Consider the following 57,313-nt stretch of genomic DNA (forward strand, 5'->3'; position numbering starts at 1 on the left):
GATACCGCGTGGCTTGCCTGCCAAAGGCGCCGTGCACCAGCTCATTGTGGGGATACATGCAGACACTGAAGGTCGACCTGGGCGAGCGCAGCTACCCGATCTACATTGGCGAAGGCCTGCTGGACCAGCCTGAGTGGCTGACGCCGCATATCGCTGGCCGTCAGGTTGCCATCGTTTCCAACGAGACCGTGGCGCCGCTCTATCTGGAGCGCCTGAGCAAGACTCTGGGGGCTTACAGCGTACTGCCGGTGGTCCTGCCCGACGGTGAGGCCCACAAGAACTGGGAAACGTTGCAGCTGATCTTCGATGGCCTGCTGACGGCCCGCCACGATCGGCGCACCACCGTTGTAGCGCTCGGTGGTGGCGTGATCGGCGACATGGCCGGTTTTGCTGCGGCGTGCTATCAGCGCGGTGTGGATTTCATCCAGGTACCCACCACCCTGCTGTCGCAGGTGGATTCGTCGGTCGGCGGCAAGACCGGCATCAATCACCCACTGGGCAAGAACATGGTCGGGGCGTTCTACCAGCCCAACGCCGTGGTGATCGACACCACGACCCTCGGGACCCTGCCAGCGCGTGAGCTGTCTGCCGGGTTGGCCGAAGTCATCAAGTACGGTTTGATCTGTGACAAGCCTTTCATGGCCTGGCTCGAAGAAAATATGCCGGCGCTGCGCAGCCTCGACGCCGTCGCGTTGACCGAAGCCATCCGCCGCTCGTGCGCGGCGAAGGCAGCCGTCGTAGGGGCTGACGAGCGCGAGTCGGGTGTTCGCGCCACGCTCAACCTTGGCCATACCTTCGGCCATGCCATCGAAACCCATATGGGCTATGGCGTCTGGCTACATGGCGAAGCCGTGGCAGCAGGTACGGCCATGGCGCTGGAAATGTCCATGCGTCTGGGCTGGATCACGCAGGCCGAACGCGACCGCGGCATTGGCTTGCTGCTGGAGGCAGGCTTGCCGGTGGTGCCCCCGCAGGAAATGACCCCAGCGCATTTCATGGAACACATGGCGGTCGACAAGAAGGTGCTGGACGGCCGTCTGCGCCTGGTGCTGTTGCGCCAGCTAGGCGAGGCCGTGGTCACCGACGACTATCCCTATGAGATTCTCCAGGCCACGCTGTCGGCGGATTACCGCGCGATCGTGGCCCAGCTTTGAGGTTGTGACAGCGCAATGACCAGTTTGCACGCCGATGAGGCCTTTCTCGACCATTACCAACTGAGCCATGACCCGTTCGCACCGCGCGTACCGGGCTTCAAGTTCTTTCCCGCCCAGCGCAAGCCGGTTCTGGCGCAGCTGCACCACCTGGCTCGCTACAGCCACCTGATGCTGGTGGTCACCGGGCCTCTGGGCAGCGGCAAGACCTTGCTGCGCCAGGCGCTGGCGGCCAGCACCAACAAGCAGTCGGTGCAGAGCGTCGTGGTTTCGGCCCGCAGTGCCGGCGATGCTGCCAGTATCCTCGGCCAGATTGCGCAGTACCTGGATGTGGCCGAGCCGCAGGTCCAGAGCATCCTGTCCAAGATGGTGCAACTGGCCCTGACTGGCCAGGAAGTGTATCTGCTGGTGGACGATGCGGAACAACTGGACGAGTCGGCACTCCAAGCGTTGCTGGAATTGGCGGCAGGCGTTCCCGAAGGGCGTCCGCATGTATTCCTGTTCGGTGAGCCATCGCTGATCGCAGGGCTCGATGAGTTGAATATCGAGGAAGAACGCTTCCACATCATCGAACTTGCGCCGTACAGCGAGGAGGAAACCCGCGAGTATCTCGAACAGCGCCTGGTGGGTGCCGGCCGGGGTATCGAGGTGTTCAGCCGGGAGCAGATCGCCGATATCCATGAAAATGCCGATGGGTGGCCTGGCACTATCAACCAGGTTGCCCGTGACACTCTGATCGAAGCCATGATCGCCAGCCGCTCGACGGCAAAGCGACCAGCCATGGGGTTCAAGATGCCTAAAAAACACGTACTCGCGCTATCCGCCGTGGTCGTCGTCGCCGTGGCCGCGGCGGTGTTGATGCCCCGCAAGGGCGACAAGGCCCCTGAAGATGCACCCGCAGCCCAGGCCCAGTTGCCCCTTGGCGACGGCAATTCCAGCGCGGCAATCGAGTTCTCCGGCTCGTCCCAGCCCAAGCCCCTGCCGCTGGGCGGGCAGTCGCAACCGGTCATGCGTGAACCGTTGGCCCAGGCAGCAGGCATGGGCGAGGGCGAAGAAGGCAGCCCGGCGGGTGATACCGCGTTGCAACCGGGCAACCCGCCACCCACGGTAACCACCATCGCACCGCCACAGGGCGTGTCTGCTGGCCCAGCGCCGGCGCCTGCCCAGCCGGTGACCTCCACGCCCAAGCCGGTCACGCAACAGCCCAAGCAAACCACGCCGGCCAAGCCTGAGCCTGCACCTACCCAGGTGGCGGTGGCCAAGCCCGCGCCCAAGGTCGCCGAGAAAGCTGCTGAAAAACCAGCGTCAGGTGGCAGCGGCAACAGCAGCTGGTACACCGGTCAGAAGCCGGGCAACTACGTGGTGCAGATTCTGGGGACCAGCTCCGAAGCATCCGCCCAGGCCTTCGTGAAAGCCCAAGGTGGCGACTATCGCTACTTCCGCAAGTCCCTGCAGGGCAAACCGCTTTACGTGGTCACTTACGGTAACTTCGCCAACCGCGATGCAGCTGTGGCTGCCATCAAGAACTTGCCAGCGAAGGTCCAGGCTGGTAAACCTTGGCCACGTACCGTCGCCAGCGTCCAACAAGAGCTGGCTTCGGCCCGCTGATACCTTCCGGGCAGCACCACCCCGCTGCCCTGTAGCCAAGCGAATTCTGGTTTTCGTCTAGCCTGCTGCGCCTGAGCGCGGCAGGCTTTTCTGTCCCGGGCTGCCGGCCACAAGCCGCCCATGCAGTCCTGGCTGAATCGCTTCAGAGTCCAGCGAAGTTGCCACATGGTTGGCGGCATCAATAAATTCAAAAATGCGACATAAATTTTCAATGGTGAGACATGAAAATTTGTGAGTGTCGCTGTCGCTGTGCAACAATGGTTTTCCATGGCCACCGCAAAAAAGCTGGCGTTTGATCGGCGTGGATGGTAAGTGGTTGTTAAAAAAAGAGATTTGCCTCCGTTGAGGGGTGAACCTGGTGAGAATGTGTCTATGAAAACAGGTCTGTACCATCCCGAAGAATTCAAGGACAACTGTGGTTTCGGCCTGATCGCCCATATGACGGGCGAGCCCAGCCACCACCTTCTGCAAACCGCCATGCAGGCATTGACCTGCATGACGCACCGCGGCGGTATCAACGCCGACGGCAAGACCGGCGACGGTTGCGGGCTGTTGATGCAGAAGCCCGATCAGTTCCTGCGTGCCATGGCCCAGGAACATTTTGCCGTCGAACTGCCCAGGCAGTACGCCGTCGGCATGGTGTTCTTCAACCAGGATCCGATAAAGGCAGAAGCGGCCCGCGCCAACATGGACCGTGAAATCCGCGCGGCCGGCCTGCAACTGGTGGGCTGGCGCAAGGTGCCGATCGACACCAGCGTGCTGGGTCGCCTGGCCCTGGAACGCTTGCCGCAAATCGAGCAGGTGTTCATCGGCGGCGACGGCCTGAGCGACCAGGAATTGGCCATCAAGCTGTTCAGCGCCCGCCGCCGTTCGTCGGTAGCCAATGCCCATGACGCCGACCACTACATTTGCAGCTTCTCGCACAAGACCATCATCTACAAAGGCTTGATGATGCCGCGGGACCTGGCTGCGTTTTACCCGGACCTGAGCGACGAGCGCCTGCAAACCGCGATTTGCGTGTTCCACCAGCGCTTCTCCACCAACACCCTGCCGAAGTGGCCGCTGGCGCAGCCCTTCCGCTTCCTTGCCCATAACGGCGAAATCAATACCATCACAGGTAACCGCAACTGGGCCATGGCCCGGCGTACCAAGTTCGCCAATGACCAGATCCCCGATCTCGAGGAGCTAGGCCCGCTGGTCAACCGCGTCGGCTCAGACTCGTCGAGCATGGACAACATGCTCGAACTGATGGTGACCGGCGGTATCGATCTGTTCCGTGGCGTGCGCATGCTGGTGCCGCCAGCCTGGCAGAACGTCGAGACCATGGATGCCGACCTGCGCGCCTTCTATGAATACAACTCCATGCACATGGAACCCTGGGACGGCCCGGCCGGCATCGTGATGACCGAAGGTCGCCACGCAGTGTGCCTGCTCGATCGCAATGGGCTGCGTCCGGCGCGTTGGGTCACCACCACCAACGGCTACATCACCATTGCCTCGGAAATCGGGGTGTGGGGCTATCAGCCCGATGAAGTACTGGCCAAAGGCCGCGTCGGACCCGGGCAGATCCTGGCGGTGGACACCGAAACCGGACAGATCCTCGACACCGATGCCATCGATGACCGTCTCAAGTCCCGCCACCCGTACAAGCGCTGGCTGCGTCAGCACGCCACGCGGATTCAGGCGACCCTGACCGACGACCAGGGTGTGGCCAGCTACGACGCTGACCAGCTCAAGCAGTACATGAAGATGTTCCAGGTCACTTTCGAGGAGCGTGACCAAGTGCTGCGCCCCTTGGGTGAGCAGGGCCAGGAAGCGGTCGGTTCGATGGGGGACGACACGCCGATGGCCGTGCTGTCGCAGCGCGTGCGCTCGCCATACGATTTCTTCCGCCAGCAGTTCGCCCAGGTCACCAACCCGCCGATCGACCCGCTGCGCGAAGCGATCGTGATGTCGCTTGAGATCTGCCTGGGCGCCGAGCGCAACATTTTCCAGGAGTCGCCGGAGCATGCCTCGCGCGTCATCCTGAGCTCGCCCGTCATCTCGCCGGCCAAGTGGCGCTCGCTGATGAACCTGGAGCGTGACGGCTTCGAGCGCCAGCTGATCGACCTGAACTACGAAGAGGCCGTTGGGCTGGAAGCGGCTATCCGCAACATCGCCGACCAGGCAGAAGAAGCCGTGCGCGCGGGCAAGACGCAACTGGTACTCAGCGACCGCCACATCGCCCCTGGCAAGCTGCCGGTACATGCTTCGCTGGCCGTAGGTGCAGTGCATCACCGCTTGACCGAGCAAGGCCTGCGTTGCGACAGCAACATCCTGGTGGAAACCGCCACCGCCCGTGACCCGCACCACTTCGCCGTGCTGCTGGGCTTCGGGGCTTCGGCGGTGTACCCGTACCTGGCCTATGAAGTGCTGGCCGACCTGATCCGCACTGGCGAAGTGCTGGGCGATCTGGACGAGGTGTTCAAGTACTACCGCAAGGGCATCTCCAAAGGCCTGCTCAAGATCCTGTCGAAGATGGGCATCTCCACGGTCGCCTCCTACCGGGGCGCACAGTTGTTCGAAGCCATCGGCCTTGCCGAGGAAGTGGTCGGGCTGAGCTTCAAGGGTGTGTCGAGCCGTATCAAGGGTGCGCGCTTCGTCGATCTGGAAAGTGACCAGAAGCTGTTGGCTGCCGAGGCCTGGAGCGTACGCAAGCCGATTCAGCAAGGTGGCTTGCTGAAGTTCGTCCATGGTGGCGAATACCACGCCTACAACCCCGACGTGGTCAACACCCTGCAGGCCGCCGTGCAGCAGGGCGACTTCGCCAAGTTCAAGGAGTACACCACGCTGGTCGATCAGCGCCCGGTGTCGATGATCCGCGACCTGTTGAAGGTCAAAGTGGCTGACCAGCCGTTGCCGCTGGAGCAGATCGAACCGCTCGACGCCATCCTCAAGCGCTTCGACTCTGCCGGTATCTCGCTGGGTGCGCTGTCTCCAGAAGCTCACGAAGCCTTGGCCGAGGCGATGAACCGCCTGGGCGCGCGCTCCAACTCCGGCGAAGGCGGAGAAGACCCGGCGCGCTATGGCACCCTCAAGAGTTCCAAGATCAAGCAGGTGGCAACCGGCCGCTTTGGCGTGACCCCTGAATACCTGGTCAATGCCGAAGTCTTGCAGATCAAGGTGGCCCAGGGCGCCAAGCCCGGCGAGGGCGGCCAACTGCCCGGCGGCAAGGTCAACGGCCTGATCGCCAAGCTGCGCTACGCCGTACCGGGCGTGACGCTGATCTCGCCTCCACCGCACCACGACATCTACTCGATCGAAGACTTGGCGCAGCTGATCTATGACCTCAAGCAGGTCAATCCGCAGGCGCTGGTTTCGGTCAAGCTGGTGGCCGAGGCGGGTGTCGGCACCATCGCCGCTGGCGTGGCCAAGGCCTATGCCGACCTCATCACCATCTCGGGCTACGACGGCGGCACGGGTGCGTCGCCACTGACCTCGATCAAGTATGCGGGCGCGCCATGGGAACTGGGCCTGGCCGAGACTCATCAGACCCTGCGTGGCAACGATTTACGCGGCAAGGTGCGGGTGCAGACCGACGGCGGCCTGAAAACCGGCCTGGACGTCATCAAGGCGGCCATCCTGGGGGCCGAGAGCTTCGGCTTCGGCACTGCGCCAATGATCGCGCTGGGTTGCAAGTACCTGCGTATCTGTCACCTGAACAACTGCGCAACCGGCGTGGCTACCCAGAACGACAAGCTGCGCAAGGATCACTACATCGGCACGGTCGACATGGTCGTCAACTTCTTTACCTTCGTTGCCGAGGAAACCCGTGAGTGGCTGGCAAGGCTAGGCGTACGCAGCCTTGGGGAGCTGATCGGGCGCACCGACCTGCTCGAAGTGCTGCCGGGCGACACCGAGCGTCAGCACCACCTGGACCTGACCCCGCTGTTGGGCAGCTCGCACATTGCGGCCGACAAGCCGCAGTTCTGTGAGGTGGACAGGAACCCGCCTTTCGACAAGGGCGAGCTTGCCGAGAAGATGGTCGAAATGGCCATGCCGGCGGTGCGTGACCAGGCCGGTGGCGAGTTCGCGCTCGACATCTGCAACTGCGACCGTTCCATCGGTGCGCGTGTGTCCGGTGAGATCGCGCGGTTGTACGGCAACCAGGGCATGGCCGGTACGCCGATCACGTTCCGTTTCAAAGGCACCGCAGGCCAGAGCTTCGGCGTCTGGAACGCCGGTGGCCTGAACCTGTACCTCGAGGGTGATGCCAACGACTACGTCGGCAAAGGCATGACCGGTGGCAAGGTCACCATAGTGCCGCCGGCCGGCAGCCCGTTCGAAACCCAGCACAGCGCAATCGTCGGCAACACCTGCCTGTACGGCGCCACCGGTGGCAGGCTGTTCGCTGCCGGTACGGCGGGCGAGCGCTTCGCTGTTCGCAACTCTGGTGCCCACGCCGTGGTAGAGGGCACTGGTGATCACTGCTGTGAGTACATGACCGGCGGCTTCGTCTGCGTCCTGGGCAAGACCGGCTACAACTTCGGCTCTGGCATGACGGGCGGCTTCGCCTACGTGCTCGACATGGACAACAGCTTCGTCGACAAGCTCAACCACGAACTGGTGGAAATCCAGCGCATCAGTGGTGAAGCGATGGAGGCTTACCGCAGCCACCTGGCGCGGGTTCTTGCCGAGTATGTGGATGAAACCGGCAGCGAGTGGGGGCGCGAACTCTCCGAAAACCTGGACGACTACGTACGACGTTTCTGGTTGGTCAAGCCCAAGGCCGCCAACCTCAAGCAACTGCTGTCCAGCACCCGCGCCAACCCGCAGTAAACAGCTGCACGTGACCAACCCTGGGCGCTCGACCGGAGCAGCCCAGGGTTTGCCCGGCTCAAGTGATCGTCTTGCGGCTTGCAGCGTGTAGCGTGCGGCTGCTGTTAAGAGGTTTTGAAAAATGGCTGAACGTCTGAACAACGACTTCCAGTTCATCGAAGTGGGCCGCAAGGACCCGAAGAAAAAATTGCTGCGCCAGCGCAAGAAAGAGTTCGTGGAAATCTACGAACCCTTCAAGCCGCAGCAGTCCGTTGAACAGGCGCACCGTTGCCTGGGCTGCGGTAACCCGTATTGCGAGTGGAAGTGCCCTGTGCACAACTTCATCCCCAACTGGTTGAAGCTGGTGTCCGAGGGCAACATCCTGGCGGCCGCCGAGCTGTCGCACCAGACCAACACCTTGCCCGAAGTCTGTGGGCGCGTATGCCCACAGGACCGTCTGTGTGAAGGCGCCTGCACCCTGAACGACGGTTTCGGCGCCGTGACCATCGGCTCGGTGGAGAAGTACATCACCGACACGGCCTTCGCCATGGGCTGGCGCCCGGACATGTCCAAGGTCAAGCCTACCGGCAAGCGCGTGGCCATCATCGGTGCCGGCCCGGCTGGTCTGGGCTGCGCAGACGTGCTGGTGCGCGCTGGCGTGACGCCCGTGGTGTTCGACAAGAATCCTGAAATCGGCGGCTTGCTGACCTTCGGTATCCCTGAGTTCAAGCTCGAAAAGAGCGTGCTCAGCAATCGCCGCGAAGTCTTCACCGGCATGGGTATCGAGTTCCGCCTCAACACTGACGTGGGCACGGACGTGACCATGGAACAGTTGCTGGCCGAGTACGACGCGGTCTTCATGGGTATGGGTACCTATACCTACATGAAAGGCGGCTTCCCTGGCGAAGACCTGCCAGGGGTGCACGATGCCCTCGATTTCCTGATCGCCAACGTCAACCGCAACCTGGGCTTCGAGAAGTCGCCTGAAGATTTCATCGACATGAAGGGCAAGAAAGTCGTGGTCCTGGGCGGTGGCGACACGGCCATGGACTGCAACCGTACCTCGATTCGCCAGGGTGCCCAGACGGTGACCTGTGCCTACCGCCGCGACGAAGCCAACATGCCGGGTTCGCGCAAGGAAGTGAAGAACGCCAAGGAAGAAGGGGTGAAGTTCCTCTACAACCGCCAGCCCATCGCCATCGTTGGCGAGGACAAGGTGGAGGGCGTGAAGGTGGTCGAGACCCGTCTGGGCGAGCCTGATGCGCGCGGGCGCCGCAGCCCGGAGCCAATCCCGGGTTCTGAAGAGATCCTGCCGGCCGATGCGGTGGTGATCGCGTTCGGCTTCCGCCCCAGCCCTGCCTCCTGGTTCGAGCAGCACGATATCCAGCTCGACAGCCAGGGCCGTGTCGTGGCGCCGGAGAAGAGCAGGTTCAAGCATCAGACCAGCAACCCGAAAGTGTTCGCCGGTGGCGACATGGTGCGCGGGTCGGACCTGGTCGTGACCGCGATTTTCGAAGGGCGTACCGCTGCAGAAGGCATTCTGGACTACCTGGAAGTCTAAGCGCCCTGGCAGGTAAGGTGGGGTCGCTGGGCGGCCTCATTTGCCTGGGGCAGACGCCCGGGCTTGCCCGGGAATGCTTGACCTGAAGCACGCAAAAAACAAAACGCATGGCCCCGACCGTGCCTTTTGTGTCGGTGTCTGAGAAAATGCCCCCACTATTTTTCCGGATGCCGACATGACTGCCCTGAAGAACGACCGTTTCCTGCGTGCTCTGCTCAAGCAACCCGTTGACGTCACCCCGGTATGGATGATGCGCCAGGCCGGCCGCTATCTTCCGGAGTACCGCGCCAGCCGCGCCAAGGCCGGCGACTTCATGAGCCTGTGCAAGAACCCGCAGTTCGCCTGCGAAGTGACCCTGCAGCCGCTGGACCGTTACCCGCTGGATGCGGCGATCCTGTTCTCGGACATCCTCACCATCCCGGACGCCATGGGCCTGGGCCTGTATTTCGAAACCGGTGAAGGTCCGCGTTTCCGGAAGGTGGTCAGCACCCCGGCCGACATCGAGGCGCTGCCTGTTCCCGACGCGCAGAAAGACCTGGGCTATGTGATGGACGCGGTCAGTACCATCCGCCGCGAACTCAATGGCCGCGTGCCGCTGATCGGCTTCTCCGGCAGCCCCTGGACCCTGGCCACCTACATGGTCGAAGGCGGCTCCTCCAAGGATTTCCGCAAGACCAAGGCCATGGCCTACGACAACCCACAGGCACTGCACCTGTTGCTGGACAAACTGGCGCAGTCGGTAACCACGTACCTCAATGGGCAGATCCTGGCCGGAGCCCAGGCCGTGCAGATCTTCGATACCTGGGGCGGCAACCTGTCGTCGGCGGCCTATCAGGAATTCTCCCTGGCCTATATGCGCAAAATCGTCAGCGGCCTGATTCGCGAACATGACGGGCGCAAAGTCCCCGTCATCCTGTTCACCAAGAACGGTGGCCTGTGGCTGGAAAGCATTGCCGATGCCGGGGCCGATGCCCTGGGGCTGGACTGGACCTGCGACATCGGCGATGCCCGTCGCCGGGTAGGTGACAAGGTCGCCTTGCAGGGCAATATGGACCCGACCGTCCTGTATGCCCGGCCGCAGGCCATTCGTGCGGAAGTGGCGCGCATCCTGGCCAGCTACGGCCATGGCAGCGGCCATGTGTTCAACCTGGGCCACGGCATCACGCCGGAGGTCGACCCTGAAAACGCGGGCGCCTTCATCAATGCCGTGCACGAGCTGTCGGCGCAGTATCACCAGTGAACCGGTTGTGACAGCGCATTACGCTGCATGGCCCGACTGGGGCTGAATGCAGCGAGGCTGTCGCATTAAGTTTCAATTCAGCGGTGCTCGCTAGGCTGGTCCTACTCCAACACAGATAGGACCCGCCCCCATGAAAGCACGCTATCTTGCCCTGATCCTTGCCCCCCTGTTCAGCACCGCTGCATTGGCTTCAGGTGGCTACACCGGCCCTGGCGCGCAGTCGATTTCCACCGTGGCCGCTGCCAGCGAGGCCGCAGACGATACCCCGGTGGTCTTGCAGGGCTACGTAACCCGCAAGCTCGACAACGATGACAAATACGAATTCAAGGACAGCACCGGCACCATCACGGTCGAGATCGATGACGAGGATCTGCCAGCCACGCCATTCAATGACAAGACCAAGGTCAAGCTCACTGGTGAAGTCGAGAAACACTTGATGAGCCGCGAGGTGGACGTGGACCGTGTCGAGATCATCAACTGATCCAGCACTCCTGTCGCAGGCAGGCCGGTTCTTGGCGAGTCCACCGCGCCGTGAACCGGCCTGCCCCCAGCCTTCAGGCGGCCTTTGGCGCCAAGGTGCTCAGGCGCAACGCCACCATCAGGGCCACCGCCAGCAAGCTCCCAATGAACAGGCCAATACCATTCCAGCCCCAATGATGCCAGAACACCCCGCCCGCCGTGCCCGCCACGCTTGAACCGGCGTAATAGCAGAACAGATACAGCGAAGAGGCCTGGCCCTTGGCTTTCAGCGCCCGGCGCCCGATCCAGCTGCTGGCCACCGAGTGAGCCCCGAAGAAGCCGAAGGTGAAGACGAGCATGCCCAGGATGATCAGTGACAGCGGCTGGGTCAGGGTCATGAGCAAGCCGCCGCCCATGACCACGATGCTGGCCCAGAACACCTTGCGCCGTCCCAGCCTGTCAGCCAGTGCGCCCACCTGGGCCGAACTGTAGATGCCGGACAGGTAGACGACCGACAGCAAACCCACCAGGGCTTGGTTCATGTGATAAGGCTCGGCCAGCAAGCGGTAGCCGATGTAGTTGAACAGGGTGACGAAGGCGCCCATGAGCAGGAAGGCTTCGAGAAACAGCCAGGGCAAGCCGGCGTCCTTGAAGTGCATGAGGAACCCGTTGACCAGCGTGCGTGGGTTCAGGGTCTGGGGCTGGAAGTTGCGCGACTCGGGCAATGCCTTCCAGAACACGATCGCCGCCAGCAGCGCCAGGCTTCCCAAGGTGAGCAGTGCCGCGTGCCAGCTGACGAAATCGATCAGCACGCCAGTGATCAGGCGTCCGCACATGCCGCCGATGGCATTGCCGCCGATGTACAGGCCCATGGCCAGGCCGATGTGCTGTGGGTGGATTTCTTCACTGAGGTAGGTCATGGCCACCGCCGCCAGCCCGCTCAACGACAACCCGACCAGTGCCCGGGTTGCCAGGACCAGCTCCCAGGTCGGCATCACCGCGCTGGCTATCGTGGACAAGGCCGCGCAGCCCAGCGCCGCCACCATCACCGGCTTACGGCCGATGCGGTCGGAAATCGGGCCTGTGACCAGCAGACCGAGCGCCAGCATGCCGGTCGAAACCGAAAGCACCAGGCTGCTCTGTGCAGCGTTGATGCCGAACTCCTTCGACAGCAAGGGCATCATCGGTTGGACGCAGTAAAGCAGGGCAAAGGTAGCGAAGCCGCCGCTGAACAGCGCCAGCACCGTTCTCATGAAGGCCGGCGTGCCTTTTTCGATCCAGGCGTCGTTCGAGGTCATGGGCTCGGGTTCGGGTTTGGTCGCTACAAGGGCTACAGCGGTTTTCACAGGCAAGTACCTCAGAGGCAGTGAAAAAATCATATAGCTGGCTAATAATTAGGTCCAATATATTGTTCGACCTAATTAAGACGTTTCACGACCTATGAGGGGTGGGTGATGGAGCTGCGCCATTTACGCTATTTCGTCGCGGTTGCCGAAGAATTGCACTTCGGCCGGGCGGCTCAGCACCTGGGCATTTCGCAGCCGCCGCTTAGCCAGCAGATTCTGGCGCTCGAGCAAGAACTCGGGGCGCGGCTGTTCGAGCGGACCAACCGCCGTGTCGAGCTCAGCGAGGCCGGGCGACTGTTTCTGGAAGAGGCTCGCCAGGTGTTGGCGCAGGTCGAAAAGGCCGCCGATGTCGCCCGGCGCGCACAGTTGGGCGAACTGGGTGAGATGAAGATCGGCTTCACCTCCTCGGCACCGTTCACATCGAAAATTCCCAAGGCGATTCATGCATTCCGGCAGCGCTTTCCTGCCGTGCACCTGAACCTCATGGAAATGAGCAGCCGCGAAGTGGCGCAGGGCGTATTCGACGAGTCCATCGAAGTGGGGCTAATGCGGCCCATGCCGCTGGCAGACGGCCTGGTGGCGACCGAGCTGTTTCGTGAGCCCTTGGTGGCAGTGATCAACGCCTCTCATGCGCTGGCCAACGGCGCCGAACAGGGTGTGCACCTGGCAGCGTTGGCCCACGAGCCCTTCGTGTTCTTTCCGCGTAGCTACGGCAGTGGTTTGTACGCGCAGTTACTGGAGCTGGCGCGCCAGGCGGGTTTCAGTCCCCACTTTGCGCAGGAGGCAGGGGAGGCCATGACCATCATCGGCCTGGTGTCGGCGGGGCTTGGGGTGTCGGTGCTGCCGGCGTCCTATCAGCGCATGCGCATTGAGGGCGTGGTGTATCGCACCTTGCTGGACGAGCAGGCCACCTCGGCGGTCTGGCTGGTACAGCGCCAGTCCCGCAGGTCAGCGATGGCTCAGGCGTTTGCCGAGCTGCTCACCGGGCAGGTTCAGGGGTGAAACCTGACCGTTGAGCAGAGCGGATCATCAGTTGACGCGGGCCAGGTCACCCTTGAGCGCAACACCGGCAATCACTGCACCGGCGTGGCATTCGTAAGTGGAAGCGTCCTTGCGTTCGTTGCGCTTGTAGTAGCTGGCGATGTTCGTCACCGCATTGGCGTTGGCCTTGCGGGCAGCGTCCTGCAAGGTCAGCAACGCGGACTGCAGGGCCCACTCGCAGGCAGCCTCGTCACTCTTGTTGAAGGCGTTGGTTTTCTTGTTGGTGACCGAGTTGGGGCTGATCACGGTGACCTTGCCGCGCGGCTTTACGCCGGCCAGGTAGAATTTGACCGAGCCATCGAGCTTCTTCTCGGCAAGCATCTGCTGCACCACCTTTTCGAACGGCAGGTACAACGCCGTGTCGCGGGCCTGGCTCAGGCCGGGCAGGGCAGCCAGCAGCAGGGCGGTAGCGGCGGTCAGGGTTTTCAAGCGCATCGGGTTCTTCCTTGGTCAGTGGTTGGATGAGGCGTTGCTGCGTTGCAGAAGCTGATCGGCGGACAGTGCGTTGAGCTGGCGCACGATGCTGCGGTCCAGGTTGTAGACCCAGCGGTTGTAGTTACGGTGGATCTTGCCGCCGTCATACCCCAGTTCGCGGCTGTCGCGATAATCGATGCGGAACTGGCTGGCGCTGTAGTGGATGTCCACGGCGGCGTAGAAGGTATTGCGCACGGTGATGTCAGCCTGAATGACCGAAGCGCCGACCGACCGGGCCGTCCAGCCACGCTCGACGATGGCCTTGAGGATCGCCTGCTGGACCTGCTGCTGGGTGTAAGGGGTGGCAGCAGCCAATTGTTCCGAGGGGTTGAGCACCGGTTTGGAGGTACAGCCGGCAATGCCGGCCAGTACCAGCCCTAGTGCAGCGGCGCGTAGCAGTGAGGACATTCCTTGCGCTCCTATCGAGGGTCAGGGCCAGCGGCGGAAGATCAGCGATGTGTTGACCCCGCCAAAGGCAAAATTGTTGTTCATCACAAACCCATGGTTCATATGGCGAAACTCATCCCGCAGGTAATCCAGTTCGCCGCAGCGAGGGTCTACCGCGTCCAGGTTCAGCGTGTGCACATAGCGGTCGCTGTTCATCATCTCGATGCTGAACCAGGACTCCAGTGCACCGCACGCCCCCAGCGTATGGCCCAGGAAGCTCTTCTGCGAACTGATGGGCATGCGTGGGCCGAACAGGCCGCTGGTGGCCAGGGTTTCGGCGATGTCGCCTTGCTCGGTGGCGGTGCCATGGCCGTTCACATAGCCAATCGCCTCCGGGGCCAGGCCTGCGTCTTCGAGCGCCAGCTCCATGGCCCTGCGCATGGTCGACTGTTCAGGCCGGGTCGTGTGCTGACCGTCGGCATTGCTGCCGAAACCGATGATCTCGGCATGAATCTTCGCGCCCCGCGCCTGTGCATGCTCAAGCGCTTCGAGCACCAGCATGCCGGCACCTTCGCCGATCACCAGGCCATCCCTGCCGCAGTCGTAGGGGCGCGGGCTGAGGTGCGGTGTGTCGTTCTTGAGGCTGGTGGCATAGAGCGCATCGAAGACCATGGCCTCGGTCGGGCACAGCTCTTCGGCACCGCCGGCCAGCATCATCGGCAAGCGGCCGTACTTGATGGCTTCGTAGGCATAACCGATGCCTTGGCTGCCGCTGGTGCAGGCACTGGACGTGGGGATCAGGCGCCCGGTCAGGCCGAAGAAAATGCTGATGTTGGCGGCGGTCGTGTGCGGCATCATGCGCACATAGGAGTTGGCATTGAGCCCGTCGGCCACCGAGTTGAGCAGCATGTTGCCGAACGCCTTGATCTCGTCGGTGCTGCCGGTGGACGAGCCGCAGGCCACGCCCATGCGGCCGTCGCGAATGCTCGGGTCGCCGAGCAGGCCTGCATCGGCAAGGGCCTGTTCGGCGGCGCCAACGGCCAGGCGGGACACCCGGCCCATGCTGCGAAGCTGCTTGCGCGTCCAGTGCGCCGGGACCTTGAAATCATCGATGGGCCCTGCCAGGCGCGTGTTCATTTCCTCGAAGCGGTCCCACTCGTCCATGCGGCGGATACCACTGCGTTGGCTGGCGAAATGACCGGCAATGGTTGCCCAGTCGTTGCCCAGCGAGGTGATGCCGGCCATGCCGGTGACGACCACGCGACGCATCAGCACAGCCCCCCGTTGACCGCCAGCACCTGGCGGGTAATGTAGCTGGCCTCCGGCGACATGAGGAAGTTGACGGCGCCCGCTACCTCTTCAGCGGTGCCCATGCGCCCGGCAGGGATCATCTTCATCAGTTCGTCTACCGGCACATGTTCGTCGAGCATGGCGGTGTCGATCAGCCCGGGCGCTACGCAGTTGACGGTGATGCGCCGCTTGCCCAATTCGATTGCCAGGGCCTTGGCCGCCCCGATCAGGCCCGCCTTCGACGCGCTGTAGTTGACCTGCCCGCGGTTGCCGATGAGCCCCGAAACCGAGGTGATGCAGACGATGCGACCCGGCGCACGGCGGCGGATCATGGGCATCGTCAGCGGCTGCAGCACATTGTAGAAACCGTCCAGGTTGGTCCGCAGCACCTGGTCCCAATCCTCGTCGGTCAGCGCCGGGAAAGCGCCGTCGCGGGTCAGGCCGGCATTGCACACCACGCCGTAATAGGCGCCGTGGGCCTCCACGTCGGCTTCGAGCGCTGTGCGGCAGGCGGCACGTTCGCCGATGTCGAACTGCAACACCCGTGCCTGCTGCCCCAACGCGCGCACTTGATCGGCCACCGCGTCGGCGTCGGCCCGGCCGCTGCGGCAATGCAGCACCAGGTCGTAGCCCGAGCGGGCCAAGCGCAGGGCGATGGCGCGGCCGATTCCACGGCTCGAACCGGTCACCAGAATGGTATCAGTCATGAAAGGGGCTCCTCAGGGCCCGCTTCGGCCAGGTAGCTGGCCGCTTGCGGCGGGCGGTACACATTCAGGCGGGCGGTGGCGTGGATGCCGGGGCCGCGCAGGTGACATTCGAAAACGCCCATGCCGTTCTCGTCTTCGAGCGAACGCTGGGCGTGCACATGCAATTGGGCGCCGGCCGGAAAAGACTCGACATCGCACGAGTACTTGCGGGCACCGAGCAGGAAACCCAGCTCGACGGCTTGCCCATTGCGCCGTGCCCGACAGCCGGCATAGGCGGCCACGCTCTGGGCCATCAATTCGATGCCGAACCAGGCCGGCAGGCTGCCATCGGCGCGATTGAACAGTGCGCCGGGCCGTACGGTGGTGCGGGTGCTGATCTGCTCCTCGTCACAATGCTCGATGTGATCGATCAGGATCATGTCGCCAGCATGGGGCAGCAGCTCGGCCAGGGGCCAGGTGATCATGCGGTGTCTCCAAGAATCAGGCTGACGTTGTTGCCGCCGAAGGCGAACGAGTTGCTCATCAGTCGGCGTGGGCCATGGGTTGCCAGGCGCTGGCTGCCGTCGACCAGGGTCAGTTCAGGCAGGGCAGGGTCGGGCTGACCGTCCCACACGTGCGGCGGCAGCAAACCCAACGGGTTGTGCCTGCTCAGGCTCAGCCAGCAGAACGCTGCCTCGAGCGCACCGGCAGCGCCCAGGGTGTGGCCCGTCATCGGCTTGCTGGATGAGCAGGGCAGGCCGGCGCCGAACAGGGTATCGACGGCCAGGCTTTCCATGGCGTCATTATGGGGCGTGGCGGTGCCGTGCAGGTTCAGGTAATGGATGTGCGCGGGCTCAAGCCCCGCATTGTCCAGCGCTTTGCCCATGCACTGCAAGGCACCGGCGCCAGTTGGGTCGGGCGCGGAGATGTGGTGCGCGTCGGAACTGGCGCCCGCGCCGAGCAAGGCGATGCGCTCGCCTTGCGCTTCGGGTGTGCGGGTCATCAAGAACAAGGCGGCGGCCTCGCCGATATTGATGCCGTCGCGGTTGGCCGAGAGCGGATTGCAGCGGTGCTCGCTGATCGCTTCCAGGGCGCTGAACCCATTGAGCGTGAGGTGACAGAGGCTATCCACGCCGCCGCACAGCACTGCATCGCACACGCCCAGGTCCAGCAGGCGCCGAGCGCTCAGCAGTGCTCGGCCGCTGGAGGTACACGCGGTCGAAATCACATAGGCCGGGCCGCCGAGTTGCAGCCAGTCGGCGAGAAAGTCGGCCGGCGCGCTCAACACTTGCTGGTCATAGTGATAATCGGCCGGGAAGTGGCCGCCCGCCAGGAAGTGGCCAATGGCGGCACTGCCTTCGGCGATGCCCGAAGTGCTGGTGCCCAGGACCACCCCAACACGGTGGGCGCCGTATTGTGCGATCGCCTGGCGCAGGGCGGGCTCGATCTGCAACGCGGCGGCGTACAGCAGCTGGTTGTTGCGACTGTGCTGCTCCGGCAAGGGGACGGCTGGCAGTGGCTGCATCACGGCACCCACCGGAGGCTGGCGCTCGGGGATCCAGCCTGCGGCCGGCCGCATTCCTGAGCAGTCGCCGGCGAACAGGCGTGCGGCGACCTCGGCCTGGCCATGGCCAAGGGCGCAGATCAGGCCCAGGGCATTGAGGTAGGCGGTCATGGTGTGTGCTCACGGGGCAGGGGGTCGACTACATAGCGCAGGCCTTGGTCCAAGTGCAAGTCGAAGGCGTGGGCCGTGCGGTAGGTCACTCGCCAGCGCTTGCCCAGCCAACGCTGCCCCTGCTCCTGCCGGGCCTGGGGATACGACCGGGCCAACTGGTCCTGTGGCGTGAGGGCGAACAGCACGGCGGCGAACAACTCGCGGGCCGCCGGGTCGGGTGGCAGCAAGCCGTCGGCCTGCCACTGCTGGCCGTCCAGCACTTGTCGCGCCTGGGGAATACCCAGCAGGTCGAGCAGCGACCAGCGCAGGCGGCCACCCTCGTCCTGGATCACCAGCAGCCAGTCCTGGCGCTGACCGGCCTGGGTACGCTCCACATGCAGTTGCTGCGGCAGGGCAAGCGCTGGGGGGGATGCGGGCAGCGGGGCCCTGGCGGCGCAGGCACCGAGCATCAGGCAAAGGACTAGCGCCATCCAGGTTTTCATGCGTGCTCCAAGGGCTTGCGAGCCACGACATTGACCAGCGTTTCATCGCGTTCGCCAACGGGAGGTGGCTTGTGCAGGCCCAGACGCTCCAGCAGGCCGAAGTCCTTGGCCCTGCTCCACCACAGGTAGGGATAGGACACGTTGTCGGACCCGAACGCGAACCCCTGCATGCGCAGCATGTGCAGATAACCTTCGGCACTTTTCTGCACGTGCATGGGGTGACGGAAGAACCAGCGAATCACCCAGGTATCGATATAGGCTTGGGTGGATTCTGCGAACAGCAGGTAGCCGCCCGGTCTGAGTACGCGGTAGAACTCGGCCAGGGCCTTTTCCTGTTCGACCAGGTGATGAAAGGTCTGATGGCAGAACAGCACATCGATGCTGGCATCGGGGTAGGGCAGGCTGGCGCAGTCACCGCCAGACAATTCCACCTCGATGCCCAGCCGCTTGGCCTCGGCTGCGCTGAGGTCGAGGCTGTGCGGATCGGCGTCGGTGCCCAGCAGCCTGGAGGGGGCGAATACCCGTTGCAGGTGTTTGAACGACTTGCCCTGCCCGCAGCCGGCATCGAGCAGAACCGGCGCCTGGGGAAGGGCGCCTGCGAAGAGTCGGGCGAGGTCATCGATCGCCACCCGCAGCACGTGATGCTGCCAGGTGTGGCTGCTCAGGAAGCGAAACCCGATGCGGGTTTCTTCCACGTAAGTCTCGCTCAGGAACGGGCGCTGGGTCATGGGGTGTCCCTTGCGCACAGTTCAGCCAGGGTACGCAGCCGGCGCCGAGGCTCGGCGACGAACGGGTTACGTGTATCCCAGGCATACCCGGCCAGTATGGAGCTGATCATGGCGCGAATCTCCGGTGAGCTGCCGGGGTGATAGATCACATCCTGGAAGCTGCCGTCGTACCAGCCCTCCACGTAGACACGGAAGGTGTCGACGCCACGCTGCAGCGGCTCGGCAAATGCGCTCTGCCAGTCCACTGCCTCCCCTTGCAGTTGGCGATGCAGCAGGCCTGCAGCCATGCTGGCAGAGCGCATGGCGATGGTGACCCCGGAGGAGAACACCGGGTCGAGGAACTCTGCGGCATTGCCCAGCAGCGCATAACCCGGCCCATGCAGGGCTTTCACGTTGGCCGAGTAGCCGCCGATGGTGCGAGCCGGGGTGTCCCAGACTGCATTGGCCAGCACCTTGGCCAGGGCGGGCGCTTGCGCCACGAAGTGCTTCAGGCACGCATCGAGGTCGTCAGGGGCAGTGGCAAAGCGCTCAGCGGCAGCCACTACCCCCAACGAGGTGCGGCCATCACTGAAGGGGATGGTCCAGAACCAGATGTCACGGTGCTCGGGGTGGGTGGTGATGAGGATCTTGTCGCGGTCGAAGCCGGGGTGGTCGATGCGGTCTTCGATGTGCGTGAAGACCGCCTTGCGTACTGGGAAGGCGGACGGGGCTTCAAGGTCCAGCAGACGCGGCAGCACGCGGCCATAGCCACTGGCATCCAGGACGAACTGTGCCTTGAGCACGTACTCGCTGCCATCAGGCCGGCGCACACGCACCTGTGGCTGTAGCCCGCCCATGTCGGCGCTGACCACCTCATGCTCGTAGCGGATCTCCACGCCCTGCGCTTGGGCCTGGTCGGCCAGTATTTGGTCGAAGCGAGCACGCTGCACCTGGAAGGTGCTGGTCTTGCCTGGCGTGAAGGTCTGCCCGAAGTCGAAGGCGGTGTATTCGTCGCCCCATGCGAAAGCAGCACCATTCTTGTATTGGAAACCTGCCGCCTGCACGGCATCCAGCATGCCCGCCTCTTCGACGAAGTCCAGGCAGTGCGCCAGCAGGCTTTCGCCGATGGAAAAGCGCGGGAAGCGCTGACGCTCGATCACCAGCACGTCGTGCCCGCTGCGCTTGAGCAAGGCCGCCGCGATGGCACCGGAAGGCCCGGCGCCGATGACCAGGACCTGGCGTTGTTGGGTTTCAAGGGTTGGCATGCGGGCTCCTTGCCATGGGTTCTGTGTTGAGCGGAAGGCGATGAAGGCCGGCCAGCGCCGGCATCAGAGTGGCGACCAGGCTCATCAGCATGAGCGCGAAGTACACCGCCGGGGTAATCAACTGCTGGGACAGCAGCAGGTTGAGAAAAACGATTTCACTGAGGCCGCGAATGTTCAGCAGCAGGCTTTCGCGCCATTTGCCGGCAGCGCCGGGCGACGCAGCAGCCCAGCACAGGCCCAGCCAGTTGCCCAGCAACTTGCTGGCGATCGGAAGCACCAGCAAGGCGACCAGTTGCCACGCGTCCAACTGCCCCAGGGCCTGGTGGGCATCGATCTGCACCACGCCGTAGGTCAGGATCATGGGGACCGCCAAGCCCTGTTGCACGCGGCGGTTGTACCGCTCTGGCAGCGGCAATGCCGCCGCGACCTTGAGCCAGGCCAGGCACGCCAGGTAGCCAACCCCCAGGATCAGTGCGTTGAGCTTGTAGTGTTCGGCAATGAACAGCAGCACCAGGAACAACGCGCCATACAGCGAAGGCGCGCGCAGACCCAGCGCGTGCAACGGCCATGGCAGCAGCGCCGCCAACATCGGCAAGGCCAGTGTGCCGGGGTCGAGGCTGCCTTGGCCCACACCTAGCAATAGCCAGCACGCCAGGTCGATCAAGATGGCAGCCTGCAACAACCGCCGGCTGGCCGCCGGGGGATAGTCGATTGCCTGGAGATAGAGGTAGAGCACCGGTATGGCGGTGATTGCGAACACCAGGCCAAGTGCCAGTGCACCGACCCCGCTCAGGCCTATCACCCAGATCGCGCAGGCGATACCGCAGAGGAACGGCAGCAGAAAGCTGGGCACGGCAAGTTTCAGCGCCTGTCGGTCCGGGCGCAGCGCCAGCACGTCGATCAGGATATGACCGAGCAACAAGGCGAAACTGCCGCCGTAGAGGGCTTTTACCCATGCTGGTGCGATTAACGCAGTGCCCTCCAATTGCCAGTGCGGCGTTACCCACAGACCCATCAAGGCAGGGAGTACCAGTGTTGCCACCAACAGATGGCTGACGATCGGGATCAGCCCGAGGCGCTTGCCCAGCCTGCTGGCCAGGATGAAGAGCGCCAGCGCCAGCGCCCAGAAGACGGCGATCATCATGAGCGGTCGTGCGCTCCCTCGCGAGGCGCTGCCCAAGGCGCCAGCAGGAAGCTGAACACCAGCCCCAGGCTTACCGCCATGCCGAAGTTGCTAACTGCCGGCGTACTGGACAGGGCCAGCAGGCCGAACGACAGCCATGTGGTCAACGCAGCCAGCAAGGTTCCGAGCAGGCTCACCGCGGCGCCGCCGATGCGCTCATGCATGAGGATGGCATAGTCGACGCTGATGGCCGTCACCAGCAGTAACCCGAACAGGCTGAACAGTGTCAACGGCTCGCCCAGCCAGCCGAGGCTCGCCAGGCTGCACAGAGCAGCCAACAGCGGCAGGGCAACGATGCGCAAAGAACCCCGCAACCCGAAAGGCACTGCCAGCAGCATCAGAATCAACGCACACGAAAGCAGTTTGAGTTCCGCTGCGCTGACCTGGGTGGCGGCGAACAACTGGTTCAGCTCGCCAAGACGATCAACCAGCTGTACACCGGGCAGGCCCTGCGCCTGCAACTGCAACAGGGCGGCGTCAGACAAGCCTTGCAGGCTGACGATGGCAGCCACGCCGTCACCTGTGCTGCCCAGCCACAAGGGCCGCCATGCCTCGCCCAACGGGCCTGCCAGCACGTCGTCGATACGCTGCAGTGGCAGTGCGCGCAGTTGCGCGACTTCAGCGGCCAAGGCCGCCTGGGGAACGCCGAGCGCCACCAGCGGCTGCCAATGCGCCGTTAGCGTGGCCAGGGCCTCGCGCACCTGTGCTTGCTCGGCAGGGGTTGCGACCAGCTGTCCGAGGCTCAGGTAGCCCTTGAGTTTGCCCAGCGCGACCAACTCATCGAGCTTGGCCCCAAGCTGTTGGGTGCGTTCGAGCAATTGCTGCTGGTCGGCAGCCCGCACCAGGTAGAACTGGCTGGTGGGCTGGTAACCGGTGATGCGTGCCACTGCCTGGGCTTGCTGCAACAGTTGCGGCGGCGTGCCCACCCATTGGCGGATGTCGTTGTGGGTCTGCAGGTGCCAGAGGCCGCTGGCGCAGAACAACAGCAGCAGGGCCAACAGCGCTGCGCTCGGCACTTTGCGCAGCAATGCCTCACGCCAGCGGGTGAGCGCCTGCGCGATACGCATTGGCCAATCGGCAGGTTGCAGCTGCGCCTTGCTCAGCAGGGCCGGGACCAGGCACACCGCACTGAGGTAGGCGCCCAACAGGCCAGCGGCGGAGAAAACGGCAATCTGGGTCAGCGCCGGGAACGGGGTGAAGGCCAATGCTAGGTAGCCGATGCAACTGGTGGCCAGGCTCAGGCTCATGCCTGGCAGGGTCAGGCGCACGGCCGTCCAGCTTTGCCAGGGCTTGAGGCTCCAGCTCTTGGTCAGGTAGTGCAGGGGGTAGTCGATCGCGACGCCGATCAGGCTGGAGCCCAGCACCAGGGTCATGACGTGCATCTGGCCGAACACCGCCACGCACACCACTGAACCGAACAGCATGCCGACCAGCACGGGTAGGAACGCCAGCAGCGCACGCACGCTGCGCAGGGCCAGCAATAGCAACAGCAAGATGCCCAGCGTTGCCCCGCCGCCTACCCAGGTGATCTCCTGGCTGGCTTGCTGCTGGCCGGCGGCCGCGTGCAGCAGGCCGCTGGCGGCCAGCAACTGCGCATCGACAGCGCTTGCCTGCACACGCGCCTGGGCCAGCAAGTCCGCGACCTGCAGGGGCAGGTGCATGTCGAAGGCATTGCCCAGGGTGCGCGCGCGCACCAGCACCCAGTAATCCCCTTCGGCCTGGGCAATCAAGGCACCGCTGGCGGTGTCCAGTTCCACGTTCGCGGGCTTGGGCTGGGCATTCTGGATACGCCCGGTCAGGCCTAGCCAGTCATCCTGGCCTGGCACGAGGCTGAACCCTGCGAAGGGATCGACCAGGCTCTGGACGCGCTGCGCCACGAAGGCATCCGGCTGCTGCTGCAATTGTTGCCGGTCAGATGACGGCAGCATGGCCAGGCGGCCTTTGAGCAACTGATCACGCACTGCCTGCAGGTCGGTGTCCAGGCTCCACTGCACCTTTTCGAACAGGCCAGTGGCCTGCCACTGTTCCGCCAACCGTTGTGCCAGCGCCACTGCCTGTTGACGCTGAGCGTGGCCGACCAGAAGCAGCAACTCGCGGTTCAGCGGTTCCTGCATCCGCTGCTCGGCCTGTTGCACCAGCGGATCCTGGGTCGCTCCGGGTACCAGCGCCATCAAGTCGGCGGACAAGGGCGCGCCGCGGTGCCACTGCCAGCCGGCCACGGCCAGCATGATCAGCAGCAGGCAGACGAACAGGCGCGGCAACTGGCGTTCAGTCGGCAAAGTCACTGCGCTCCATGTCGCTCAGCTCGGCAGCGCCGGTGCTTTCAGGCAGGCGCAACACGGTGCTGTCGCCTTGGGTCTCGCTCAGCTCGATGCGCTGCACAAAACGCCCGCCGCTGATATCGATGCGGCTGAAGATTTGCTTGAGCAGCAACGAGCGTGGGATCAGACGCAGTTGCCACTGGGTTGAATCGCCGCTCAAGGCCAGTTCGAAATCACGCTGCAGCCCGGTGCTGTCACCTTGCAGCACGGCAAAGAACAGCTGGTTTTGCTGTGCACCGGCGCTGCGGCTCGGCAGCACTTGCCAGCCGCTCGGGTCGCGCCGGGCAATGCCATGGGCGTCGATCCGGTAGTCCTGACGCAGTGGCGTATGCAGCATCCAGAGCAGGCCATGATCACGGGCAAGCACGAACTCACCTTCGCTCAGCAAGGGCTGGGGCAGGGCACGCAGGTGTTTTTCCTGAATGAAGGGGCCCTTGACCACCGCAGGTGCGCTGAGCTGGCGTTGCAGGGCGTCCAGGTCGAAGGCTGCGCTCAAGGGGCTGACGATCAGCACCGCCAACGTTGCCAGCATGCAGGCCAGCCGTTTTAGCGCAGCACTCATGACAACACCTGCTGCACGGCGTCGAGCATGACCTGCGGCGAGGCCAGCTGCATTTCGCCGCTGTCGATGTGCACGGCCACCTGAACCGTACTGGCACGGGTCATGCGCTCACCGGTCACGGCGTCGCTGATCAGGTAATGCAGCTTCAGGCGGTTTTCCCATTCCACCAGGCTGGCCCGCACCACCAGGCGCTGACCGAACGTGGCGCCGCGCATGTAGCGCAGCTGCAGGTCGATCACCGGCCATGCATAGCCGCTGGCATGCATCTGAACATAGTTGTGCGCCAGGCGGTCGAGCAGGGCGCACCGCGCCACTTCCAGGTACTTCACATAATGGCCATGCCAGACCACATGCATGCTGTCGACATCGAAAAACGGCACGATGACTTCGGTGTCGACGTGGAAAACGCCAGGGTTACGCATGCAGCCTCCAGTGACGTTGGCCGATGCGCACCAGGCAGTGGCGCAGCTCGCCTTCCAGCGCCCGGTCTTCGATGACCGGCGCGAACTCCTGCAACAACGCCTCGTGCATCTGCGCCAGCGCAGGGGGCAGCGCGTGTGCCTGGGGCTGCTGGCTGCGCAGCCAGACGCCCTGGTTGGCGGCCAGCAACGCAGCGGCGGCGACTTGCTCGGTCAGCTCCAGGACCCGCAGGGCATCGCGGGCGGCAATGGTGCCCATGCTCACCTTGTCCTGGTTGTGGCATTCGGTGGAGCGCGAAAACACGCTGGCGGGCATGGTCTGCTTGAGCGCTTCGGCAGTCCAGGCGCTGGCCCCGATCTGCACAGCCTTGAAACCGTGGTTGATCATGGCGCGCTCGGCCGGTGCGCCCGACAGGTTGCTCGGCAGGCCGTGGTTGTAACGCACATCCACCGCCAGCGCGAGTTGTCGGTCGAGCAGGTCGGCCACGTTGGCGACGAGGGTTTTCAGGCTGTCCATGGCAAAGGCGATGTGCCCGCCGTAGAAATGACCACCGTGCAGCACGCGCTCGGCATCACCGTCGATGATCGGGTTGTCGTTGGCACTGTTGAGCTCGGTCTCGATGAAACCACGCAACCAGCCCAGGCTGTCGGCCAGTACCCCCAGGACGTGCGGCGCGCAGCGCAGCGAATAGCGGTCCTGCAGGCGGTGCAAGGGCGGCAGGGGTGCGTCGATCGCCAGGTCCTGGCGCAGCCAGGCGGCGACCTGCGCCTGGCCAGGGTGTGGCTTGGCGGCGAACAGGCGTTCGTCGAAATGCTCGGGGTTGCCTTGCAGGGCAACCACGTTCAGTGCGGTGATGCGGGTTGCCAAGTGCAGAAGATAATCGGCGCGGGCAAACGCCAGGCACGCAAGACCGGTCATCACTGCCGTGCCGTTCATCAGGGCCAGGGCTTCCTTGGGCCTGAGCACCAGGGGCTGCCAGCCCAGTTCGCGGTGCACGTCGGCGCTGAGGCGGCGCTGGCCCTGGAACATCACCTCGCGCTCGCCCGAGAGCGTCGCGGCCACGTAGGACAGCGGGGTGAGGTCGCCACTGGCGCCTACCGAACCCTCTTCGGGGATCAGCGGCAGGACGTCGTGGGCAATGAAGTCGCGCAGGCGCTCGAGCAGTTCCAGGCGAACACCGGATACCCCGTGGCTGAGCGACCGCAGGCGTGCAGCCAGCACTGCGCGTGTGGCCGAGGCGTCCAGCAGCTTGCCGAGGCCGCAACCGTGGAAGGTGTAGAGGTGGCGTGGCAGCGCCTCGACGTGTTCCAGCGGCACGGCCACGACACAGGAGTCGCCGTAGCCGGTGGTCACGCCGTAGATCACCCCTTCCTTGTCGAGCAGGGTGTCGAGAAAGCGCGCCCCGCGGGCAATGCGCTCGCGGTAGGCGGCATCGCCCTGCAGGTGTGCCGTGGCACGGCCTTCGGCCAGCGCCACGACGTCTTCGATAGCCAGCGGCGATTCGCCGAACGTGACAGGTTCATGCGCTTGCATCGTCATCGGTCTTCCAGAAAGGGTAGAAATTGAACCACTGCAGGGGCGCGCGCGTGCAGTAGTGGCCCAGGCGATCGGCGTAGCGGGCGGCCCACTGGGCGATGACTTCATCGCGCTGGCCGCGTCGCCATTGCAGGCGTTCGGCAAAGGGCTCGAGGGTGACGTGGTAGCGGCCGTCGTGCTTGAGGCAGAACAGCAGGTTGAGCGGGCATTCGAGCATGCCCGCCAGCAACCAGGGGCCCTGCGGGAAGGCGGCGCGGTGGCCCAGGAAGTCCACCTCGACGGTACGCCCGCCATGCAGCGGCACGCGATCACCCGCGATGGCCAGCCATTCACCGCGCTCCAGGCGCTCGGACAGTTGCAGCATCACCGCAGGGTCCAGCTCGCTGACCTGGATGAGCCGCAGGTTGGTGGCGCCCGCCTCGCCCAGCAAGCGGTTGAAGCGCTCGGCATGGCGGGTGTGCACCAGCACGTTCATGGTCACCTGCTCGCCGATTTCGGCCAGGGCCCGGCAGACTTCCAGGTTGCCCAGGTGGGCGCCCACCAGCATCTGCCCGCGTGCGCCGCGCAGTTGCTGACGCAGGCCGGCAGGGTCGTGGATTTCGATATCCTCGATGCGCAGCTTGCCGTTCCACACGTCAAGCTTGTCCAGCAGGGCCTCGGCAAAGGCCATGAACTGGCGAAAGACCTGCCATGAGCCAGGGGCAGGCGTCTGCCCGGCGTTCCACTGGCGCAGGCGTTGCTGGTACTGCCACGCGCTGCGGCGGGCACGGCGGCCGAACAGGAAGAAGTAGGCGACGATCACGTGGATCAATGGGCTGAGCACGCGGCGGCCTAGCAACCGTACCAGGGCGGCGGTCAGCTTCATCAGCCAGAAGCTGCCCCGCTCCTGGTGGTCGGCCCAGTGCTGCGACGGTTCGCTCATGACCGCCACCGACGCCAGAGGATCGCCGGTGCGCGCACCAGCATGCCGAAGAACAGCTTGGCGTGCATCTTGGAAATCAGTGCGTTGTCGTGGACCAGGCGAAAATGCGACAGGCCATCCTGTGGATAATGTACCCGCGTCGGCAGCCAGCGCATTGGTTGGTTGCGCCAGGCCAGGCGCACGAGAATTTCCGGGTCGAAGTCCATGCGCTTGCCAAGTCGCACGGTGTCGATCAGGGCCAGCGTGGCTGGCAGCGGATAGACCCGAAACCCGCACATGGAGTCGGGAATCTGCAGCGACAGGCTGTTGATCCACACCCAGACGTGGGTTAGGTAGCGCGCGTACAGCCGCCCTTTGGGCACACTGGCATCGTACTGTGGATAACCGCACACCAGTGCCTGGGGGGCATGACGCGAATGTTCCAGAAACGTCTGCACATCGCCCAGGTCGTGCTGGCCATCGGCATCGACCTGCAACGCATGACTGAAGCCCAGTCGCGCTGCCTCGCGCAGGCCGGCCATGACTGCACCGCCCTTGCCCTGGTTGACGGGCAGGGTGACCAGAAACACGTTCGTCTGTTCGGCCAGCCGGGCGAGCACCTGCGCGCAGCCTGCGTCGCTGGCATCGTCGACCAGCACGCAGGGCAGGCCCGCGCGCAGCAAGTCGTCCACGACCGCCGGAACGGCCTGTTCATGGTTGTAGACCGGGATCACCGCGCAGGGCTTATGCACAGGCGTTCTCCAACAGAACCCGGCCGCTCGAGCACGGTTGACCGGCACAGGTGAAGGCGAAGTAAAGCTTACCGCGGGCCTTGTCCAGGCGAAGGCTCAGCGCCAGCTCATCGCCGGGCCGCACCAACTGCTGGAACTTGACCACCTCCATGCCTGCAAAGCGCAGCGGCGACTCGGTCAGCTCAGCGGCCAGCGCGACGGCCCAGTCGATCTGGACCACACCGGGCAACACGGGCGTGCGGGGAAAATGCCCCGGGAAACAGGCAAGGTCCAGGGGCACGCCGAGCTTGAGCTGGAGTTCGTCACCTTCGCGATGCTGCTCCAGCACATGCGGTGCCATGCTGCGAGGCGCCAGCAGCAATGCCTGCAGCGCAACCTGGGTCAGCTTGCCCTGGCTGTTGAGCGGCAAGTGCTGCACCAAGCGCCAGCGGCGGGGCAGTGCCAGCGCCTCGCAGTGGCCTGCCAGGTGGCTGCGCAGGGCCTCGACCAAGGCCCGCCGCCCCTGGTTGCGCAGGGCGTGCAAGCCTGCGGGGGTCGGCACCAGCAGGGCGCCGAGGCTGGCCCGGCCGTTTTCGATCATGCCAAGGCGTGCTTCAGACACCCATGGATGCGTGCACAAGGCCTGTTCGAGCATGGGCAGCGAAATGCGCTTTTCTTCGAGTTTGACGATCCGATCCAGTCGCCCCAGCAAGCGAAAGCGCCCATCTGATGAGAATTCGACAGCGTCGGCGCTGTGTTCCACATGCCCCGCAGGGAGGTAGGGCGAGGCGATGCACAGCGCGCCCTGTTCATTCTGGCTGACCTGTACACCGGCAAACGGCTGCCACAAGGGCTGCCCCTGGCGCCAGGCGATCCCGCCGGTCTCCGAGCTGCCGAGGATTTCAGCCGGCCATTGGCCGAGACGCTGGTGCAGGCGCTCGGCCGCATCGGCGGGCAACTCACCGCCCGACGAGAACACCTTGCGCACCGGTTGCAGGGCTGGCCAGTCGAGGTTTTCCCCCATGCGCTTGAGCAGCGCCGGGCTGGCGACCCAGGCAAAGGCCGGGTGGGCGCGGCTGGCCCGTTGCAGGTCTTCGGGGAACGGCAATTGACGGCGCTCGAAACCACGCCCGGCGCACAAGGGCCACAGCACGCGGAACAAAAGCCCGTAGATGTGCTGGGTGGCGACGCTGCCGATGATCCAGGCAGGGCCCAGAGCCTCGCCCCACAAGTGCTCCAGCGCGTTCACCTCACTGGCCAGCTGCGTGAGCTGCTTGTCGATGCGCTTGGGCTCGCCGCTGGACCCGGAGGTACACAGGCTNNCAGGCTGATGCGGCACCGGGCCAAGTCCAGAACGGCAGGTGGCAAGGGCGCGTCGAACAGGTCGTCGGGCAGCGTATCCTCAGCCTGATCCGTGAGCCACAGGTCTACGTGGGCATTCCAGCGCTCGCGTGTGGCCGGTTGCAGGTCGGCCGGCAGCAAGACCTCAACCTCGGCCCGCCATGCACCGAGCAGGGCAGCGGCCAGTTGCGCGGCGTCCTCCAGGTGCACCGCCAATCGGCGAACACCCCGCGCACGCAGGCCACCGGCCAGGCGCAGTGCCTGCTGGCTCAGTTCGGCATGGTCCAGGACAGGGGCTTGGGTCACCTGGCGCGGCGCATCCAGCGGCAGCAGCAGGTGTTGGAGGTTGATCCAGTTCATGAGCGTCCTCGCACACGTTGTCTAATCAGCCATTCGAGGGCGAACAGCACGCCCATCGCGGCATAGGCGATGACGCCGTTGTAGAGCGTCCACCAGGCCAACGGCGCCCACAGCGTAAGCGCGGCCGCGATCAGGCCGTTGAGCAAAAAGAACAGGCACCAGGCCTGGGTGACCTGCCGGGTATAACGCACCGCGCGCGGTGGCAGCGCTGGGTCGCTCAAGCGTGCCAGGCGTTCGGCCACCGGCATGCCGTGCAGCAGGCTGCTACCGAACAGCCCCAGCATGAAGGTACTGATGAGCACCGGATACCAACGCAGCAGTGCCTGGCTGTCCGACAGCCCCAGCAGCCCACAGAACAGCAGGGCGGCAATTGCCATCCACAGGCTGCCGGGCCGACGAGGGGCGCTGAGCGCACGTGCCAGCCAAAGGCCGCCGAGCAGCAGGCCAAATTGCCAGGGGGCGTAGTGCGCCATGCCGAAATGCACGGCGAACGGATACAGCAGCCCGGCAATCAGCAGGCCGGCGCCGATCAGTCGCTTCATGCCTCCGGGTTCACCAGGCGGAACACGGCCTCGACCACGTCGTTGACGGTACGCACCGACTTGAACTCGTCAGCGGCTATCTTCTTGCCTGTCTGGCGCTTGATGTGATCGATCAGGTCGACGGCGTCGATGCTGTCGATTTCCAGATCCTGGTAAAGGTTGGCGTCCAGGCTGATACGCTCAGGCTCGAGCTCGAACAATTCGACCAAGGCGTCGCGCAGGATGTTGAAGATGTCTTCACGGGTTTGCATGATGCGATCTCAGGCGGCCTGACGGGCAGTGACGAACGCCGCCAGGGCGGCGACACTGCTGAAATGGTTGCGGGTGTCCTTGGCATCGGCGTCGATCTTGATGCCATAACGCTTCTGGATGGCCAGGCCGAGCTCGAGCGCATCAACCGAATCCAGGCCCAGGCCTTCGCCGAACAGGGTCTGTTCGTCGTCGATGTCCTGGATGCTGATGTCCTCCAGGCCCAGGGCGTCGATGATCAGTTGCTTGAGATCACGGTTGAGGTCTTGCTGTGGCGCGCTCATCGGCGGCGAGCTCCTTGATGTAGTAGTTGTGCAGGTAGTCGTTGAGCAGGCGGGAAGCTTTGGGTGCAGGGCCCAGCGCTGCGTAGGCGTCGGGATGCACGTCCGGGCCCACCGAAAGGGTGAAGTGCACACGCCTGCCAGGGATGCGGTACCAGGGTTCGTTCTTGGTCAGCGTGGTTGGGCTGACCTTGATGGTGACTGGGGTGATGACGCTTGCACCGCGCAGGGCAATCGCAGCCGCGCCGCGGTGAAAGGCCGGCGGCTGGCCTGGCGAGGTGCGCGTGCCTTCCGGGAAAATCACCAAGGTCTGGCCCTGCTGCAGCGAGGCGACGGCGGCGTCGAGCATGTCCATGCTGCCATCGTTGCCGATGTATTGCGCCTCACTGACCGGCCCGCGTGTGAACGGGTTGTCGAACAGGCTCTGCTTCACGACGCAGTTGGCCTGGCGTACCAGGCCGATCAGGAATACCACGTCGATCAGGGAGGGGTGATTGGCAATGATCATCTGACCCGGCCGGCCCAGGCGCTCGGCCCCTTCGATTTCGTAGGTCAGCACGCCCATGGCGCGCATGAACTGCACGAAGCGCCAGAACAACCAGCTGATGGTGCGCCGGGCCCGCTCGCGGTGGCGCACTCGGCCACCGGGCAGGCAGGCCAGCAGCGGAAACACGAATAGCCGCAGGGTCAGGCAGCCCATGCCAAACAGTATAAAGCTCGTCGCGGTGGCCAACAGGCGCCAGATGAAGGCATCGCCTGACCTGCTCACGGCTGTCGGTGCCAGTTCCATGTACGACGCTTCCCTGTGTGAGTGAAATCGGTGCGGCCGTTGAGCATGGCCTTGAGCCAGGCCAAGCCGTGAGGCAGCCCAGGCACTGCCGGTGATGCGGCGACCTGGCCGGGCGCCAGCTGCCATTGCTGGCCTGGGGTCAGCAACAGGCCGAGCGCATAGGCGAATGGGACGTCGTCTATCCAGGGGCCATAGGCCGGCGGCGGCTGTTCTTCGGTAACGATCAACAGCACGGCTGGGGCACCATCAGCCATGAGCGCTGCGGCTTCCACCACGCCCTGCTCGAAACCATCCCCCGCGGCGGCCAGTGCCGTCATCTCGCAGGTGGAACCGCGCAGGATCGACCACAGGCCGATGACCGCGTTGTGCACCGAGAGGCTGAACTGGGTAGGTGACAGCGGCTGCCCCGCAGCCAGTTCGCCCAGAATCGAAAACGTACGGGGTGTTTCACCGTGGCGTGACACGAAGACCAGCGGCAGCGGCGGCTGGCCCTCTGCCAATGGCCAGGCCACCGCGAACGCCATGCGCGCCATGTGGCTCAGCCGACGGCGTTGCATGGCCGGCAGAAAGGCCACGTCAGGCGCGCAGGCGTCAGCACCCGATGGCGAATTGCCACTGGCCCAGGCGTGCCAGTCGGCAGGCGCCGAAAGGCCTGGAGCCCATGCACGCCATTGGGTGATGTTGAAGGTGATCACGGTGGTTTTCTTCCCGCCCTGAGGGGCTTCCATGCCGAGCGAACGTGTCGGCGCCTGCCTGTCAGGGGTGGTGCGTTCATCGAGTGGCGCGCATTATCCCGGTGCGGCGGTGATGTAGCAATGGATTCGGATCCAAAGAGACAACGCCTTCAAGCGGATGTGGCGTGGTCCGATTGAATAGTTTCCTTTTTCCGACAGTCGGCACAGCGCCATGTCTGGTGCGCAGCCGCTGTAGCAGCGCTGGCCATGGGCACGGCGTCGCCACATACTCGGCAACTCGTCCCTATCCGGAGGTCAATCATGCGACGCGTGGTGTTCAATCAGAAAGGCGGGGTGGGCAAATCCAGCATCGCCTGCAACCTGGCAGCGGTAAGCGCCCATGAAGGCTACCGAACCTTGCTGATCGACCTGGATGCACAGGCCAACTCGACCCAGTACCTCACCGGGCTGGTGGGCGAAGACATTCCCATGGGCATCGCCGATTTCTTCAAGCAGAGCCTGTCCAGTGGGCCCGGGGTGAAGAAGAATAAGGTCGATATCCACCAGACACCGTTCGAAAACCTGCATGTGGTCACCGCCACCTCGGAGTTGGCCGACCTGCAACCCAAGCTCGAAGCCAAGCACAAGATCAACAAGCTGCGTAAATTGCTCGACGTCTTGAGTGAAGATTACGAGCGGATTTACATCGACACCCCGCCGGCCCTCAACTTCTATGCCGTCTCGGCGCTCATCGCAGCGGACCGAGTGCTGATCCCGTTCGACTGCGACAGCTTCTCGCGTCAGGCCCTGTACGGGTTGCTGGCCGAGATCGAGGACATCAAGGAAGACCACAACGAACACCTGGTCGTCGAGGGCATCGTGGTGAACCAGTTCCAGCCCCGTGCCAGCCTGCCGCAGCAGATGCTGGACGCGCTACTGGCCGAAGGCTTGCCGGTGCTGCCGGTGTACCTGGGCAGTTCAGTGAAGATGCGGGAGTCGCATCACGCCAGCCTGCCCCTGATCCACCTCGACCCCCGTCACAAACTGACCCAGCAATTCGTGGCGCTGCATGATTTGCTGGGTGGGGATGAGTAGGTGCAGCTTGATCAGACGTCTGCACGAGGGGCTACGTATCCCCTATGAGTCGCTGCTTGCAGGTACCTGAGGTCAAACCCCCTGGCTGCGCAGCCACTCCAGCAGTGGCTGAAGGGGAAGTGCCCCTGCCTGGCGCGCGATCTCGCGGCCGTTGCGCATCAGTATGAGGCTCGGGATCGAGCGAATGCCCAGTTGCCCGGCCAGGGAGCGGTTGGCTTCGCTGTCGAGCTTGGCCAGGCGGCAGCGGCCAGTCAGTTGGCGGGCCGCTTGTTCGAAGACTGGCGCGAAGGCCTTGCAGGGGCCACACCAATCGGCCCAGACGTCGATCAGCAAGGGCAGGTCGCCTTTGACCTGGCTTGCATAGCTGCTCTCGGTCAGCACGAACGGCGCCTGGAGCACCACTTGCTGCTTGCAGCGGCCACACTTGGGCGCATCGCCCAGGCGGTCGGCGGGCAAGCGGTTCAGGCCGTTGCAGTGAGGGCAAGGGACAATTAGCGGATCGGTCATTGCATCTCCGTTGGCGTCTGTGGGCTTCAGGACGAGCAACTGATTTCCAAGTGCTTGCCCCAGGCAGGTGGCGGCGCTGCATAGGCCTGCATTCCGGCCTGTTCCTCGAACGGGCGGCTCAGCACCTCATGCAAACGCCTGACCTCAGTGTAGTCGCCTGCCTCGGCCGCTTCGATAGCGTTCTGCGCCAGATAGTTACGCAGCACATACAGCGGGTTCACGGCGTGCATGCGCTCACGCCGCCCGGCAGCATGGTTCGGTTCACGTTCGCAGCGCGCTTGATAGTCGACAGCCCAGGCGTCGAAACCCGCCAGGTCGATGAAGGCGTCACTTACCGATTGCAGCGCGTCGGCCAGCGGTTGATCGCCCAGGCGGCGGAAGAACAGGTTGTAGTCCACACCACCGCTCTGCATGCGTTGCAGCAGACGCTCGACCAAGGCCATGTCTTCGTCCTCGGCGGTAGTCAGGCCGAGCCGGCGACGCATCAGGTCCAGGTAATGGGCCTGGTACAGGGGCAGGAACAGCGCCAGTGCCTGCTTGAGCGCTTCGACCTCGACCACCGTGGTCAAGGCCTGGGCCAGCGCGCTGAGGTTCCAATGGGCGATCGGTACCTGGTTGGCATAGCTGTAGCGGCCGCGGTCGTCGGAGTGGTTGCAGATGAAGTTGGCATCGAAGTCGTCAAGGAAAGCGAACGGGCCGAAGTCGAAGGTGATCCCCAGAATCGACATGTTGTCGGTGTTCATCACGCCGTGACAGAAACCGTACGCTTGCCAGCGTGCGATCAGCTCGGCATTGCGCTCGACGATGGTCTGGAACATGGCCAGGTAAGGCTGCTCGGCGTCTTTGCATTGCGGGTAATGCTCATCGAGTACATGGTCGATCAGCACGCGCTGCTGCTCGGGCTGCTGGGTGTAGTAGAAGTATTCGAAATGGCCAAAGCGGATATGGCTCTGGGCAAGGCGGGTGAGCATGGCGGCGCTTTCCTGGGTTTCCCGCCACACCGGGGTGCTGGAGCCGATCACACACAGGGCTCGGCTGCTGGGGATACCGAGGGCATGCAAGGCTTCGCTCGCCAGAAACTCACGAATCGAGGAGCGCAGCACGGCACGGCCATCGCCCATGCGCGAGTAGGGGGTCTGGCCGGCGCCCTTGAGGTGCAGGTCCCAATGTTCACCGGCATCGTTGACCACCTCGGTCAGTAACAGGCCGCGGCCGTCACCCAGGCGCGGGTTGTAGCCGCCGAACTGATGGCCGGAATACACCATCGCTCGTGGATCGGCGCCTTCCCAGAGCTTGTGGCCACTGAACAGTTCGGCGAACAACGGCAGCTCGGCCTGGGCCGGGTCGAGGTCGAGCAGCGCCATGGCCGATGCACTGGCGACCACCAGGCGAGGGTCTGCGATCGGCTCGGGCAGTACCTGGGTAGAGAATGCGTCCCCCAGGCGGGCGAAGCGGTTGTCGAAGGTGAGCTGGTCGAGGGCTTTCACGGGGCTGCTCCTGAGTCGAGGTGGCAAGCGGCCGCTGCGTGGCCCTGTGCGGGCGGACCGGCCGTGAGCGAGGGCCAGGCCCTCGCGGGTTGAACGGGCGTCTCTGCCCTATGGAGTCCAATCACACCGGTTGAGTGCCATCGGATTTGGGCGAGTCCATCGGTATCAACTGTTGTTTGCCGGCTTTGGGGTCCATCAGGAACACCTCGACCTGGCGTACGGAGATCTTGATATCGTGCGCCTTGAACTCCCGGTTGATGTAGCGATTGATCTCGTCCAGCGTCGGGTTGCGATCACCCAGGTCACGGACGTGCATGCGCAGTTCGTGGTCCAGTGAGCTTTCGCCGAATTGCAGGAAGTACACCAGAGGTTCCGGGTCCTTGAGCACCCGCGGGTTCTCATGCGCACCCTTGAGCAGCAGGTCGCGTACCAGGTCCAGGTCCGAGCCGTAGTCGATGCCCAGTTTCAGGGTCACGCGGGTAACGGTATCGGTGAGCGACCAGTTGATCAGTTGCCCGGTGATGAACGTCTTGTTGGGGACGATGATGTCCTTGCGGTCGAAGTCGGTGATGGTGGTGGCGCGGATGCGGATCTTGCTCACCGTGCCCGACAAGTTGCCGATGGTGATGGTGTCGCCGATACGCACCGGGCGTTCGAACAGGATCATGATGCCCGAAATGAAGTTGGCGAAGATTTCCTGCATGCCGAAACCCAGGCCTACCGACAGCGCGGCGACCAGCCACTGCAGCTTGTCCCAGCTGACCCCCAGGGTGGAGAGGGTACTGACGATGCCGACGCCGACGATGGTGTAGGACAGCAGCGTGGTGGTGGCGTAAGCACTGCCTTGGGCCAGATTAAGCCGCGACAGTACCAGCACCTCCAGCAGGCCGGGCAAGTTGCCGGCCAGGGCGAAGGTAATGCCCACGATCACCAGTGCGCCGAGCAGGTCACCGAGGCTGATGGGGACCATGCTCGCCGCAGCGCCCGTACCGCTGGTGTATTCGTACAACACGAAGTTGTTGAGGTAGGCGAATACCGAGAGCAGGTCCGACCACACCCAGTACAGGCCGGCGATGAAGCCACCGAGCAGGGCCAGGCGGATAAGGCGCAGGGACTGCTGATTGACCTGTTCGATGTCCAGCGTCGGTTCTTCGACGACGACTTCGCCATCGAGCCCTTCCTTGGCTGCAGCCCGCTTGCTGAGCGCGCGCTGGTAGGCCAGGCGTCGGGCGGCCACGGAAAGCCCGCGTACGAATGCCGCCTCGATCACCAGCCAGAACAGCAGCAGGTAGAGGGTGTAGATCAGGCGGTCGGTGAGTTTCAGCGCCGTGTAGTAGTAGCCGAAGCACACGGCGATGAACAGGGCGATGGGCAAGGCCGTGAAGGCCACGCCCACTGCTTTGCGAAACAGCGAGGTGTCGCGGTGGGCAGGGCTGCTCAGCAACAGGCGGCTGAGCAACCAGGCCATCAGTGCGTAGCAGGTCAGCACAACGCCAATCCCCAGCACGTCGTCGGCCAGCGCCGAGGGCTGGTGCTCGGCCACCGCCACCACCCCCACCAGTGCCAGCACCACAGTGCCCAGCCGCCGAACCCAGCCGCGCAAGAACTCCACTTGGGGCTTGTACCAGCGGAAGTGAATCTCGGCCACCCCGCCAGGCGAGAGGATGCGGTAGGCCGTATAGAACACCAGCCAGGCCTGGGCCAGTTGCCACAGTGCCGCGCCAAGGTTGGCGTTCTGCCCGCGGGCGTCGATCTGCAGGGCGTAGCTGCACAGCGCCAGGCCCAGGCTCACCGGCATCGCCAGCAGGATGTTGATCAAGATCGCCTGCGGGGTGTGCCACTGGCTGTCGCGACGGAAATGGCCGATGTCCTGGTGCACCTTGCCCAGGCGCTGGTACAGGTACTTGCGTCGCCACAGCAACGCGCCGATCACCAGCAACAGCGGCAGGAACAGCAATGGGCGCTGGCTCAACCCGTCAGCCAGCTCCTTGAGGCCCGAGCTCCACGGCAGGTCCGCCACCTGGTCGGCCAGGCGTTGCGGCACATAGGCCAGCCAGTCCCAGTCCAACGGCTTGTTGCTGGGTATCCAGAACATCTGCTCGTCCAGCGTGGTGCGCAGGCTTTGGGCAGTGCCCAGCAGCTGCTTCTGGTTCAGTTGCAGGGTAATGGATTCGTTGAGCAGCGCCGACAGCTCCCGGTTCAGGCGTTCGAGCAAGTCGCTGCGGGTGATGGCCACTTCCAGCAATGCCTTGCGCAATTGGGGGGTGACGGTTTCGGGGGGCTGTGCAGCCAGCAGTTTGTCCACGTAGCTGACCGGGCTGCTCATCTGCTCGCGCTGCTGATTGACTTCGAACTGATACAGGCGCGTGTCGGCGATCTGGTCAGCCAGGTCACGGTCGAGCTTGAGGTGCGGCAGAGTCTGTTTCTGTTTGTACAGGATCTTGGACAGCAGCAGGCTGCCCTTGAGTACGCTGATCTGCTCGTCCAGCGCCTGATCGGCCTGGGTCAGGGTGTCGAGCTGCTGCTTGGTCCGCAGGTTCTGCTGGGTCAGTTCGTTGAGCCGGTCGGTGCTTCTGAGCAGGTAGTCGGACAGCTTGAGGTTGGCCGCGCTTTCGGTGGCCAGCAGGCTGCTGCCGCCGGCTTTCTGGGCTTCGATCGACTGCTGCGTGACGGTTTCCTGGGACTGGGCCAGGCGTTTGTCGTTGATCAGGGTCTGCAGGTCCTGGATTTCCTGCTCCAGGCGTGCCGTGCGCTCGATCAGCAGGTCATGGCGGGCATTGCCCAGGTCCTGCAGCACGCTGTTGCCGGCCAGCTCCTGGCGGCGTAATTGGGTGAGGGCGTTGAGCGAGGCCAGTTCGGCGTTGAGCTGGTTGCGCAGGTCGGCGCTGATGGGCTTGCCCGCATCCTTGCCGCTTTTGAGGATGCTGTTGATCTGCTGGGCCCGCGCCTGGCTGCTGCTGATCTCGGACTGAGCCCGTTCGGGACGGGTCTGCGAATTGATGATCAGGCTGTTGGCTTCGGACAGCGCCTTTTGCAGCTCGCCTTGCTGGGTGGTGCGTTCACTGAGCATCTGCTCGAGCTGCGGCACGCCAAGGCTGGCGTAGCGCTGGGCCACCGACTGCACCGAGCTCTGCTTGAGCCTTGCCAGCTCTTTCTGGCTGTCGCTGGTTTCCTTGGGCGCGCTGGCCAGCTGCTGCTTGAGGGCGGTCAGCTTGCGTTCGTTGTCTTCCTTGCTGGCCAGCAGGCTGAGGGTTTGCTCGAGCACTTGCTGCAGGGCCTTCTGATCGGCTTCGGGCAGCTTGCGCTCGGCGATCTTGTCCAGGCTTTCCTGGACGCTGGCGGTGGTGGGGGCTTCAGCGGCGGCGACCGCCAGGGGAAGGCAAAGGCACAGCCCGAGCAGGGCTGTGCGAAGGTGCAGGCGAAAGGACATAGGCAGACTACTTGTGGATCAGGCAGAAACGAAGTTTAGAGGAACAATCCTGGTCCTGGTCGCGATCCTTCCGGGAATCTGACGCCCACTTTCTGAATCTTGTTCCCGTCCATGGTCGCCACGGTCCAGATCGTGCCATGCCATTCGACCTGGTCGCCTACCACTGGCGCGCCTCCGACCTTCTGTCGGATGAACTGCGCCAGCGGCATGTGGGCATCCTGGCTGTCGACGTTGAGGCCGTAGAGCGACGCCACGGCGCCGAGCTCGGCATCGCCTTCGAGCACGAAGTCGCCGAAGAAGCGCAGGTCCAGGCCGCGTTGGGGCGCCTGGCTGAAGAGTTTGCCCAGTGCAGGCAGGTTGTGCTCATGCCCAATCACGCACAGCATGTCGTCCACTTCCAGCACGGTACTGCCCGAAGGGTGCAGCAGCTGTTCGCCACGGAACAGTGCGGCGATGCGCGTACCCTCTGGCATCTTCAGCTCCCTGAGCGCCGCTCCAATGCACCACTTTTCGGCGCCCAGGCGGTAGACGAACATCTCCCATTCGCTGGTGATGTGCACTTCCAGTGCCGAGCGAGAGATGGGCGCCGGGTCTGGCGGCACCGTCACCTTGAGCAGTTTGGCCATCCAGGGCAGGCTGGTGCCCTGCACCAGCAGCGAAACCAGGACGATGAAGAACGCCAGGTTGAAGAACAGCTGGGCGTCCGGCAGGCCGGCCATCAGCGGGAATACCGCCAGGATGATGGGCACGGCGCCGCGCAGGCCTACCCAGGAAATGAAGGCTTTCTCGCGGTCGTGGAACGCCTTGAAGGGGAGCAGTGCGGCAACGACCGACAACGGGCGTGCGATCAGAATCATCCACAGGGCAAGGCCCAGTGCCGGCAGGGCGATAGGCAGCAGGTCGTGAGGCGTCACCAACAGGCCCAGCACCAGGAACATCCCGATCTGGGCCAGCCACGCCATGCCGTCGAGCATGTGCAGAATGCCGTGCCGGCTGCGGATCGGCTTGTTGCCCAGCACCAGCCCGCACAGGTAGACCGCAAGGAAACCACTGCCGTGCAAAGCGTTGGTCAGCGAGAAGACCACCAGCCCACCGGCCACGACCAGAATCGGGTAAAGGCCGCCTGCCAAGTTGATGCGGTTGACCAACTGCAGCATCACCCAGCCGCCGCCCAGCCCCAGCAACCCGCCGATGCCGAACTCGCGCAACAGGTGGCCCAGCAGGCTCCAGTGCAGCCCGGTCTGGCCACTGGCGATCATGTCGATGAGGGTCACGGTGAGGAACACCGCCATCGGGTCGTTGCTACCCGATTCGATTTCCAGTGTGGCGGTGACCCGTTCGTTCAGGCCTTTACCGCCCAGCAGTGAGAAGACCGCTGCGGCATCGGTGGAGCCCACGATGGCGCCAATCAGCAGGCCCTGGATCAGGCTCAGGTCGAACAACCAGGCCGCCACCATGCCGGTCAGCGCCGTGGTGATCATGACCCCGACCGTTGCCAGCGAAAGCGCCGGCCACAAGGCGACCCGGAAGCTTGCCACCCGCGTGCGCAAACCACCGTCGAGCAGGATCACGGCAAGCGCGAGGTTGCCCACCAGGTAGGCGGTTGGGTAGTTGTTGAAAATGATGCCACCCCCGTCCACGCCAGCGATCATGCCGACGGCCAGGATGATGACCAGAATCGGGATGCCAAGCCGCGACGACAGCGAACTGACCAGGATGCTTGCCCCCACCAGCAATGCGCCGATCAGGAACAGGCTATTGATGGTACTGGCATCCAAAGGCAGGTACTCCGGGACAACGAGGAGGGAAGACGTGATAGCGCGGATTCGGTGTTTGCTAGCAGGTCGCGTGCCAACCGATTCTAACCTGATGAATTGGCAGCCTGTAAAGCGTTTCTGAAGATGTAGGCAAGCCAGCCCGCAGCGCGCGCCGCCTTTAAAGAAGAGGGCCGCGAATGCGGCCCTCGTGCAATCAACCGTGGTTCTTGCCCAGCAAGGCGTGATAAAGCTCGGTGTCTCCCAGAATCCCCACGACTTTGTCGTTTTCCTGCAGCACCAGCTTGTTGCCGGTCTGGTAGCGAATCTGCAGTGCCTCACGCATGCCGATATCGGCATGCACCAGGGTTGGCCTGCGGCTCAGGCCTTCCACTGACTGCCCTGGCGCCCAGTTCTGCATCTCCAGCCCGTTCTGGCCTTGCCGTGCACGCTTGATCGAATTGCCTTCACCCAAGTCCAGCCACGAATCGCCACCGGGGTCCAGGCAGACCGAGCCGTTGACGCGCTTGCAGTTGTCGAGCGAGCGCATCAGGCTGCGTCCGCACAGTACGTTCAGCGGATTGGTATGGGCCACGAAGGTGCGCACGTATTCATCGGCCGGGTTGAGCACGATTTCCTCGGGCTTGCTGTACTGGATGATCCGGCCGTCCTTCATGATCGCGATCCGGCTGCCCAGCTTGAGCGCCTCGTCCAGGTCGTGGCTGACGAAGACGATGGTCTTGTTCAGCTGGCTCTGCAGGGTCAGCAATTCGTCCTGAAGGCCTTGGCGAATCAAGGGGTCCAGGGCCGAGAACGGTTCGTCCATCAGCAGGATGTCGGCATCCATGGCCAGCGCGCGTGCCAGGCCGACGCGCTGTTGCATGCCGCCGGACAATTCATCGGGCTTCTTGTTGCGCCACTGTGCCAGGCCTACCAGTTCGAGCTTTTCGTCGACCAGCTTGCGACGCTCCTTCTCGGGGCGGCCCTGCATTTCGAGGCCGAAGCTGATGTTCTCGCGCACCGTGAGCCAAGGCATCAGGGCGAACTTCTGGAACACCATGGCGATACGCTTGGTGCGCATCATCTTCAGTTCAGCCGGGGTGCAGTGGGCGATATCGATGTGCTTGCCTTCGTGCTCCACGAACAGCTTGCCGCGGCTCACGGTGTTCAGCCCGTTGATACAGCGCAGCAGGCTGGACTTGCCCGAACCGGAAAGGCCCATGAGCACGCAGATCTCGCCTTTCTGGATGTCCAGGTTGGCTTTCTCGACGCCAACCACAAGCCCGGTCTGCTTGAGAATCTCTTCGCGGGTCTTGCCCTGGTCCAGCAGCGACAGCGCTTCGCGTGGCTTGTTGGAGAAGATGACGTCGACGTCTTCGAATCGAATGATACTCATGCTTCACTCCTGGCCGGCAGCTCCGGTTGCTTGCAGATACGGTCGAGCATGATCGCCAGCAGCACGATTGCCAGGCCCGCTTCGAAGCCCAAGGAAATATCGGCGGTGTTCAGTGCGTTGACCACGGGTTTGCCCAGGCCGTCGGCGCCCACCAGGGCGGCGATCACCACCATCGACAGCGACAGCATGATGCATTGGGTGACGCCTGCGGCGATGCTCGGCATCGCATGGGGCAGTTCGATACGGGTGAGCAGTTGACGGCGCGAGCAGCCAAAAGCCTTGCCGGCGTCCATCAGTTCCTGGGGCACATCGCAGATACCCAGGTAGGTCAGGCGGATGGGGGCGGCGATGGCGAATACCACCGTCGAGATCAACCCAGGCACCACGCCCAGGCCGAACAGGGTAAGGGTAGGGATCAGGTAGACGAAGGTGGGGACCGTCTGCATCAGGTCGAGCACCGGCCGCATGGCGGTGTAGAACATCGGCTTGTGTGCGGCGACGATACCCAGCGGCACGCCGATGGCCACGCAGACCACGGTGGCGAAACTGACCTGGGCCAGGGTTTCCATGGTTTCCTGCCAGTAGCCCAGGTTGAGGATCAGCAGAAAGGACACTGCGACGAAGGCGGTCAATGCCCACTTGCGCTGGATCAGGTGCGCCAGGGCAGCGAATAGCGCGATGAGCACGAGCGGGTTGAACCAGGTCAGGGTACTGGTGACCCCATGGATCATGAACTCCAGGCCTTGGGCGATGGCGTCGAAATAATTCGCGCCGTGCTGGGTCAGCCACTCGACGAACGAGGACATGTACTGGCCCAGGGGTATTTTCTGATCGATAAGCATGATAGCGAGCTTCCACCTGCGTAGATTGAAATCAACCCGGGGCGGGCACGGTCCTGCCCCGAGGTAGCGCTACTGCGTAGTTCGGTTATTGCGTCAGCTTGGCCTTGGCCGCCTCGAGACCAGGTTTGCCATCCACGGTGGTCACGCCTGCCAGCCAGGTGTCCAGCTTGCCAGGATTGTCCTTGAGCCATTTGCGCGCGGCGGCGTCGGGCTTCATCTTGTCGTCCAGGACATAGCCCATCATGGTGCTTTCGTCCTTGAGCTCGAACGACAGGTTCTTCAACAGTTGGCCGACGTTGCTGCATTCCTGCGCATACCCCTTGCGGGTATTGGTGTACACCGTCGCCTTGCCGAAATCGGGGCCGAAGAACTCGTCCCCACCGGTCAGGTACTGCATCTTGAACCGAGTGTTCATCGGGTGCGGCTCCCACCCCAGGAACACGATGGCTTCGCCACGTTTCTGCGAGCGATCCACCTGGGACAGCATGCCGGCCTCGCTGGACTGGACGATCTTGAAGCCGGCGTCCTTCAGGCCGAAGGCGTTCTTGTCGATCATGCTCTGGATGGTGCGGTTGCCATCATTGCCCGGCTCGATCCCGTAGATCTTGCCGCCTAGCTCATCCTTGAACTTGGGAATGTCGCTGAAATCCTTCAAGCCCTTGTCGTACAGGGCTTGCGGTACTGCCAGCGTGTATTTGGCGTTTTCCAGGTTGGCGCGCAGGGTTTCGACCGTACCGGCGTCGCGGTACTGCTTGATGTCGTTCTCCATGGTCGGCATCCAGTTGCCGAGAAACACGTCCAGGTCCTTGCCGGCCGCCAGCGACTTGTAGGTCACCGGCACCGAGATCATGGTGGTGTGCGTCTTGTAGCCCAAGGCGTCGAGCACAGCGCTGGTGGTGGCCGTGGTTACCGTGATGTCGGTCCAGCCGACATCCGAAAACCGCACCGTCTGGCACTGCTCGGGTTCTGCAGCCTGGGCCAGTACCGATGCGGACAGCAACGCGACCAGCAATAACGAGGGTGAACCTTTCATGGGTGGACTCCTGTGATTTTGTCTTCGGGTTCGCGTGGTTCGTCGGACGTTCTGAGGGTCCGATCGATCAGGCCTGCAGAGGGCAGGTTGCGTGGCCGTGCTTTACGAGTCGCTTTCGATAATCCTCCAGCGCCGAGCAATCGCCTACTGGTGGAGTCGTATCCAGTACGCAACGGGTCGCATCCAGTATGGGCAATGTCGCTTATGGGTTCTTCTACCCATCCTGCCGCTTTTTTGCGTCACCAAGGCGCCGGAAAGCGGCGCGCTGGGCCTGCAAAACAGGCGGCGCGGCTGGACAAGACTACGTCGGTTGCAGACGGCGAGCAGGGTGGCAAAAGCCCGATGATGCGTGCATTGAAGGCGGCCTGCAGTTCAGCCTAGCAGCTGCCCCGCCCTGCGCATTGCGCGCACAGACAAGCCCAGCAAGAGGTGATTCGACAATGGCCATCAGCGTGTTCGACCTGTTCAAGATCGGTGTCGGGCCTTCCAGCTCGCACACCGTCGGCCCCATGCGTGCCGGTGCCCTGTTTGTCCAAGGGCTGCGCGAGCGCGGCGAGCTGGAACAGGTAAAGCGGATCGAGGTGCGCCTGTATGGTTCGCTGTCGGCTACCGGCATCGGCCATGGGACCGACAACGCCACCATCATGGGGCTGATGGGCGAATGGCCAGACGCCATCGACCCTACCCAGATCGTCCCGCGTATTGCCGACCTGCGTGAAACCCAGGTGCTCAAGCTCGATAACCGCCTGCCCATCGACTTCATCTGGGCCCGTGACATGCTGCTGCTCGAGGAGAACCTGCCATACCACCCGAACGCCATGACCCTTGTGGCAGAAGGCGAGCAGGGCGAAATTCACCGCGATACCTACTACTCGGTCGGCGGTGGCTTCGTGGTCGATGCCGCCCAGGCCGCCAGTGGCGTGCTGGACGCCGACCAGACCGTGCTGCCTTACGATTTCAACAGCGCGGCTGAACTGTTGCGCCTGTGCAAGCAAAACGACCTGAGCGTGTCGCAATTGATGATGGCCAATGAACGGGTCTGGCGCAGCGAGGCGGAGATTCGCGCCGGCCTGCACACGCTTTGGGATGCCATGCAGGAGTGCGTCAACAATGGGCTCAAGTACGAAGGCACGCTTCCGGGCGGGCTGAACGTGCGCCGCCGTGCTGCCAAGCTGCACCGCAGCCTGCAGGAGATCGGCAAGCCCAACGTGATCGGCTCGACCATGAGCGCCATGGAGTGGGTCAACTTGTTCGCCTTGGCCGTGAACGAAGAGAACGCCGCAGGCGGGCGCATGGTCACCGCGCCTACCAACGGCGCGGCCGGCATCATTCCGGCGGTGCTGCACTACTACATGCGGTTCAGCGACGAGGTGGACGAGTCCAGCGTGGTCGATTTCTTCCTCGCAGCCGCCGCCGTGGGCATCCTGTGCAAGAAGAACGCCTCGATCTCAGGTGCCGAAGTGGGCTGTCAGGGTGAGGTAGGCTCGGCATGTGCCATGGCCGCGGCAGGGCTTGCCCAAGTACTGGGTGCTACCCCGCCCCAGGTTGAAAACGCAGCCGAAATTGCCTTGGAACACAATTTGGGCCTGACCTGCGACCCGGTAGGTGGTTTGGTGCAGGTGCCCTGCATCGAGCGCAATGCGATTGCTGCGGTGAAGGCCATCAACGCCGTGCAGATGGCGTTGCGCGGTGATGGCGAGCATTTCATCTCCCTCGACCAGGTGATCCGCACCATGCGTGATACAGGTGCCGACATGCACGACAAGTACAAGGAAACCTCGCGCGGCGGCCTTGCCGTCAGCGCCATCGAGTGCTGAGGCACTTCTTCGATCTGCAGTGTCATCGGCGCGTAATCGGCGTTGGCACTGCGCTCATCATAACGGTGCAAAGCACCACCTCGTGACCTTAAAACGTGCAAGACGATGCCTACCGTCAGTCGGATGTCGTGATCGGTGCAGGCATTGTCGGTGACACTCAAGAGTGTCGTTTCTGGGCAACTTGGGGACCACGTGTCACCAAAGTGCTCAGGGGTTACACGCATACCGCCTAGAACGCCTGTTTGAGCGCTGTAACAGACTTGTAGGAAAGTCCTGATTTTGATGACTGAGTAGGTCGTTTTCAGGTTTTTTCGGATAGCCGTTCAATTTCAGGCACGGCGTTTGCGTAGTGATAGACAACCAAGCCCCGTGGACGACCCCGGGGCAATAACAAGAAATCAGTGCCCGCCTGAGGCACACCCTGCATTTGTGTGAGGAGAAATCGCGATGACGTCGTACACCTCCGGGAATCCAACCCAGAACCGCACAACCCCCCAGTCCATCGGGTTTCTTCTCCTGGACAATTTCACGCTCATTTCCCTGGCGTCGGCGGTCGAGCCCCTGCGCATGGCCAACCAGCTGTCCGGCCGTGAGCTGTACCGCTGGCATACCCTGACCGTCGATGGCGGCCAGGTCTGGGCCAGTGACGGCCTGCAGATCACCCCCGATGCCGCCATGCACAGCGCGCCCCCCATGGACACGGTCATCGTCTGTGGCGGTGTGGGTATCCAGCGTACCGTGACACGTGAGCACGTGACCTGGCTGCAAGCCCAGGCTCGCCAATCGCGCCGCCTTGGAGCGGTGTGCACCGGCAGCTGGGCACTGGCCTGTGCCGGCCTGCTCGACGGCTTCGATTGCAGCGTGCACTGGGAGTGCCTGGCGGCCATGCAGGAGGCCTACCCACGGGTCAACATGAGCACCCGCCTGTTCACCCTCGACCGCAACCGCTTCACCAGCTCTGGCGGCACTGCGCCGTTGGACATGATGTTGCACTTGATCAGCCGCGATCATGGTCGGGAGTTGTCGGCGGCCATTTCCGAGATGTTCGTCTACGAGCGCATCCGTAACGAGCAGGATCACCAGCGCGTACCGCTCAAGCACATGCTGGGCACCAACCAGCCGAAACTGCAGGAAATCGTCGCGCTGATGGAAGCCAACCTCGAGGAGCCGATCGACCTGGACGAGCTCGCCGTCTACGTATCGGTGTCGCGTCGGCAGCTTGAGCGTCTTTTCCAGAAGTACCTGCACTGTTCGCCTTCGCGCTACTACCTCAAGCTGCGTCTGATACGCGCACGTCAGCTGCTCAAGCAGACGCCGATGTCGATCATCGAGGTGGCGTCGGTCTGCGGCTTCGTGTCCACGCCACACTTCTCCAAGTGTTACCGCGAGTACTTCGGCATTCCACCGCGCGATGAGCGTGTTGGCTCCAATACGACCCAGCAGGTGGCGATGATGCCGATTCCACAAGCCATCACCCTGTCGCCCCACAGCGGTCCCATGGCGGCATTGAGTCAGGCGCGTAATGAGTCGACGTTTGCCAGTGTGAGGCTCTAAGGGTCCGGGGCGGCGTCTCAACCCACTCGCCGGCATGGCGCGGCCCCTGTAGGGGCCGGCTTGCCGACGATCACGCCTGCATCGCAGCGTTTGCTCAGGTGCGGTTATTGAATTGCGCCAAGGCTGGCAGCAGCTGTTTATCAATCGCCTGCCGCACGGCCGGTAACAAGGTGGCGCTGCCCGCGTACATCTGCTCGACCATCCCCTTGAGCGCCCGCGCGTTTGGTTCGGTGAGCCCGCGTACCACGGCCTCACATGCCTGCTCGGCACTGGCACCGGCCGGAATCTCGAACCCGCGTGCTCGCAGGTGGCCCGCCAGGTCGTCTTGATCAATCAAATCGGCATGCATCATGGCTGTTGTCCCTTTTATCGCATAGAGAGTGCTGCAGTGATCACGACCGATTCTGTGACGCCGCCGTCATGCTCGCAACCTCGAAAGGGCGGGGTGGCTGCTTTGGCTATGAACAGGTCGTTTCCGGCTAAATCCGCTGCCCAGGAACTGCGCACACTCTAGTCATCTACCGAAGCGGAGGGTTTGGTCACCCTCACTCGTGCACAGTGGATGTTGCTCGCTCTTGGCCCCGGACGCTCACGGCTTTCCGGGGTTTTTTTGTTTCTTGCCTCGCACAGCGCAGGCGTGCTGATACAAAACTAACCGCACCCTAGGCCTAGACGTTCGTTCAGGCGTATCTTCAGGCCTGATAAATTTGCCAGTTTACCGAGACTAGAAACCAGGCAGTAATTAGGCTTCAAGTGCCTTTGGAGCGTGAGCGATGAAATGCAGAGCCTGGTTTATTTCGATGGTGTTGTTTTTAACGGCGTGTTCAGGGCTGCCTGCACCAGATCGACAGGTGGACGCCTCTTCCGCTCAGCCGCTTTTTGACATGGCTAAGTCAAAAAACATGCAGGCCCTCAAACAGAGCAAGCGGACGTATCGCTTATTGAATGACGTGCTGAAAGATCCCGCCACAGAGGAGGTGCAGTGGGTGGATGTGGATGCTTCATTGATCAACGAAGCCACCAAAACGTTAAGTGTACGGTTGGCGCAAGGCAAGGCCATTACATTTCGGTTGCGGCGCAGCGATCCGCCCGCCCCGGGCATGGTGGGTTGGGTGGGGGACTCAGTGGCTGAGTTAGAGAAGAACGCGGACACGGACATTGATTTCAACCCATTGACCTGGATCTCGATAGTGCGAGACGGCGAGCAGCTGGCGGGCGCTATTCACATTGAGGGCGTGTCTTATGATTTGCACTATGTTGGGGCCGGGCAGCATGTAGTGGTCAAAGTCGACGAGGCCAAGCGGCCCTTTGAACAGGCAACTGATCTGGAGCACCTCCAGCAATATGCTGTCGCTGGCAAGGCCCCGCGCGCTGCCTCCAGCACGATCCGCGTGCTGTTTTTCGCAACCAATGAACAACGTGCCAAGAATCCGAGTTATCGCGCGACCATAGCCAGGGTAGTCCAGGATGCCAACCAGGTGATGATTAACTCACAGGTCCCGGTCACCGTCAGCATCGCGGGGTTCATAGAGCTAGACTACGCAGAGGGCGACAAGACCGGGGTTGAGCAATTCAAAGATTTCAGAACACCGGGGCGCGACCTGAATAATCAGGTGAGCCGCTGGCGCGACTATTTCTCTGCCGATGTGGTCACCCTTTACACCTCCTATCCGGGTACAGGTGGTGAAGCCGCTACCGGCGGGTATCTCATCGTCGGTGCAGTTGACGCCTTCGCTCACGAGATGGGGCACGTGCTGGGAGCTGGCCACGGGTGGAACGGGTCATCGGGGGGTTACCATCACGGTTATAAACGTGACAATCCGACATTCCACACACGTATGGTAACCACCTGGGGGTCCATACCTTATTTTTCTAACCCTAGGCTTTCTTATCAGGGCGTGCCTATAGGAACGATGGCACACCACGATGTGGCACGCACAATTAATGAAAACCGAGAGCGTGTTGAGAATACCTATGATCCCTTCCGGGGTGTCGAGCTCACCCTCTACAGTGGAACCAATCTCCAGGGCAGTTCGTGCCCAGTGAGTATTCGACTCACTAGCCCAGTCAACGTTGCGAGCCAATGCTCAGGCCAGGCGGTACGCTCTTTCAAGGTACGGGGGTATGAGGGGGGAGAGAAATTATGTTTCTACAATGGACCCGGTGATCGGCATGTCTGTTATCGCGGAGGGGCGTCATCTCCCCGAGAGTTCGTTGTGGTCGATATAGATAGTACCAATGTACCTCAAGGATTTGTCCGTACGTTCAAGGGGGGAGCGCTGGCAGGCCAAGTTGTTGATGCGCTGTACGGGAGTCACGGGGTACTCCTGTTCGCAGCAGCTGACTTCAAAAAACCGATTTGTGGGTTCAGCACGTATTTGGCCAATCATCTCATTGCTGATCTGCCAGGTTGTGTAAAGGGCGGAGGCTTGGCGCGATCTGCACGGGTCTTTAGTCAAGACGTGATCACCACCAATTATAAATGGTGTTTTTTTAACCAAGACCGCACCCGTACGTTGTGCTTCGAAGGAGAGGTAAGGGGAAGATTTGATATCGCCAATTTCGACTCTACGCGGGGTATTCCACCCACTCTTAAAAGAACTCAATCTGGTAGTTATATGAATGGAAATGTCCACCGGTTTCAGAAGAGCATCGTACCCAAATGACCATTCAATGGCACCCTGCGTAACGCTGCATTAATGCCCAACCGTTAGGGTTGTGTGCGTTTAGCAGGCAAAGGCTTGATGGATACTCAAGTTTACGCGCTGTAGCAGGAAAAGCCCGCTTCTGGCACGGCCTGCCGCCTCGCCGCGGCATGGCCTATGCCAGCCCTTCATGCGTCATTGGGCATTGTTGCCATTTGGTAACTGGATGGTTTTGCCCACGTGCTCAGGCTTGTGTACGTCTCGTTGCTGTGCGGTCACCCGCTCCAGGCCTTGCAGTGTTCGTGAACTAAAAGGTGTCGACCTCGGACCTGCTATGTCCACGTGCAGTAACAGTTGTTCGCTCGCAGCCAAGATTTCTTCAAGACCGTGCCGATGCAGACTGTGATAAACATGCAGACGTTTTTGATCAAAGCCGATGATTTGGGTCTGCACCCATACCTCAGTATCGAGTTTTACCTCCTGCAGGTAGTTAATGTGCGCCTCCAGGGTAAACAGCGAATGACCGTTCCGTCCACGGCTGTCGGCATCCAGCCCGATCTGCTCCATCAGCGCATCGGTGGCATAGCTGAAGATCAACAGATAGAAGGCATCGCGCAGATGCCCGTTGTAGTCGACCCAGTCTGCTTTGACTGGGGTGCGATAGGTGATCAGTGCAGGCATCGTGCTCTCCTCATTCGCTGAACGGCATGCCGTGTCTGGCTTTGCTGATCTTTACCGCTTCCAGCACCGCCAGCAGTGAGTCATCCCGGTAGCGTTCCAGCGCGGCGATGCTGCGATCACCCAATTGCTGCGACGTACCTTCCACCACATCGTCGATCAGCTTGTCGGTCAGCTCAGGCGCCGGAAGGTAGGTCCACGGCAGCTTCAATGCCGGCCCGAATTGCGACATGAAGTGGCGCATGCCGGCATCGCCCCCCGCCAGGGTATAGGTCAGGAAGGTGCCCATGAACGACCAGCGCAGGCCCGCGCCAAAGCGGATGGCGTCGTCGATTTCACCGGTGGTGGCGACTCCGTCGTTGACCAGGTGCAGCGCCTCGCGCCACAGCGCTTCGAGCAAACGGTCGGCGATGAAACCGGGGACTTCCTTGCGCACGTGCAGCGGGCGCATGCCAAGGGCGGTATAGACGGTGCTGGCCGCCTCGACGGCCTGCGGCGCGGTCCGCATGCCGCCGACGATCTCGACCAACGGCAGCAGGTACACCGGGTTGAAAGGATGCCCCACCACACAGCGCTCAGGGTGGAAGGCCGAGGCGTAGAACTCGCTGGGCAACAAGCCCGACGTGCTGCTGGCAATGATCGCATCGGGTTTGGCAGCGGCACTGATCCGTGCATGCAGGTCGAGTTTCAGGTCCAACCGCTCAGGCGCGCTTTCCTGGATGAAATCAGCGTCGCACACGCACGCTTCAACGGTGTCGACAAAGGCCAGTCGGGCTTGTGACGCGCCCGGCGCAAGGCCCTGTTTCTCCAAGGCAGGCCACGCGTTGGCGATGCGTTTGCGCAGGGCCTGTTCGGCGCCTGGCGCCGGGTCCCAGGCGACCACGTCCAGCCCGTGGGCAAGGGCGCGTGCAACCCAGCCGCTGCCGATCACGCCGCTGCCTAACGCCGCGAATGTCTTGATGTCAGTGATGAAAGTCATGCGGGTCTCCAGAAGCGATCAGCGACGGTTCAGGTTCATCTTTGCCCGGCCTTCGGCGGGGCTCAGCACACGGGCGCCCAGGCGTGAAATGATCTCTACCGCGCGCTCGACCAACTGGCCGTTGCTGGCCAGTACGCCACGGTCCAGGTACAGGTTGTCTTCCAGGCCGACCCGCACGTTGCCGCCGAGCAACACGGCCTGTGCGGCCATGGGCATCTGCATGCGGCCGATGCCAAACCCGGCCCAGGTCGCATTGGCGGGCAGGTTGTCGACCATGGCTTTCATGGTGGTGGTATCAGCGGGTGCGCCCCACGGGATTCCCAGGCACAGCTGGAACAAGGGGTTGTCGAGCAGGCCCTCTTTGATCATTTGCTTGGCGAACCACAGGTGGCCGGTATCGAAGATTTCCAGCTCTGCCTTGACCCCCAGTTCCGTGATGCGCCGGGCACCGGCGCGTAGTTGCGCGGGCGTGGAAACGTAGATGGAATTGCCGTCACCGAAGTTGAGAGTGCCGCAGTCCAGGGTGCAGATTTCCGGTAACAACGCCTCGACGTGGGCCAGGCGTTCGAGCGGGCCGATCAGGTCAGTGCCCTGTCCGAATGCCATGGGGTTTTCATCGGGCCCGATTTCCAGGTCGCCGCCCATGCCGGCGGTGAGGTTGACGATGATGTCCACGTCGGCTTCGCGAATACGCTCCATGACTTCGCGGTACAGGGCCACATCACGGCTGAAGCGGCCCGTTTGCGGGTCGCGTACATGGCAGTGCACCACGGTGGCGCCGGCCTTGGCGGCTTCCACGGCCGCTGCGGCGATCTGCTTGGGTGTGACTGGGACCAGATGGCTCTTCGAGGCGGTGTCGCCGGCGCCGGTCAGGGCGCACGTGATGATGACGTCGTGGTTCATAAGGGATCCTGTGCGATCTGTTGTGGGCTTTTCGCCGGCAAGCCGGCCCCTGCAAGGTCCTGGACGAACCTCGGTGTGCAGGGAGCTGTAGGGGCCGGCTTGTTGGTGATGGGGCGGTATCAGTTGGCGGTAAGCTTGAGGTTGTCGGCGGCCGGCTTGCCATCGAAGGTGGTCACCCCCTCAAGCCAGCGGGCCTTGTCCTCGGGGTGATCCTTGAGCCATTGGCGCGCCGATTCCAGCGCGTCCTTGTGGTCGAGCAGTGGCTGCATCATGCGGCTCTCGTCTTCGGCACTGAAGCTCAGATTGGCCAGCAGGCGGTTGGCATTGGGGCAGCGCGCTGCGTAATCGGGCGCGGTTACGGTCCACACCGTCGCGCGACCTTCGTCAGGGCCGAGCGCATCCTGGCTATCGCCGAGGTAAACCATGTCGATGTTCACGTTCATGGGGTGTGGGGTCCAGCCGAAGAACACCACGGCTTCCTTGCGCCGTACTGCGCGGTCCACGGCGGCCAGCATGCCCGCTTCGCTGGACTCGACCAGCTGGAACTTGCCTAGGCCGAACTGGTTCTTGGCGATCATGGCCTTTATTTGGGTGTTGGCACCGGAACCCGGCTCGATGCCATAGAGCTTGCCGCCCAGTTCCTTCTCGAATTTGTGTATGTCGGCGAAGGTGCGCAGCCCCTTGTCCGCCAGGTACCTGGGCACTGCCAACGTGGCCCGGGCGTCTTCGAGGCTGGCTTTGTCCATGACTTTGACCTGCCCGGCCTCGATGAAGGGAGTGATGGTCTGGGTCATAATCGGGTTCCAGTACCCCAGGAACATGTCCAGGCGTTTGTCGCGAATGCCAGCGAAGATGATCTGCTGCGACGCGCTGGTTTGCTTGGTGGTGTAACCCAGGCCATCGAACAATGCCTGAGCGATGGCGCTTGTCGCGATCACATCGGTCCAGTTGACCACGCCCAGACGGACATTCTTGCAGGCAGCGGCATCGGCTGCGTAAAGCGAGGGGGTAACAAGGCTGGTCAGGGCCAAGGTCAACAGGCTGCGGCGGATCAAGCTGTGCATGGTGGCTCTCCATCGGCAGTACAGATTGTTATGGTGGCGGTCTCTGCGGACCGTGTGAACACGCTACGCTGGTGGCACTATTGAAAATCGCACGCCGGCGACCAACATTTGCACGCAGGCGACCTGTTCTCTGGAGCACGCCATGGCGCAGATCATCCACTTCCTGTTATTGCCCGGTTTCTCGGCCATGGGGTTCATCAGTGCCCTGGAGCCCCTGCGCGTGGCCAATAGGTTCAAAGCCCAGGCGTACCACTGGCAGGTGTTGAGCCTGGATGGGAGCGCCGTGAACGCCAGCAATGGCATGTCGGTCAATGCCGACGCAGCGCTGGGTGCGCAAACGCCCTGCGGTACGTTGCTGATCGTGGCAGGCTTCGAACCCCTGCGCTGCTACGCCCCCAAGCTCCAGCAAAGCCTGCGACGCCTGGCTCACGAGGGTGGCATGCTAGGCGGGATCGATACTGGTGCTGTGGTGCTGGCCGAGGCAGGCTTGCTCGATGGCCATCGTGCGACCGTACACTGGGAGGCGCTGGATGCGTTCAGGGAAAACTACCCCAGCCTGCAGGCCACCCAGGAGCTGTTCGAAATTGACCGGCAACGCATTACCTGTGCGGGCGGCACCGCTTCAATCGACTTGATGCTCGATCTGATTGCCCAGGCCCATGGCGCCGAGCTCGCCGTGCAGGTTTCCGAGCAGTTCGTGTTGAGCCGTATTCGACCGCGCCAAGATCATCAACGCATGCAGATCGCTGCACGCTATGGCATCAGCAACCGCAAGCTGGTGCAGGTGATCGGTGAGATGGAAAAGCACACCGAACACCCCCTTGGCACAACGGAACTGGCCGCGCGCGCGATGATCACCCGTCGCCAGATGGAGCGCCTGTTCAGGTTGCACCTCAACGACACCCCCAGCGGCTTTTACCTCGGCCTGCGCCTGGACAAGGCTTGCCAGTTGTTGCGCCAAACCCAGATGACGATCACCCAGGTCAGCGTGGCATGCGGTTTTGAACTGCCGTCGTACTTCACCCGACGTTACAAGCGCCGCTTCGGGCGCTGCCCGCGCGAGGAGCGAAGGGTCGTGAAGCCGTCACCGCCGAATTAGCCCTGCAAAATGTCGTTGCCCACACGTTGGAGCTTGAGGTTGGTGCGATGAATAAGCCGCAAACTTTTCCTGACCAGGCAGTCTCGCGCTACTGTTGCAGAATCGATTGCAGGTACTCGGACCGATCATCGGTGCGTTGCGCCATGCAGGTGTCCCAGGCGGCCTGGTAAGCTTTGCCGTTGGTTGGCAGGGTGAGGGTTTCCACCTTGCAATCGGCATCGCGAAGCTGCGTCCACAGCCCCTGAGCCTGCTTCAAGCGCTCGATCATTGTTGCTGCAACGCTGCCTTTGTCGTCGAACGCGTCATGAACGCGCTGGAGAAGTTCGTCATAGGCCGATTTCAGCTCCCGTTCGGAGGCTTGCTTGTTAAACGCTGCGCAGGCGTGGGCTTGCGCCTCGGTCTCGACGTTGTCGCACGGGGTATTTTCTTCCTCACCGGCCTGGGCTGCGGCCACCACGACCAGCAGTACCATCCCTGCCATCGCTTTCATTCGTTGTTTCCTCCACCGGCTGACGAATCCTGACGATTCTCGCGCACTCTCGGCGCGTACGGTATCACCTGGGCAGATTGTTCATCAAAGGGCCCTCGATGGTCGTTATCGAGACTGTGTCTCATCGCCGCAGGCCGCGCCAGAGGCCGGCTTGTCGCGCATTGACGCTTTCGGCAAACCCCCTGTCGTTTTTGCATCGGGGCGCCTCGGGGCACAGGCATATGCTGGCCCCAAAGCGCCGGCACAAGGTTTGGCGCCAGCCCATTCAATAAAAGGGGACGCCTGATGAGCCCAGCCGAATTACACGCCGACAGCATCGTCATCGATGGCCTGATCATCGCCAAGTGGAACCGCGAGCTGTTCGAAGATATGCGCAAAGGAGGCCTTACCGCCGCCAACTGCACCGTGTCGGTTTGGGAAGGTTTCAAGGCAACCGTCGACCAGATCGCTGCAAGCCAGAAACTGATCCGCGAGAACAGCGACCTGGTGATGCCCGTGCGCACCACGGCCGACATTCGCAAGGCCAAGGAACTGGGCAAGACCGGTATCCTCTTCGGCTTCCAGAACGCCCATGCCTTCGAAGACCAGATCGGTTATGTGGAGGTGTTCAAGCAGCTGGGCGTGGGCATCGTGCAGATGTGTTACAACACCCAGAACCTGGTAGGCACTGGCTGCTACGAGCGTGACGGCGGCCTGTCGGGCTTTGGTCGCGAAATCGTTGCCGAAATGAATCGCGTCGGCATCATGTGCGACTTGTCCCACGTCGGCTCCAAAACCTCCGAGGAAGTCATCCTCGAATCGAAAAAGCCGGTGTGCTACTCCCACTGCCTGCCATCGGGCCTTAAAGAGCACCCGCGCAACAAGTCCGATGAAGAACTGAAGTTCATCGCCGACCACGGTGGTTTCGTTGGCGTGACCATGTTTGCACCGTTCCTGGCCAAGGGTATCGACTCGACCATCGACGACTATGCCGAGGCCATCGAGTACACCATGAACATCGTAGGTGAAGATGCCATCGGCATCGGCACCGACTTCACCCAGGGTCACGGCAAGGAATTCTTCGAATACCTCACCCACGACAAGGGCTACGCCCGTCGCCTGACCAACTTCGGCAAGATCATCAACCCGCTGGGCATTCGCACCGTGGGCGAGTTCCCCAACCTCACCGAAACCTTGCTCAAGCGTGGCCACTCCGAGCGCGTGGTTCGCAAGATCATGGGCGAGAACTGGGTCAACGTATTGAAAGACGTCTGGGGCGAATAAGCCGCTCTCAAGCTTCGAGCCCCTGCCAGCAACGCCGGGGCTACCCAATAAAAATTTTTTCTGGAGTTGAGTTTCCATGGCCAAGATCGCCCCGCAATTGCCAATCGAAGTCGACAGCGAGACCGGTGTCTGGACCAGCGACGCCTTGCCGATGCTGTACGTGCCACGCCATTTCTTCGTCAACAACCACATGGGCATCGAAGAAGTACTGGGCGCCGACAAGTACGCCGACATTCTCTACAAGGCGGGTTACAAGTCGGCGTGGCACTGGTGCGAGAAAGAAGCCGAGTGCCATGGCCTGGAAGGGGTCGCGGTCTTCGAGCACTACATGAAGCGCCTGAGCCAGCGTGGCTGGGGGCTGTTCGAGATCCAGGACATCGACCTGGACAAGGGCACGTGCAGCGTCAAGCTCAAGCACTCGGCCTTCGTCTACGTCTATGGCAAGTGCGGCCGCAAGGTCGACTACATGTTCACTGGCTGGTTCGCCGGTGCCATGGACCAGATTCTCGCTGCCCGCGGCAGCTCGATCCGCACCGTTGCCGAGCAGGTGTACGGTGGATCGGAAGAAGGCCACGAAGATGGCCTGTTCGTAACGAAGCCGTTGTAAGCCGGAGATAGCGTCATGGCATTCGAAGCAATGTTCCAGCCGATCCAGATCGGCAAACTGACCGTCCGCAACCGCGTGCTCAGCACCGCGCACGCCGAGGTCTACGCCACTGACGGCGGCATGACGACCGACCGCTATGTGAAGTATTACGAAGAAAAGGCCAAGGGCGGCATCGGCCTGGCCATCTGCGGCGGCTCGTCCGTGGTGGCCATCGACAGCCCGCAGGAATGGTGGTCGTCGGTCAACCTGTCCACCGACCGTATCATTCCGCACTTCCAGAACCTGGCCGACGCCATGCACAAGCATGGCGCCAAGATCATGATTCAGATTACCCACATGGGGCGTCGCTCGCGCTGGGATGGTTTCAACTGGCCGACCCTGATGTCGCCCTCGGGCATCCGCGAACCGGTGCACCGTGCCACCTGCAAGACCATCGAGGTGGAAGAGATCTGGCGTGTGATCGGCAACTACGCGCAGGCAGCCCGCCGCGCCAAGGAAGGTGGCCTCGATGGCGTCGAGCTGTCGGCGGTGCACCAGCACATGATCGACCAGTTCTGGAGCCCGCGCGTCAACAAGCGTACCGACGAGTGGGGCGGCAGCTTCGAAGGCC

The 57,313-nt window shown here is 63.0% G+C and carries 50 protein-coding genes and 1 pseudogene (1 of these 51 only partly in view); 15 read left to right on the forward strand and 36 right to left on the reverse strand.

Annotated features, from left to right (window positions below):
- Positions 1 to 56: 56 nt before the first annotated feature.
- From aroB to B2S33_RS06935, 6 genes are all read left to right on the forward strand, one after another.
- Positions 57 to 1,154, forward strand: coding sequence for a 3-dehydroquinate synthase (aroB, locus tag B2S33_RS06910; protein WP_110606388.1), 1,098 nt, complete (start codon positions 57 to 59; stop codon positions 1,152 to 1,154).
- Positions 1,155 to 1,169: 15 nt separating this feature from the next.
- Entirely contained in the window at positions 1,170 to 2,759 is a 1,590-nt protein-coding gene (locus B2S33_RS06915) for an SPOR domain-containing protein (protein ID WP_028686681.1), read from the forward strand.
- 372 nt (positions 2,760 to 3,131) lie between these two features.
- The gene (gltB, locus tag B2S33_RS06920; RefSeq protein ID WP_027913513.1) at positions 3,132 to 7,577 is read left to right on the forward strand and encodes a glutamate synthase large subunit; all 4,446 of its coding nucleotides are present in this window, start codon (positions 3,132 to 3,134) and stop codon (positions 7,575 to 7,577) included.
- Between the two features lie 121 nt (positions 7,578 to 7,698).
- Positions 7,699 to 9,117 (forward strand): FAD-dependent oxidoreductase, encoded by a 1,419-nt coding sequence (locus tag B2S33_RS06925; protein ID WP_288650090.1) that lies wholly within the window; start codon positions 7,699 to 7,701, stop codon positions 9,115 to 9,117.
- A 175-nt stretch (positions 9,118 to 9,292) separates the two neighbouring features.
- Positions 9,293 to 10,357 (forward strand): uroporphyrinogen decarboxylase, encoded by a 1,065-nt coding sequence (hemE, locus tag B2S33_RS06930; RefSeq protein ID WP_111475144.1) that lies wholly within the window; start codon positions 9,293 to 9,295, stop codon positions 10,355 to 10,357.
- A 130-nt stretch (positions 10,358 to 10,487) separates the two neighbouring features.
- Entirely contained in the window at positions 10,488 to 10,838 is a 351-nt protein-coding gene (locus B2S33_RS06935) for a YgiW/YdeI family stress tolerance OB fold protein (protein WP_023532560.1), read from the forward strand.
- Positions 10,839 to 10,911: 73 nt separating this feature from the next.
- On the opposite strand, the gene B2S33_RS06940 is transcribed toward B2S33_RS06935, so the two are convergent.
- Entirely contained in the window at positions 10,912 to 12,114 is a 1,203-nt protein-coding gene (locus tag B2S33_RS06940) for an MFS transporter (protein ID WP_372237577.1), read from the reverse strand.
- Between the two features lie 156 nt (positions 12,115 to 12,270).
- On the opposite strand from B2S33_RS06940, the gene B2S33_RS06945 reads away from it, so the two are divergent.
- Positions 12,271 to 13,164, forward strand: coding sequence for a LysR family transcriptional regulator (locus tag B2S33_RS06945; RefSeq protein ID WP_027913517.1), 894 nt, complete (start codon positions 12,271 to 12,273; stop codon positions 13,162 to 13,164).
- A 27-nt stretch (positions 13,165 to 13,191) separates the two neighbouring features.
- Here B2S33_RS06945 and B2S33_RS06950 read toward each other — a convergent pair whose 3' ends face one another.
- The 22 genes and pseudogenes from B2S33_RS06950 to B2S33_RS07055 all read right to left on the reverse strand — a co-directional run bounded on the left by B2S33_RS06950 (position 13,192) and on the right by B2S33_RS07055 (position 32,114).
- Positions 13,192 to 13,638 carry a hypothetical protein gene (locus tag B2S33_RS06950; RefSeq protein WP_027913518.1) on the reverse strand — a complete coding sequence of 149 codons (447 nt, stop codon included), beginning with the start codon at positions 13,636 to 13,638 and terminating at the stop codon, positions 13,192 to 13,194.
- Between the two features lie 15 nt (positions 13,639 to 13,653).
- Positions 13,654 to 14,085 (reverse strand): hypothetical protein, encoded by a 432-nt coding sequence (locus tag B2S33_RS06955; protein ID WP_027913519.1) that lies wholly within the window; start codon positions 14,083 to 14,085, stop codon positions 13,654 to 13,656.
- 21 nt (positions 14,086 to 14,106) lie between these two features.
- Entirely contained in the window at positions 14,107 to 15,333 is a 1,227-nt protein-coding gene (locus B2S33_RS06960) for a beta-ketoacyl-ACP synthase (protein WP_288650092.1), read from the reverse strand.
- A complete protein-coding gene (gene fabG / locus B2S33_RS06965) occupies positions 15,333 to 16,061 on the reverse strand; it encodes a 3-oxoacyl-ACP reductase FabG (protein WP_027913521.1) in 729 nt (242 codons plus the stop codon). The genes B2S33_RS06960 and fabG overlap by 1 nt, the downstream gene beginning before the upstream one ends.
- Positions 16,058 to 16,525, reverse strand: a complete 468-nt coding sequence (locus B2S33_RS06970) for a hotdog family protein (protein WP_027913522.1) — start codon at positions 16,523 to 16,525, stop codon at positions 16,058 to 16,060. The genes fabG and B2S33_RS06970 overlap by 4 nt, the downstream gene beginning before the upstream one ends.
- Entirely contained in the window at positions 16,522 to 17,715 is a 1,194-nt protein-coding gene (locus B2S33_RS06975) for a beta-ketoacyl-[acyl-carrier-protein] synthase family protein (protein WP_027913523.1), read from the reverse strand. Before B2S33_RS06975 ends, B2S33_RS06970 begins: the two co-directional genes overlap by 4 nt.
- A complete protein-coding gene (locus B2S33_RS06980; RefSeq protein WP_088522835.1) occupies positions 17,712 to 18,197 on the reverse strand; it encodes a hypothetical protein in 486 nt (161 codons plus the stop codon). The genes B2S33_RS06975 and B2S33_RS06980 overlap by 4 nt, the downstream gene beginning before the upstream one ends.
- Positions 18,194 to 18,925, reverse strand: coding sequence for a class I SAM-dependent methyltransferase (locus tag B2S33_RS06985; protein WP_288650093.1), 732 nt, complete (start codon positions 18,923 to 18,925; stop codon positions 18,194 to 18,196). Before B2S33_RS06985 ends, B2S33_RS06980 begins: the two co-directional genes overlap by 4 nt.
- Positions 18,922 to 20,169 carry an NAD(P)/FAD-dependent oxidoreductase gene (locus B2S33_RS06990; RefSeq protein WP_288650094.1) on the reverse strand — a complete coding sequence of 416 codons (1,248 nt, stop codon included), beginning with the start codon at positions 20,167 to 20,169 and terminating at the stop codon, positions 18,922 to 18,924. Before B2S33_RS06990 ends, B2S33_RS06985 begins: the two co-directional genes overlap by 4 nt.
- Positions 20,156 to 21,313: a sodium:proton antiporter gene (locus B2S33_RS06995; protein ID WP_288650095.1), complete on the reverse strand. Its 1,158-nt coding sequence runs from the start codon at positions 21,311 to 21,313 to the stop codon at positions 20,156 to 20,158. The genes B2S33_RS06990 and B2S33_RS06995 overlap by 14 nt, the downstream gene beginning before the upstream one ends.
- Entirely contained in the window at positions 21,310 to 23,631 is a 2,322-nt protein-coding gene (locus B2S33_RS07000) for an MMPL family transporter (RefSeq protein WP_288650109.1), read from the reverse strand. The genes B2S33_RS06995 and B2S33_RS07000 overlap by 4 nt, the downstream gene beginning before the upstream one ends.
- Entirely contained in the window at positions 23,621 to 24,235 is a 615-nt protein-coding gene (locus B2S33_RS07005; RefSeq protein ID WP_145126120.1) for an outer membrane lipoprotein carrier protein LolA, read from the reverse strand. The genes B2S33_RS07000 and B2S33_RS07005 overlap by 11 nt, the downstream gene beginning before the upstream one ends.
- Entirely contained in the window at positions 24,232 to 24,657 is a 426-nt protein-coding gene (locus B2S33_RS07010) for an acyl-CoA thioesterase (RefSeq protein ID WP_288650096.1), read from the reverse strand. Before B2S33_RS07010 ends, B2S33_RS07005 begins: the two co-directional genes overlap by 4 nt.
- Complete coding sequence (locus tag B2S33_RS07015) at positions 24,650 to 26,194, reverse strand: HAL/PAL/TAL family ammonia-lyase (RefSeq protein WP_371259655.1); 1,545 nt, start codon at positions 26,192 to 26,194, stop codon at positions 24,650 to 24,652. The genes B2S33_RS07010 and B2S33_RS07015 overlap by 8 nt, the downstream gene beginning before the upstream one ends.
- The gene (locus tag B2S33_RS07020; RefSeq protein ID WP_028686673.1) at positions 26,175 to 27,113 is read right to left on the reverse strand and encodes a glycosyl transferase; all 939 of its coding nucleotides are present in this window, start codon (positions 27,111 to 27,113) and stop codon (positions 26,175 to 26,177) included. The genes B2S33_RS07015 and B2S33_RS07020 overlap by 20 nt, the downstream gene beginning before the upstream one ends.
- The gene (locus B2S33_RS07025; protein WP_027913533.1) at positions 27,110 to 27,844 is read right to left on the reverse strand and encodes a glycosyltransferase family 2 protein; all 735 of its coding nucleotides are present in this window, start codon (positions 27,842 to 27,844) and stop codon (positions 27,110 to 27,112) included. Before B2S33_RS07025 ends, B2S33_RS07020 begins: the two co-directional genes overlap by 4 nt.
- Positions 27,837 to 29,524 (reverse strand): annotated as a pseudogene (locus B2S33_RS07030) (AMP-binding protein). Before B2S33_RS07030 ends, B2S33_RS07025 begins: the two are co-directional and overlap by 8 nt.
- Positions 29,521 to 30,066, reverse strand: a complete 546-nt coding sequence (locus tag B2S33_RS07035; RefSeq protein ID WP_028686671.1) for a membrane protein — start codon at positions 30,064 to 30,066, stop codon at positions 29,521 to 29,523. Before B2S33_RS07035 ends, B2S33_RS07030 begins: the two are co-directional and overlap by 4 nt.
- Entirely contained in the window at positions 30,063 to 30,317 is a 255-nt protein-coding gene (locus B2S33_RS07040; protein WP_027913536.1) for an acyl carrier protein, read from the reverse strand. Before B2S33_RS07040 ends, B2S33_RS07035 begins: the two co-directional genes overlap by 4 nt.
- 9 nt (positions 30,318 to 30,326) lie before the next feature.
- Positions 30,327 to 30,599 (reverse strand): phosphopantetheine-binding protein, encoded by a 273-nt coding sequence (locus B2S33_RS07045; protein WP_027913537.1) that lies wholly within the window; start codon positions 30,597 to 30,599, stop codon positions 30,327 to 30,329.
- Positions 30,568 to 31,386, reverse strand: a complete 819-nt coding sequence (locus B2S33_RS07050) for a lysophospholipid acyltransferase family protein (RefSeq protein WP_027913538.1) — start codon at positions 31,384 to 31,386, stop codon at positions 30,568 to 30,570. Before B2S33_RS07050 ends, B2S33_RS07045 begins: the two co-directional genes overlap by 32 nt.
- Positions 31,362 to 32,114, reverse strand: a complete 753-nt coding sequence (locus tag B2S33_RS07055) for a beta-ketoacyl synthase chain length factor (protein ID WP_173645885.1) — start codon at positions 32,112 to 32,114, stop codon at positions 31,362 to 31,364. The genes B2S33_RS07050 and B2S33_RS07055 overlap by 25 nt, the downstream gene beginning before the upstream one ends.
- Before the next feature lie 267 nt (positions 32,115 to 32,381).
- On the opposite strand from B2S33_RS07055, the gene B2S33_RS07060 reads away from it, so the two are divergent.
- Positions 32,382 to 33,155, forward strand: coding sequence for a ParA family protein (locus B2S33_RS07060; RefSeq protein WP_027913540.1), 774 nt, complete (start codon positions 32,382 to 32,384; stop codon positions 33,153 to 33,155).
- Between the two features lie 72 nt (positions 33,156 to 33,227).
- On the opposite strand, the gene trxC is transcribed toward B2S33_RS07060, so the two are convergent.
- The 7 genes from trxC to B2S33_RS07095 all read right to left on the reverse strand — a co-directional run bounded on the left by trxC (position 33,228) and on the right by B2S33_RS07095 (position 43,604).
- Positions 33,228 to 33,662 carry a thioredoxin TrxC gene (gene trxC, locus B2S33_RS07065; RefSeq protein ID WP_027913541.1) on the reverse strand — a complete coding sequence of 145 codons (435 nt, stop codon included), beginning with the start codon at positions 33,660 to 33,662 and terminating at the stop codon, positions 33,228 to 33,230.
- A gap of 26 nt (positions 33,663 to 33,688) precedes the next feature.
- Entirely contained in the window at positions 33,689 to 35,149 is a 1,461-nt protein-coding gene (selO, locus tag B2S33_RS07070; protein WP_288650097.1) for a protein adenylyltransferase SelO, read from the reverse strand.
- 121 nt (positions 35,150 to 35,270) lie between these two features.
- A complete protein-coding gene (mscK, locus tag B2S33_RS07075; protein ID WP_104926594.1) occupies positions 35,271 to 38,579 on the reverse strand; it encodes a mechanosensitive channel MscK in 3,309 nt (1,102 codons plus the stop codon).
- Between the two features lie 35 nt (positions 38,580 to 38,614).
- Positions 38,615 to 40,357, reverse strand: a complete 1,743-nt coding sequence (locus tag B2S33_RS07080) for a potassium/proton antiporter (RefSeq protein WP_023532459.1) — start codon at positions 40,355 to 40,357, stop codon at positions 38,615 to 38,617.
- A 193-nt stretch (positions 40,358 to 40,550) separates the two neighbouring features.
- Positions 40,551 to 41,729: a choline ABC transporter ATP-binding protein gene (choV, locus tag B2S33_RS07085; protein WP_027913544.1), complete on the reverse strand. Its 1,179-nt coding sequence runs from the start codon at positions 41,727 to 41,729 to the stop codon at positions 40,551 to 40,553.
- The gene (choW, locus tag B2S33_RS07090) at positions 41,726 to 42,574 is read right to left on the reverse strand and encodes a choline ABC transporter permease subunit (protein WP_173645905.1); all 849 of its coding nucleotides are present in this window, start codon (positions 42,572 to 42,574) and stop codon (positions 41,726 to 41,728) included. The genes choV and choW overlap by 4 nt, the downstream gene beginning before the upstream one ends.
- Before the next feature lie 82 nt (positions 42,575 to 42,656).
- Complete coding sequence (locus B2S33_RS07095) at positions 42,657 to 43,604, reverse strand: choline ABC transporter substrate-binding protein (protein WP_027913545.1); 948 nt, start codon at positions 43,602 to 43,604, stop codon at positions 42,657 to 42,659.
- A gap of 440 nt (positions 43,605 to 44,044) precedes the next feature.
- Here B2S33_RS07095 and B2S33_RS07100 point away from each other — a divergent pair, with 440 nt between their 5' ends.
- Both B2S33_RS07100 and B2S33_RS07105 read left to right on the forward strand, forming a co-directional pair.
- A complete protein-coding gene (locus B2S33_RS07100; RefSeq protein WP_104926593.1) occupies positions 44,045 to 45,421 on the forward strand; it encodes an L-serine ammonia-lyase in 1,377 nt (458 codons plus the stop codon).
- A gap of 447 nt (positions 45,422 to 45,868) precedes the next feature.
- Complete coding sequence (locus B2S33_RS07105; protein ID WP_023532694.1) at positions 45,869 to 46,975, forward strand: GlxA family transcriptional regulator; 1,107 nt, start codon at positions 45,869 to 45,871, stop codon at positions 46,973 to 46,975.
- Positions 46,976 to 47,069: 94 nt separating this feature from the next.
- Here B2S33_RS07105 and B2S33_RS07110 read toward each other — a convergent pair whose 3' ends face one another.
- Positions 47,070 to 47,327 (reverse strand): hypothetical protein, encoded by a 258-nt coding sequence (locus tag B2S33_RS07110; protein WP_027913547.1) that lies wholly within the window; start codon positions 47,325 to 47,327, stop codon positions 47,070 to 47,072.
- Positions 47,328 to 47,748: 421 nt separating this feature from the next.
- Between B2S33_RS07110 and B2S33_RS07115 the strand changes: the two genes are divergently transcribed.
- A complete protein-coding gene (locus B2S33_RS07115) occupies positions 47,749 to 49,641 on the forward strand; it encodes a reprolysin-like metallopeptidase (RefSeq protein WP_140174952.1) in 1,893 nt (630 codons plus the stop codon).
- Positions 49,642 to 49,815: 174 nt separating this feature from the next.
- Here B2S33_RS07115 and B2S33_RS07120 read toward each other — a convergent pair whose 3' ends face one another.
- The 4 genes from B2S33_RS07120 to choX form a co-directional block, all read right to left on the reverse strand.
- Positions 49,816 to 50,301 (reverse strand): thioesterase family protein, encoded by a 486-nt coding sequence (locus B2S33_RS07120; protein WP_027913549.1) that lies wholly within the window; start codon positions 50,299 to 50,301, stop codon positions 49,816 to 49,818.
- Positions 50,302 to 50,311: 10 nt separating this feature from the next.
- Complete coding sequence (locus tag B2S33_RS07125; protein ID WP_288650098.1) at positions 50,312 to 51,277, reverse strand: L-carnitine dehydrogenase; 966 nt, start codon at positions 51,275 to 51,277, stop codon at positions 50,312 to 50,314.
- Positions 51,278 to 51,295: 18 nt separating this feature from the next.
- Positions 51,296 to 52,180, reverse strand: coding sequence for a 3-keto-5-aminohexanoate cleavage protein (locus B2S33_RS07130; protein WP_028686664.1), 885 nt, complete (start codon positions 52,178 to 52,180; stop codon positions 51,296 to 51,298).
- Between the two features lie 119 nt (positions 52,181 to 52,299).
- Positions 52,300 to 53,244 (reverse strand): choline ABC transporter substrate-binding protein, encoded by a 945-nt coding sequence (gene choX, locus B2S33_RS07135; RefSeq protein ID WP_028686663.1) that lies wholly within the window; start codon positions 53,242 to 53,244, stop codon positions 52,300 to 52,302.
- A 142-nt stretch (positions 53,245 to 53,386) separates the two neighbouring features.
- On the opposite strand from choX, the gene B2S33_RS07140 reads away from it, so the two are divergent.
- Positions 53,387 to 54,343, forward strand: a complete 957-nt coding sequence (locus B2S33_RS07140) for a GlxA family transcriptional regulator (RefSeq protein ID WP_027913553.1) — start codon at positions 53,387 to 53,389, stop codon at positions 54,341 to 54,343.
- 88 nt (positions 54,344 to 54,431) lie between these two features.
- Here the strand turns inward: B2S33_RS07140 and B2S33_RS07145 are convergent, their stop codons facing one another.
- Positions 54,432 to 54,833 (reverse strand): lysozyme inhibitor LprI family protein, encoded by a 402-nt coding sequence (locus B2S33_RS07145; RefSeq protein WP_288650100.1) that lies wholly within the window; start codon positions 54,831 to 54,833, stop codon positions 54,432 to 54,434.
- 285 nt (positions 54,834 to 55,118) lie between these two features.
- Between B2S33_RS07145 and B2S33_RS07150 the strand changes: the two genes are divergently transcribed.
- The 3 genes from B2S33_RS07150 to dgcA all read left to right on the forward strand — a co-directional run.
- Positions 55,119 to 56,096: a dipeptidase gene (locus B2S33_RS07150; protein WP_023532386.1), complete on the forward strand. Its 978-nt coding sequence runs from the start codon at positions 55,119 to 55,121 to the stop codon at positions 56,094 to 56,096.
- 76 nt (positions 56,097 to 56,172) lie between these two features.
- Positions 56,173 to 56,703 carry a DUF5943 domain-containing protein gene (locus B2S33_RS07155; RefSeq protein WP_023532428.1) on the forward strand — a complete coding sequence of 177 codons (531 nt, stop codon included), beginning with the start codon at positions 56,173 to 56,175 and terminating at the stop codon, positions 56,701 to 56,703.
- A 15-nt stretch (positions 56,704 to 56,718) separates the two neighbouring features.
- Positions 56,719 to 57,313 carry the 5' end (the start) of a dimethylglycine demethylation protein DgcA gene (dgcA, locus tag B2S33_RS07160; RefSeq protein ID WP_027913555.1) on the forward strand. Its footprint extends 1,466 nt past the window's final position, so the window shows 595 of its 2,061 coding nt (coding positions 1–595); its start codon is at positions 56,719 to 56,721; its stop codon lies off the right edge, out of view.

The sequence above is a fragment of the Pseudomonas sp. UBA5568 genome (assembly GCF_002425525.1).
Lineage (GTDB): Bacteria > Pseudomonadota > Gammaproteobacteria > Pseudomonadales > Pseudomonadaceae > Aquipseudomonas > Aquipseudomonas fulva.

Bases quoted from the DNA above. Each gene is read 5' to 3' on its own strand.
- aroB (WP_110606388.1), top strand. From the start codon at position 57: ATGCAGACACTGAAGGTCGACCTGGGCGAGCGCAGCTACCCGATCTAC.
- B2S33_RS06915 (WP_028686681.1), top strand. From the start codon at position 1,170: ATGACCAGTTTGCACGCCGATGAGGCCTTTCTCGACCATTACCAACTG.
- gltB (WP_027913513.1), top strand. From the start codon at position 3,132: ATGAAAACAGGTCTGTACCATCCCGAAGAATTCAAGGACAACTGTGGT.
- B2S33_RS06925 (WP_288650090.1), top strand. From the start codon at position 7,699: ATGGCTGAACGTCTGAACAACGACTTCCAGTTCATCGAAGTGGGCCGC.
- hemE (WP_111475144.1), top strand. From the start codon at position 9,293: ATGACTGCCCTGAAGAACGACCGTTTCCTGCGTGCTCTGCTCAAGCAA.
- B2S33_RS06935 (WP_023532560.1), top strand. From the start codon at position 10,488: ATGAAAGCACGCTATCTTGCCCTGATCCTTGCCCCCCTGTTCAGCACC.
- B2S33_RS06940 (WP_372237577.1), bottom strand. From the start codon at position 12,114: ATGACCTCGAACGACGCCTGGATCGAAAAAGGCACGCCGGCCTTCATG.
- B2S33_RS06945 (WP_027913517.1), top strand. From the start codon at position 12,271: ATGGAGCTGCGCCATTTACGCTATTTCGTCGCGGTTGCCGAAGAATTG.
- B2S33_RS06950 (WP_027913518.1), bottom strand. From the start codon at position 13,638: ATGCGCTTGAAAACCCTGACCGCCGCTACCGCCCTGCTGCTGGCTGCC.
- B2S33_RS06955 (WP_027913519.1), bottom strand. From the start codon at position 14,085: ATGTCCTCACTGCTACGCGCCGCTGCACTAGGGCTGGTACTGGCCGGC.
- B2S33_RS06960 (WP_288650092.1), bottom strand. From the start codon at position 15,333: ATGCGTCGCGTGGTCGTCACCGGCATGGCCGGCATCACCTCGCTGGGC.
- fabG (WP_027913521.1), bottom strand. From the start codon at position 16,061: ATGACTGATACCATTCTGGTGACCGGTTCGAGCCGTGGAATCGGCCGC.
- B2S33_RS06970 (WP_027913522.1), bottom strand. From the start codon at position 16,525: ATGATCACCTGGCCCCTGGCCGAGCTGCTGCCCCATGCTGGCGACATG.
- B2S33_RS06975 (WP_027913523.1), bottom strand. From the start codon at position 17,715: ATGACCGCCTACCTCAATGCCCTGGGCCTGATCTGCGCCCTTGGCCAT.
- B2S33_RS06980 (WP_088522835.1), bottom strand. From the start codon at position 18,197: ATGAAAACCTGGATGGCGCTAGTCCTTTGCCTGATGCTCGGTGCCTGC.
- B2S33_RS06985 (WP_288650093.1), bottom strand. From the start codon at position 18,925: ATGACCCAGCGCCCGTTCCTGAGCGAGACTTACGTGGAAGAAACCCGC.
- B2S33_RS06990 (WP_288650094.1), bottom strand. From the start codon at position 20,169: ATGCCAACCCTTGAAACCCAACAACGCCAGGTCCTGGTCATCGGCGCC.
- B2S33_RS06995 (WP_288650095.1), bottom strand. From the start codon at position 21,313: ATGATGATCGCCGTCTTCTGGGCGCTGGCGCTGGCGCTCTTCATCCTG.
- B2S33_RS07005 (WP_145126120.1), bottom strand. From the start codon at position 24,235: ATGAGTGCTGCGCTAAAACGGCTGGCCTGCATGCTGGCAACGTTGGCG.
- B2S33_RS07010 (WP_288650096.1), bottom strand. From the start codon at position 24,657: ATGCGTAACCCTGGCGTTTTCCACGTCGACACCGAAGTCATCGTGCCG.
- B2S33_RS07015 (WP_371259655.1), bottom strand. From the start codon at position 26,194: ATGACGATGCAAGCGCATGAACCTGTCACGTTCGGCGAATCGCCGCTG.
- B2S33_RS07020 (WP_028686673.1), bottom strand. From the start codon at position 27,113: ATGAGCGAACCGTCGCAGCACTGGGCCGACCACCAGGAGCGGGGCAGC.
- B2S33_RS07035 (WP_028686671.1), bottom strand. From the start codon at position 30,066: ATGAAGCGACTGATCGGCGCCGGCCTGCTGATTGCCGGGCTGCTGTAT.
- B2S33_RS07040 (WP_027913536.1), bottom strand. From the start codon at position 30,317: ATGCAAACCCGTGAAGACATCTTCAACATCCTGCGCGACGCCTTGGTC.
- B2S33_RS07045 (WP_027913537.1), bottom strand. From the start codon at position 30,599: ATGAGCGCGCCACAGCAAGACCTCAACCGTGATCTCAAGCAACTGATC.
- B2S33_RS07050 (WP_027913538.1), bottom strand. From the start codon at position 31,386: ATGGAACTGGCACCGACAGCCGTGAGCAGGTCAGGCGATGCCTTCATC.
- B2S33_RS07055 (WP_173645885.1), bottom strand. From the start codon at position 32,114: ATGGAAGCCCCTCAGGGCGGGAAGAAAACCACCGTGATCACCTTCAAC.
- B2S33_RS07060 (WP_027913540.1), top strand. From the start codon at position 32,382: ATGCGACGCGTGGTGTTCAATCAGAAAGGCGGGGTGGGCAAATCCAGC.
- trxC (WP_027913541.1), bottom strand. From the start codon at position 33,662: ATGACCGATCCGCTAATTGTCCCTTGCCCTCACTGCAACGGCCTGAAC.
- mscK (WP_104926594.1), bottom strand. From the start codon at position 38,579: ATGTCCTTTCGCCTGCACCTTCGCACAGCCCTGCTCGGGCTGTGCCTT.
- choV (WP_027913544.1), bottom strand. From the start codon at position 41,729: ATGAGTATCATTCGATTCGAAGACGTCGACGTCATCTTCTCCAACAAG.
- B2S33_RS07095 (WP_027913545.1), bottom strand. From the start codon at position 43,604: ATGAAAGGTTCACCCTCGTTATTGCTGGTCGCGTTGCTGTCCGCATCG.
- B2S33_RS07100 (WP_104926593.1), top strand. From the start codon at position 44,045: ATGGCCATCAGCGTGTTCGACCTGTTCAAGATCGGTGTCGGGCCTTCC.
- B2S33_RS07105 (WP_023532694.1), top strand. From the start codon at position 45,869: ATGACGTCGTACACCTCCGGGAATCCAACCCAGAACCGCACAACCCCC.
- B2S33_RS07110 (WP_027913547.1), bottom strand. From the start codon at position 47,327: ATGATGCATGCCGATTTGATTGATCAAGACGACCTGGCGGGCCACCTG.
- B2S33_RS07115 (WP_140174952.1), top strand. From the start codon at position 47,749: ATGAAATGCAGAGCCTGGTTTATTTCGATGGTGTTGTTTTTAACGGCG.
- B2S33_RS07120 (WP_027913549.1), bottom strand. From the start codon at position 50,301: ATGCCTGCACTGATCACCTATCGCACCCCAGTCAAAGCAGACTGGGTC.
- B2S33_RS07125 (WP_288650098.1), bottom strand. From the start codon at position 51,277: ATGACTTTCATCACTGACATCAAGACATTCGCGGCGTTAGGCAGCGGC.
- B2S33_RS07130 (WP_028686664.1), bottom strand. From the start codon at position 52,180: ATGAACCACGACGTCATCATCACGTGCGCCCTGACCGGCGCCGGCGAC.
- choX (WP_028686663.1), bottom strand. From the start codon at position 53,244: ATGCACAGCTTGATCCGCCGCAGCCTGTTGACCTTGGCCCTGACCAGC.
- B2S33_RS07140 (WP_027913553.1), top strand. From the start codon at position 53,387: ATGGCGCAGATCATCCACTTCCTGTTATTGCCCGGTTTCTCGGCCATG.
- B2S33_RS07145 (WP_288650100.1), bottom strand. From the start codon at position 54,833: ATGAAAGCGATGGCAGGGATGGTACTGCTGGTCGTGGTGGCCGCAGCC.
- B2S33_RS07150 (WP_023532386.1), top strand. From the start codon at position 55,119: ATGAGCCCAGCCGAATTACACGCCGACAGCATCGTCATCGATGGCCTG.
- B2S33_RS07155 (WP_023532428.1), top strand. From the start codon at position 56,173: ATGGCCAAGATCGCCCCGCAATTGCCAATCGAAGTCGACAGCGAGACC.